Source organism: Streptomyces sp. NPDC085931, from assembly GCF_044540565.1.
Lineage (GTDB): Bacteria > Actinomycetota > Actinomycetes > Streptomycetales > Streptomycetaceae > Streptomyces.
This window is the reverse complement of the sequence record NZ_JBITSK010000001.1, coordinates 780,992-833,101: the sequence shown is the minus strand read 5'-3', so window position 1 is coordinate 833,101 and position 52,110 is coordinate 780,992. Positions and strand designations below refer to the sequence as shown.

Sequence of the window (52,110 nt, the reverse complement as noted above, 5' to 3'; positions counted from 1 at the left end):
GGGAAACGCCCGGTTACATTCCGAACCCGGAAGCTAAGCCTTACAGCGCCGATGGTACTGCAGGGGGGACCCTGTGGGAGAGTAGGACGCCGCCGAACAATCATTGAAAGGGTTGGACCCGGAACTTCGGTTCTGGGTCCAACCCTTTTTTGTTGTGCGTCACTTGAAGTTCACATTGCGCAACCAGCATGCGCAGTATGGGTACTGCTGCAATGCTCAGGGCCGCCGGTGTCGGACTCGGTGACGAGGTCGTCGTCCCGGCCTTCGGGAACGTCGAGGTCGCCGAGGCCGTGGCCATGGCCGGGGCGCTGCCGGTGTTCGCCGACATAGATCCCGTCACCTACTGCCTGGATGCCTCCGCCGTGGAAGCGGCGGTGACTGCGCGGACCGCGGCCGTCGTCGTCGTGCACCGCTTCGGCCGGCTGGCCGACCTCGCGCGGCTGCACGGTGTCGGACAGCGGCACGGGTTGCTCGTCCTGGAGCAGGGGGAGTCCGAGGCGCCCTACGACGAGATAGCCCAGCGTCGGGAGCGCGCGGCGTATCTCGACGCGAAGTTGCGGGGGGTGCGGACGCCGGACGACGGTGACGGGCACACATATCAGCAGTACGTCGTGCGGGTGCCGGGCAACGGGCGCCCCGACCGGGACGCTTTCGCCCGGGCCGTGCGGGCCAGGGGAGTCGAGGCGCGGGTGCCGGTGAAGACGCCGGTGCACAGGCTGCCCGAGTTCCGGCGGTGTGTGTCCCTGCCGGAGACGGAGCGAGCTGCCGACGAGACGCTCGCGCTGCCGGTGCACGCCGCGCTCACCAAGCGGGACATGCAGCGGATCGTGTCCGCTTGCAACGCCCTCGGAGGACTGCTGCAGCCGGCTTTCTGAGGTGGTTGGGAGCACGCGTGTGTTCGGGGTATGATCTATTCCGTTGCCGCGGGGAAATCCCGGAAAGCAACAGGCCCCTATAGCTCAGTCGGCAGAGCGTCTCCATGGTAAGGAGAAGGTCAACGGTTCGATTCCGTTTGGGGGCTCCAGCAGAAAAGGCCCCACCCTGACGGGTGGGGCCTTTTCGTTGTCCTAGTCCTTCTGGAGGCCCGGGACGCGCATCGCCAGGATCGCCATGTCGTCGGACGGGGCGTCCGACGCGAAGCGTTCCACCGCGCGCATGATGCGGGCCGCGACCGCGCCGGCCGTGAGACCCGTGCAGGTCGTCAGGACGTCGGCGAGGCCGTCGTCGCCGAGCATGCGGGTGCCCTCGCGGCGTTCGGTGACGCCGTCCGTGACGCACAGCAGTACGTCGCCCGGGTCGAGCGTGACCGTCTCCTCGTAGAGCTCCAGGTCGTCGATGACGCCGAGGAGCGGCTGGGGCTCGGCGGCCGGTTCGACCGTGCCGTCCTGGCGCAGGCGCAGCGGCAGCGGGTGGCCGGCGCAGACGACCTTCAGCTCGGCGCTGCCGTCCTCCTGGGGTCGCATCTCGCCGTAGAGGAGGGTGAGGAAGCGGCTGCGGGCGCCTTCGTCGAGGATGGCGGAGTTCAGGCGCTCCAGGACCGTGGGGCCGCTGAGGCCCTCGCGGGCGAGGAGGCGCAGGGCGTGCCGGGCCAGGCCGGTCACCGCCGCCGCGTTCGGGCCCGTGCCGCAGACGTCGCCGATGGCGAAGCCGTAGGCGTCGTCGCGGATGGGGAAGACGTCGTAGAAGTCGCCGCCGACCTCGTTGCCCTCGCCGGCGGCGCGGTAGATGACTTCGACCTCGACTCCCTCGATCGAGGGGAGTTCCGGAGGGAGCAGGCTGCGCTGGAGGGACTGGCTGATGGCCGTGCGCTCGGAGTAGAGGCGGGCGTTGTCCAGGGCCAGGGCGGCTCGGCGGGAGAGGTCCTCGGCGAGTTCCAGGATCTCCTGGCGGAAGTGCTCGTCGGTGGGCTTGCCGAGGGTGAGCATGCCGATGACGCGGTTGCGGGCGACCAGCGGGAGGACGACCGTCTCGCCGCCCACGGCGGAGGCCGTGGCGAGGGTCGGTCCGATGCCGGTGGTCACCTGGCGGGTGGGGCCGCCGCTGAGCCCGAGGCTGCGCATGGAACTGCGCAGGGCGGCCTGGTGGGCGATCTCGGCGGGGGCCGTCCAGACGCGGGCGCCCGGGGTGGGGACCGGCTCGGGCGGGGGGACCTTCGACAGCAGGGACTTGATGCCGTCGATGAGTTCCTCGTCCTCGTGCAGGACGTAGGAGAGGTACGGCTCGGAGGCCTGGTCGGCGATCGTGTAGACGGCGCACCAGGTGGCGAGCGTTGGGACGGTCATCTGGGCCATCAGGGCCAGGGTCTGGTCGCGGTCCAGGGTGCCGGCCAGCAGGTCGGAGGCCTCCACCAGGAAGCTGAGCGAGCCGCGGCGCAGGCGCTCCAGTTCGCCCAGGCGCGCCGATTCGACGGCCAGGGCGATGCGGTCGGCGGCGAACTGCAGGCGCAGGGCCTCTTCGTTGGAGTACCTGCCGGGGGCCTCGGCGGCGACTCCGAGGGAGCCGGTGAGGCGGCCCTCGACCTTCAGCGGAACCGTGACGACCGAGCGCATCCCCGTGCCGTCGAGCAGGGGCACCGCGCCGGAGACCGCCGTGAGGTCGTCGTGCACGGCGGGCATGCGGGCGGAGCCGTAGCGGCCGGTGCCGGCCTCGACCGGGACGCGGGCGAAGCGCTGGCGGGCCGAGGGGAGGCCGGTGGAGGCGCGGACCTCCAGTTCCGTCTCGTCGTCCGTGGCGAGCAGCAGGAAGGCCGAGTCGCCGTCGAGCATGTCGCGGGCGCGTTCGACCGTGCGCTGCAGGAGGCCGTCGAGGTCGTCCGGGGCGGGGGAGCCGATGAACACCTCGAACGGGTCGGTGCTCTGGCCCTCGGAGCCGGTGGAGGTGTCGGAGGCGGGGACGCGCAGAGGGGTCTGCAGAACGGCCCGTTCGTGGTCCCGTACCAGGAGGCACACGGTTGACGGTTCGCCGCCGGTGTCGCGGACGCGCAGGTGGGAGGCGTAGACGGGGGTGACGCGGCCGTCGGCGTCGCGGATGCCGTAGCTGCCCTCCCAGCGGGAGAGCTGGAGTGCTTCCGCGATGCCGGTGCTGGTGCCGGGGGTGTGCGGCCAGGCGGCGAGGTCGGTCAGGGGCTTGCCGGTGACCTGCTCGGCCGGGTAGCCGAAGAGTTCCTCCGCGTCCTCGTTCCAGGCGCTGATGTGGCCGGTGCGGTCGACCTGGATGACGGCCACGCGGACGCGGCTGTCGGCGAGGGGGAGGAGGTCGGCCGGGAGGGCGGGGCCGGCCGCGCGGGTGCCGACCGTGCGGGCCGGGAGGTCGAGCTGGAACCAGACGGTCTTGTGGGTGGGGGTGTACTCGACGCCCCAGCGGCCGGCGAGGGCCGCGCAGAGCTGGAGGCCGCGGCCGCCCTCGCGGTCGGGGTTGCCCATGGTGATCGCCGCGCCCTGGAGGGGGACCTCACGCTCGGGATACCGGTCGGCGACCTCGACGCGCACGCCCTCGTCGCTGCGCAGGCACAGCACGTCGGCCGAGGTGCCGGCGTGGACCACGGCGTTGGTCACCAGTTCGCTGGTGAGGACCACCGCGTCGTCGACGATGTCGGCGAAGCCCCAGCCCTGAAGGGTGTCGCGGACGAAGGAGCGGGCGCTCGCGACCGAGCGCCCGACGGGCTCGAAACTGGCGGCCGCGCGCGCGGTGATCACAGAACTCCTCGACCGGTTCTCGACGTGCTGGGCTGCGGGGCCGACCGGCTCGTGCCGCTGATGCGGCAGGCCGCCCGTCGGCCGGGGGTCCGGGGGCTGTCCCCCCGGGATCAGTCCGGTGGTCATGTGTGCGGCCGCCCCTCCGATGCCCGCTCGTCTTCGTGCCACCGCCCAGGCCGGACGGACCGGCGCGGCTGGACAGCCGGATGCAAGGTTACTTACCTTCGCGGTCCGTGCGGATGCCGGTCTGCAGTGTTTCCGTCCGGAGGGTGTGCGGACGATGTGCGAAGCTGCCGAACTGTTATGGCCTGGTTCGGCCGGGGTGAAACACTGGGCACGCTTCTTGTGAAGGTCCGGGCAGGCTGAGTGCACAAGGCGTACGGCGGGCAGCAGCCCCTGGGACGGGCCCGGTGTGCGGGGCAGAGAATACGCAGTAGTGACTGGTACGCCGAGCGGTACCGCGAGCACAGAGTGACGGTCGACCCCTGCGGGAGGGACACAGTGGAGTCTGGCGCAGCGACGCGTGGCACGAAGACGCGCGCGAAGGGCGGACAGTCCCCTAGCAGCCACGGCAAGGCGCGGGGCGGCACGACCGTGGACACGGCGGCCCTGAACCGGCTGATGGCGGCCCTGGTGTCCATGCGGGACGGGAACTTCCGCAAGCGGCTGACGGTGTCCGGCGACGGCGTGATGGCCGAGATCGCGGCGGTCTTCAACGAGGTGGCCGACCGCAATCTGCATCTGACGGGTGAGCTGGCGCGGGTGCGGCGCATGGTGGGCCGCGAGGGCAAGCTGACCGAGCGGCTGGAGACGGGCGCCTGCGAGGGCTCCTGGGCGGCCGCGATCGACCACTCGAACGCCCTGGTGGACGACCTGGTGCGACCGGTGTCCGAGGTCGGCCGGGTGCTGTCGGCGGTGGCGGAGGGTGATCTGTCGCCGCGCATGGAGCTGCGCACGCAGACGGCGGACGGCACCAGCCAGCCGCTGCGGGGCGAGTTCCTGAAGGTCGGGCGGACCGTCAACAACCTGGTCGACCAGCTGTCGACGTTCACCGACGAGGTCACGCGCGTGGCCAGCGAGGTGGGCACCGAGGGCAAGCTGGGCGGCCAGGCACGCGTGCGTGGCATGTCGGGTTCGTGGCGGGACCTCACCGACTCGGTCAACACGATGGCGAACCGGCTGACCGCTCAGGTGAGGGACATCGCGCTGGTGACGACGGCGGTCGCCAAGGGTGATCTGTCCCGGAAGGTCACCGTCCAGGTGGCCGGCGAGATGCTGGAGCTGAAGAACACCGTCAACACGATGGTGGACCAGCTGTCGGCGTTCTCCTCCGAGGTGACCCGGGTGGCCCGCGAGGTGGGCACGGAGGGCGCGCTGGGCGGTCAGGCGCAGGTGCCCGGCGTCGACGGGGTGTGGAAGGAACTCACCGATTCGGTGAACACCATGGCCGGGAACCTCACGGCCCAGGTGCGCGGGATCGCGGAGGTGACGACGGCGGTCGCCAACGGTGACCTGTCCCGCAAGGTGACCGTGCCGGCCCGCGGCGAGGTCGCGCAGCTCGCCGACACGATCAACCAGATGACCGAGACGCTGCGGATCTTCGCGGACGAGGTCACGCGCGTGGCCAACGAGGTCGGTGCCGAGGGGCGGCTGGGCGGTCAGGCGAACGTGCCGGGCGCGGCGGGGACGTGGAAGGACCTCACCGACTCGGTGAACACGGTCTTCCGGAACCTGACCACGCAGGTGCGGGACATCGCCGCCGTGACCACGGCCGTGGCCAACGGCGATCTGTCGCAGAAGGTCACCGTCGACGTCGCCGGCGAGATGCTGGAGCTGAAGAACACCGTCAACACGATGGTGGACCAGCTCTCCTCCTTCGGTGCCGAAGTGACGCGTGTGGCGCGGGAGATCGGGGTCGAGGGCGAGCTGGGCGGTCAGGCGCAGGTGCCGGGCGCGGCGGGGACCTGGAAGGACCTCACCGACTCCGTCAACACGGCGTTCCGCAACCTCACCGGTCAGGTGCGCAACATCGCGCAGGTGACGACGGCGGTGGCCAACGGCGATCTGTCGCAGAAGGTCACGGTCGACGTCTCCGGCGAGATGCTCAAGCTGAAGAACACCGTGAACACGATGGTGGACCAGCTGTCGAGCTTCGCCGACCAGGTGACGCGGATGGCCCGGGACGTGGGCACGGAGGGCCGGCTCGGCGGTCAGGCCCGGGTCGACGGCGTGTCGGGCACCTGGAAGGAGCTCACCGACTCCGTCAACTCGATGGCCGGCAACCTCACCTCCCAGGTGCGCAACATCGCGCAGGTGACGACGGCCGTGGCGCGGGGCGACCTGTCGCAGAAGATCGACGTGGACGCGCGCGGGGAGATCCTGGAGCTGAAGAACACCATCAACACGATGGTCGACCAGCTCTCGGCCTTCGCCGAGCAGGTGACGCGGGTGGCCCGCGAGGTGGGTACGGACGGGCGGCTGGGCGGTCAGGCGCAGGTGCCGGGCGTCGCCGGTGTGTGGCGCGACCTGACCGACTCGGTGAACGGCATGGCCGGGAACCTCACCGCGCAGGTGCGCAACATCGCGCAGGTGGCGACCGCGGTGGCCCGGGGTGACCTGTCGCAGAAGATCACCGTGGACGCGCGCGGCGAGATCCTGGAGCTGAAGAACACCCTGAATACGATGGTGGACCAGCTGTCGTCGTTCGCCCAGGAGGTCACGCGTGTGGCCCGCGAGGTGGGCACCGAGGGCATCCTGGGCGGTCAGGCCGAGGTGCAGGGCGTCTCCGGCACCTGGAAGGACCTCACCCAGTCGGTGAACGGCATGGCCAACAACCTGACCATCCAGGTGCGCAACATCGCCGAGGTCACGACCGCGGTCGCCCGGGGCGATCTGTCGAAGAAGATCACCGTCGACGCCAAGGGCGAGATCCTGGAGCTGGTGACGACGGTCAACACCATGGTCGACCAGCTGTCGTCGTTCGCGGAGCAGGTGACCCGGGTGGCCCGCGAGGTGGGCACCGAGGGCATCCTGGGCGGCCAGGCGCACGTGCCCGGCGTCACGGGCATCTGGAAGGACCTGAGCGACAACGTCAACCTGATGGCGAAGAACCTCACCACTCAGGTGCGCAACATCTCCCAGGTCTCGGCGGCGGTCGCCAACGGTGACCTGACGCGGCAGGTCACCATCGAGGCGCGCGGCGAGGTCGCCCAGCTCGCGGACACCATCAACACGATGGTGAAGACGCTGAGTTCGTTCGCCGAGCAGGTCACCAAGGTGGCCCGCGAGGTGGGTACGGACGGCATCCTCGGCGGGCAGGCGCACGTGCCGGGTGTGGCCGGTACGTGGAAGGACCTCACCGAGTCGGTGAACCAGATGGCGTCCAACCTGACCGGCCAGGTGCGCAACATCGCCATGGTGACCACCGCCATCGCCAAGGGCGACCTGACGAAGAAGATCGACATCGACGCGCGCGGCGAGATCCTGGAGCTGAAGACGACCATCAACACGATGGTCGACCAGCTGTCGTCGTTCGCCGAGGAGGTCACCCGGGTCGCCCGCGAGGTGGGCACGGAAGGACAGCTCGGCGGTCAGGCACGCGTGCGTGACGTGGACGGCACCTGGCGGGACCTGACGGAGTCCGTGAACGAGATGGCCGGGAACCTGACCCGGCAGGTGCGGGCCATCGCGCGCGTGGCGACCGCGGTGACCCGGGGCGATCTGAACCTGAAGATCGACGTGGATGCCTCCGGGGAGATCCAGGAGCTCCAGGACTACATCAACAAGATGATCGCCAACCTGCGCGACACCACCATCGCCAACAAGGAGCAGGACTGGCTCAAGGGCAACCTCGCCCGCATCTCCGCCCTGATGCAGGGCCGGCGCGACCTGGAGGACGTGGCCTCGCTGATCATGAGCGAGCTGACGCCGGTGGTCTCGGCGCAGCACGGGGCGTTCTTCCTGGCCATGCCGCTGGTCGACGGCGAGGACATGAACGCCGCGGACGAGGACCAGTACGAGCTGCGCATGCTCGGCAGTTACGGCTACTCGATGGGCTCCATGCCGACGTCGTTCCGGCCCGGTGAGGCGCTGATCGGGACGGCCGCCACGGAGAAGCGCACGATCCTCGTGGAGAACGCGCCCAGCGGCTACCTGAAGATCTCCTCCGGGCTCGGCGAGGCGCCCCCGGCACAGGTGATCGTGTTGCCGGTGCTGTTCGAGGGCAAGGTGCTCGGCGTGATCGAGCTGGCGTCGTTCACGCCGTTCACGCAGATCCAGAAGGACTTCCTGAACCAGATCGCGGAGATGATCGCCACCAGCGTCAACACCATCTCCGTCAACACCAAGACGGAGCTGCTGCTGGCGCAGTCGCAGGAGCTGACCGAGCAACTGCGCGAGCGTTCCGCCGAGTTGGAGCAGCGGCAGAAGGCCCTGCAGGCGTCCAACGCCGAACTGGAGGAGAAGGCAGAGCTGCTGGCGCAGCAGAACCGCGACATCGAGGTGAAGAACACCGAGATCGAGGAGGCGCGGCAGGTCCTGGAGGAGCGCGCCGAGCAGCTCGCGGTGTCGATGCGCTACAAGAGCGAGTTCCTCGCGAACATGTCGCACGAGCTGCGCACGCCGCTCAACTCCCTGCTGATCCTGGCCAAGTTGCTCGCCGACAACGCCGAGGGGAACCTCTCCCCGAAGCAGGTCGAGTTCGCCGAGACGATCCACGGGGCCGGTTCGGACCTGCTCCAGCTCATCAACGACATCCTCGACCTGTCGAAGGTCGAGGCGGGCAAGATGGACGTCTCCCCGACGCGGATCGCGCTCGTGCAGCTCGTGGACTACGTGGAGGCCACCTTCCGGCCGCTGACGGCGGAGAAGGGCCTGGACCTGTCCGTGCGGGTCTCCCCGGAGCTGCCCGCCACGCTGCACACCGACGAGCAGCGGCTGCTGCAGGTGCTGCGCAACCTGCTGTCCAACGCGGTGAAGTTCACCGACTCGGGTTCGGTGGAGCTGGTCATCAGGCCGGCGCGGGACGACGTGCCGCAGAAGATCCGGGAGCAGTTGCTGGAGACGGGGTCGCTGACCGACCCGGACGCCGGTCTGATCGCGTTCTCCGTGACCGACACCGGGATCGGCATCGCCTCCAGCAAGATGCGGGTGATCTTCGAGGCGTTCAAGCAGGCCGACGGCACGACCAGCCGCAAGTACGGCGGCACGGGCCTGGGGCTGTCGATCTCGCGGGAGATCGCGCAGCTGCTGGGCGGCGAGATCCACGCCCAGAGCGAGCCGGGCCGCGGCTCGACCTTCACGCTGTACCTGCCGCTGCACCCCAGCGAGCTGCCGCCGCAGGGCTATCAGCAGCAGCTGCCCGCCCTGGAGGCCGGTGACCTGGTGGCGTCCAGGGCCGAGCTCGCCGAGCGGTCCGACGCGCAGGTCGAGACGCCGGCCGAGGTGACGTCGTACCGCGAGACGCAGAACGGGCCGGCGGCGCTGTTCCGGCGGCGGCGCAGGACGCCCCAGCCGGAGGCGCGCCCGGCGCAGCCCGAGCAGTGGACGCCCGCCGAGGTCGAGACGGCGCCGCGGCCGCAGCGGGGCATCCGCTTCGGCGGCGAGAAGGTCCTGATCGTCGACGACGACATCCGCAACGTCTTCGCGCTGACGAGCGTCCTGGAGCAGCACGGCCTGTCCGTGCTGTACGCCGAGAACGGCCGCGAGGGCATCGAGGTCCTGGAGCAGCACGACGACGTGGCGGTCGTCCTGATGGACATCATGATGCCCGAGATGGACGGGTACGCGACGACCACGGCGATCCGCAGGATGCCGCAGTTCGCCGGGCTGCCGATCATCGCGCTGACCGCCAAGGCGATGAAGGGAGACCGCGAGAAGGCGATCGAGTCGGGCGCCTCCGACTACGTCACCAAGCCGGTGGACCCCGATCATCTGCTGACGGTGATGGATCAGTGGATGCGCGGGGAATGAGGGGATCGGTGGACCGTCGGACGGCCGTGCCGGGAAGGTTGCGTGTTCACACGCAGTTGCCGACGCGGTGTGCCCGCAGTCGTGTAGAAGTACGACTTCCGGGGAACCTTCTGGTCTCCTGCTGCGTTTCTGCTACGGGCACAGTGACATCACGGTGACAGGGTGTGGTGACGGGCGGGGTGCGGCTACGATGACCGGCACAAGGACGGGCGGCGCAAGGGAGTCGTCCGCTGAGGCGGCACCCACCGGTGCCTCCTCAGGTCCTGCGGACAGGGGAGGCCCCAAGCCGGGGCGAGGAGGGCGGGCCATGGTGCAGAAGGCCAAGATCCTCCTGGTCGATGACCGGCCGGAGAATCTGCTGGCGCTGGAGGCGATCCTCTCTGCGCTCGATCAGACGCTGGTGCGGGCATCGTCCGGGGAGGAAGCGCTCAAAGCGCTGCTCACGGACGACTTCGCGGTGATCCTGCTGGACGTCCAGATGCCGGGCATGGACGGTTTCGAGACGGCCGCGCACATCAAGCGGCGCGAGCGGACGCGGGACATCCCGATCATCTTCCTCACGGCGATCAACCACGGCCCGCACCACACCTTCCGCGGGTACGCGGCGGGCGCGGTCGACTACATCTCCAAGCCGTTCGACCCGTGGGTGCTGCGCGCGAAGGTCTCCGTCTTCGTCGAGCTGTACATGAAGAACTGCCAGCTGCGGGAGCAGGCGTCGCTGCTGCGGCTCCAGTTGGAGGGCGGCGGCAAGGACGCGGACGGCGAGGCCAAGGAGTCGGCCGGGCTGCTCGCGGAGCTGTCGGCGCGGCTGGCCGCCGTCGAGGAGCAGGCCGAAGCGCTGACCAAGCAGCTGAACGACGAGTCGACGGACGCCGCGGCGGTGGCCACGGCGGCTCATCTGGAGCGCAAGCTCACGGGGTTGCGGCGGGCGCTGGACGCGCTGGAGCCCGGCACCGGAAGCACTTCCTCGGTGTCCTCGCAGAACTGACGCTCGCGGACGCGGCGTTGCCCGCCCGTGACCGCGTGTCAGGTCCGCGTCTTTCCCGGAGCGACGACCGCGCGTCAGTTCCGTGCCTCTCCCGGAGCGACACGAACGGGTGAAGCGGCAGGCACACGTGTCCCCCGTCGTCTCCCCCGGTAACCTCACACCCATGGCCTCACGTCCCTCCGCTGCCAGGAAGCCGCCCGCGAAGAGGGCGGCCGCTTCCGCGAAGGCCCCGGCGAAGAAGGCCGCTGCCAAAAAGGTTCCCGCGAAGAAGGCGCCCGCCAGGAAGGCCGCGGCCAAGAAGGTCGCGCCCCGACCGGCACCCAGCCCCACCGGGGGCGTCTACCGGCTCGTGCGCGCCGTCTGGCTCGGCGTGGCACACGCCGTCGGTGCCGTCTTCCGCGGCATAGGGCAGGGCGCCAGGAACCTCGACCCGGCCCACCGCAAGGACGGCGTCGCCCTGCTGCTGCTCGCCATCGCGCTGATCGTCGCCGCCGGCACCTGGGCCGACCTGAAGGGTCCCGTGGGCGATCTGGTCGAGATCCTGGTGACCGGTGCCTTCGGCCGGCTCGACCTGCTCGTGCCGATACTGCTCGCCGTCATCGCCGTCCGCTTCATCCGCCATCCGGAGAAGCCCGAGGCCAACGGGCGCATCGTCATCGGCCTGTCCGCGCTCGTCATCGGCGTGCTCGGCCAGGTCCACATCGCCTGCGGCTCACCCGCGCGCGCCGACGGCATGCAGGCCATAAGGGACGCCGGCGGCCTGATCGGCTGGGCGATGGCGACCCCGCTCTCGTACACCATGGGCGACGTGCTCGCCGTGCCGCTGCTGGTGCTGCTGACGATCTTCGGGCTGCTGGTCGTGACGGCCACGCCGGTCAACGCCATCCCGCAGCGCCTGCGGCTGCTGGGCGTGCGGCTGGGCATCCTCAGCGACCCGGCCGAGGCCGAGTACGGCTACGTCGAGGACGACGACGAACGCTACGAGGAGCAGTGGCGCGAGGCGCTGCCCGCGCGCCCGCGCGGCAGGCGCGCGCCGGCGCCCGCGGCGTACGACCCCGACAGCGCCGAGCAGGAGGCCCTCACGCGGCGCCGGGCCCGTCCCCGGCGCTCGGCAGTGCCGCAGCCCGACATGGACCGGCCCAGGGACGCCGTGGACGTCGCCGCCGCGGCCGCGGCGGCGCTCGACGGGGCCGTGCTGCACGGCATGCCGCCCTCCCCGGTCGTCGCCGACCTCACCCAGGGCGTGCGGGTGGGCGACCAGGAGCCGACCACGCCGACGCCGGTACCGGCCGCCCGGCCCCAGCAGGACAAGCCCCGGCCGGACCAGCCGCAGCAGGACGAGCCGGCGCCGCAGAAGCCCAGGGCGGGCGTCCGCGACCTCACCAAGGCCCCGCCGGCCGAGCCCCGCGACCTGCCAGCGCGCGCCGAGCAGCTCCAGCTCTCCGGCGACATCACGTACGCGCTGCCCTCGCTGGACCTGCTGGAGCGCGGCGGCCCGGGCAAGGCCCGCAGCGCCGCCAACGACGCCATAGTCGCCGCGCTGACCACCGTCTTCACCGAGTTCAAGGTCGACGCCCGGGTCACCGGCTTCACGCGCGGGCCGACGGTCACGCGCTACGAGGTCGAGCTCGGCCCCGCCGTGAAGGTCGAGCGGATCACCGCGCTGGCAAAGAACATCGCCTACGCCGTCGCCAGCCCGGACGTGCGGATCATCAGCCCGATCCCCGGCAAGTCCGCGGTCGGCATCGAGATCCCCAACACCGACCGGGAGATGGTCAACCTCGGGGACGTGCTGCGCCTCGCGGAGTCCGCGGAGGACGACGACCCGATGCTGGTCGCGTTCGGCAAGGACGTCGAGGGCGGCTACGTCATGCACTCGCTGGCGAAGATGCCGCACATGCTGGTCGCCGGCGCCACCGGCTCCGGCAAGTCCTCCTGCATCAACTGCCTGATCACCTCGGTCATGATGCGGGCCACCCCCGAGGACGTCCGGATGATCCTCGTCGACCCCAAGCGGGTCGAGCTGACCGCCTACGAGGGCATCCCGCACCTGATCACGCCGATCATCACCAACCCCAAGCGGGCCGCCGAGGCCCTGCAGTGGGTCGTGCGCGAGATGGACCTGCGCTACGACGACCTGGCCGCCTACGGCTACCGGCACATCGACGACTTCAACAAGGCCGTGCGCGAGGGCAAGGTCAAACCGCCCGAGGGCAGCGAGCGCGAGCTCCAGCCCTACCCCTACCTGCTGGTGATCGTGGACGAGCTGGCCGACCTGATGATGGTGGCGCCGCGGGACGTCGAGGACGCCATCGTGCGCATCACGCAGCTCGCGCGCGCGGCCGGCATCCACCTGGTGCTCGCCACGCAGCGGCCCTCGGTGGACGTCGTCACCGGCCTGATCAAGGCGAACGTGCCCTCCCGGCTCGCCTTCGCCACCTCCTCGCTGGCCGACTCCCGGGTCATCCTCGACCAGCCCGGCGCCGAGAAGCTCATCGGCAAGGGCGACGGGCTGTTCCTGCCGATGGGGGCCAACAAGCCCACCCGTATGCAGGGCGCCTTCGTCACCGAGGCCGAGGTCGCGGCCGTCGTCCAGCACTGCAAGGACCAGATGGCCCCGGTCTTCCGGGACGACGTCGTCGTGGGCACCAAGCAGAAGAAGGAGATCGACGAGGACATCGGCGACGACCTCGACCTGCTGTGCCAGGCGGCCGAACTGGTCGTCTCCACGCAGTTCGGCTCGACGTCCATGCTCCAGCGCAAGCTGCGCGTCGGCTTCGCCAAGGCCGGCCGGCTGATGGACCTCATGGAGTCCCGGAACATCGTCGGGCCGAGCGAGGGTTCGAAGGCTCGTGACGTTCTTGTGAAGCCTGACGAGCTGGATGGCGTGCTCGCCCTGATCCGGGGGGAGTCTGAAGGGTAGGGAAGCGGGACACGGTGGTCGACTCGCGGGGCGTGTACGGCATTCGGGTGTCCGGATCGTGACGTACCCGTAAGGGATCATCGAGCAACCGTTTCCCTTCGGCGTACGTCAAGTTGAGCGAAGCGACAAGCAGTGAGCCCACCATCGGAATGTCGGGCCATTCCGATGGCGTACAAAGTGACACCGCCCGGTTGCCCCACCCTTTTGCACCCCCCCTAGACTGAACCTCCAGCACAGGCGGCTATACGCTCGAAAGGCGCCCCCGTGTCCATCGGCAACTCCCCTGAAGACGAGCGTCCGTTCGAAGACGACCGCGTCGTAGAAGACCGCGAGGAAGCCCGCCCCTCCATCGGCCGTGCCCTGCAGCAGGCTCGTATCGCCGCCGGGCTGACCGTCGACGACGTCAGCAGCGCCACCCGGGTCCGTATGAACATCGTGCACGCCATCGAGGCGGACGACTTCACCCCCTGTGGTGGTGACGTCTACGCCCGCGGGCACATCAGGACCCTCGCCAAGGCCGTCCACCTCGACCCCGAGCCGCTGCTCGCCCAGTACGGCGAGGAACACGGCCGGCGCCCGGCACCGACCCCGGCCGCTCCGCTGTTCGAGGCGGAACGCATCCGTCCGGAGCGGCGGGGACCCAACTGGACCGCGGCGATGGTCGCCGCGATCGTCGCCGTCATCGGCTTCGTCGGGTTCACCCTGTTCCAGGGCGGCGACGACGGCGGCAGCGAGGCGAACGTGGCCGAGGGCTCCACCCCCGACGACTCCGCCTCCCCGACCCCCAAGACCGACAAGCCCGCCGATCCCGAGCCCGAACCCTCCGACAGCGCCATCGCGGCCGCGCCGCAGGACAAGGTGACGGTCCGGGTGGCCGCCGCCGACGGCCGCAGTTGGATCGCCGCCCGGGACCACAACAACCGGATGCTGTTCGACGGAGTCCTCAAGCAGGGCGACTCCAAGACCTTCCAGGACAGCTCCAAGATCCACCTCGTCCTCGGCGACGCGGGTGCGATCGACCTGTTCGTCAACGGCAAGAAGATCGAGGACGACTTCCAGCCCGGCGCCGTCGAACGCCTCACGTACACCAAGGGTGACCCCGAGGCCGGATGACAGGCCCGCACGGGTGCAGCGGAGACGGGGTTGGCCGTGATCGGCCAACCCCGTCGACGTGGGGTGTCAGCGGGACGAAGTACTCTTGAGCCCATGCCTGAACGCCGTACCGTCGCACTCGTCACCCTTGGCTGCGCCCGTAACGAGGTGGACTCGGAGGAGCTCGCAGGCCGTTTGGAGGCGGACGGCTGGCAGCTCGTGGAGGACGCCGAGGAAGCCGACGTCGCCGTCGTGAACACCTGCGGCTTCGTCGAGGCCGCCAAGAAGGACTCCGTCGACGCCCTCCTGGAGGCCAACGACCTCAAGGGGCACGGCAGAACCCAGGCCGTCGTGGCGGTGGGCTGCATGGCCGAGCGGTACGGCAAGGAGCTGGCCGAAGCCCTCCCCGAGGCCGACGGGGTGCTCGGCTTCGACGACTACGCGAACATCTCCGACCGCCTGCAGACCATCCTCAACGGCGGCATCCACGCCTCGCACACCCCGCGCGACCGCCGCAAGCTGCTGCCGATCAGCCCGGCCCAGCGGCAGGAGTCCGCCACCGAGGTCGCGCTGCCCGGGCACGCCCCCGCGGACCTCCCGGAAGGCCTGGCTCCGGCGTCGGGCCCGCGCGCGCCCCTGCGCCGCCGGCTGGACGGCTCCCCGGTCGCCTCCGTGAAGCTGGCCTCCGGCTGCGACCGGCGCTGCACCTTCTGCGCCATCCCGTCCTTCCGCGGCTCCTTCATCTCGCGCCGCCCCTCCGACGTGCTGAACGAGACGCGTTGGCTCGCCGAGCAGGGCGTGAAGGAGGTGATGCTGGTCTCCGAGAACAACACCTCCTACGGCAAGGACCTGGGCGACATCCGCCTGCTGGAGTCGCTGCTGCCGGAGCTGGCCGACGTCGACGGCATCGAGCGGGTGCGCGTCAGCTACCTCCAGCCGGCCGAGATGCGGCCCGGCCTCATCGACGTGCTGACGTCGACCCCGAAGGTCGCGCCCTACTTCGACCTGTCCTTCCAGCACTCCGCGCCCGGCGTGCTGCGCGCGATGCGCCGCTTCGGCGACACCGACCGCTTCCTGGAACTGCTCGACACCATCCGCTCCAAGGCGCCCCAGGCCGGTGTGCGCTCCAACTTCATCGTCGGCTTCCCCGGCGAGAGCGAGGCCGACCTCGCCGAGCTGGAGCGCTTCCTGAACGGCGCGCGCCTGGACGCCATCGGCGTCTTCGGCTACTCCGACGAGGAGGGCACCGAGGCGGCGGGCTACGACAACAAGCTCGACGAGGACGTCGTCGCCGAGCGGCTGGCCCGCGTCTCGCGCCTCGCCGAGGAACTGGTCTCGCAGCGCGCCGAGGAGCGCGTCGGCGAGACCGTGCACGTCCTGGTCGAGTCCGTCGACGAGGACGGCGTGTACGGCCGCGCGGCGCACCAGGCGCCCGAGACGGACGGCCAGGTGCTGCTCACGAGCGGCGCCGGACTGAGGGTCGGCCGTATGGTCGAGGCGAAGGTGGTCGGTACGGAGGGTGTCGACCTCGTGGCCGAGCCGCTGCCCGGCTCGTTCGCGTCGCCTTCGTCGAGTGAGGAGGCGGGCAGATGACCGGTGTCCCGGCATCCGCGGCAGGAGGCTCCTCCGGCGCGAGGAGGGCTGCCGCCGGTGCGGCGGCCGCTGCCGCGGAGAAGGCCCCCGGAGCGGTGGCGGGGCAGGTGGCCGTGCCGCCGGCCGACAGCGCGACGTCCGCCGCCCCCGGCGGTGAAGCCCTCGCCCGCGCGGACGAGGCGCCCGCGGGCGGCGACGCCCAGGGCGACGGCAAACCCCCGCGGGGCGCGAAGCTCGCGGCCGCGGCCGTGAACCAGGCCAGCGTGTGGAACATCGCCAACCTGCTGACCATGCTCCGGCTGATCCTCGTACCGGCGTTCGTCGCGCTCATGCTCGCGGACGGCGGTTACGACCCGGCGTGGCGGTCCCTGGCCTGGGCCGCCTTCGCCATCGCCATGATCACCGACCTCTTCGACGGTCATCTGGCGCGCACCTACAACCTGGTCACGGACTTCGGGAAGATCGCCGACCCCATCGCCGACAAGGCGATCATGGGAGCGGCGCTGATCTGTCTGTCCGCCCTCGGCGATCTGCCGTGGTGGGTGACGGGCGTGATCCTCGGCCGGGAACTGGGGGTCACTCTGCTGCGTTTCCTCGTCATTCGGTACGGCGTCATCCCCGCCAGCCGCGGGGGGAAGCTCAAGACGCTCATCCAGGGCATCGCCGTGGGCATGTACGTGCTGGCGCTGACGGGGTGGCTGGCCACCCTGCGGTGGTGGGTGATGGCCGCGGCGGTCGTGCTGACCGTGGTGACGGGGCTGGACTATGTGAAACAGGCCATTGTGCTGCGCAGGCGGGGAATCGCCGAGCGCAAGGCCGCGTTGGAGGAGAAGGAAGCGTGAGTTCCACGGCCACCGACGTGGTGCGACTACTCACGGTGAGGGGCGAGACGCTCGCCGTCGCGGAGTCGCTGACCGGTGGCCTCGTGGCCGCGGACATCACGGCGGTGCCCGGGGCGTCCAAGGTCTTCCGAGGCTCGGTGACCGCCTACGCCACCGAACTGAAGCAGGAACTGCTCGGCGTCGACGCCACCCTGCTGTCGGCGCGCGGAGCGGTGGATCCGCAGGTCGCGGCCCAGATGGCGGCCGGCGTCCGCACGGCGCTCGGCACCGACTGGGGCATCGCGACCACCGGTGTCGCGGGTCCCGAGCCGCAGGACGGGCAGCCCGTCGGGACGGTCTTCGTCGCCGTGGACGGCCCGTTCGCGCCGGAATCCGGTTGCGCCGGCGGCGGAAAAGTGGAGGGTCTGCGGTTGAACGGCGACCGCGCGGAAATTCGTAGAGAGAGTGTACGGAGCGTACTCGCACTGCTCCTGAGGGAGCTTGCGGGCGAACAGACTGGGAATGAGCGGGCACAGGATACGGAACGGAACGGGGGGTTTTGATGTTTGCAGCCCTGAGTGAACACGACATCGCTCCCCGCACGGCCGCGGCGCAAGGCGGTACGGTGGGGCGTAATGGATGCGGCTACGCGGTCCGAGGAGGGAGCCACCGATGATTCTGCTCCGTCGCCTGCTGGGTGACGTGCTGCGTCGGCAGCGCCAGCGCCAGGGCCGTACTCTGCGCGAAGTCTCCTCGTCCGCCCGAGTCTCACTCGGCTATCTCTCCGAGGTAGAGCGGGGGCAGAAGGAGGCTTCCTCCGAGCTGCTCTCCGCCATCTGCGACGCGCTGGACGTACGGATGTCCGAGCTCATGCGGGAAGTGAGCGACGAGCTCGCCCTCGCCGAGCTGGCCCAGTCCGCTGCGGCCACCCCCAGCGAGCCTGTGCCCACGCCGGTTCGACCGATGCTGGGCTCCGTCTCGGTGACCGGTGTGCCACCGGAACGGGTGACGATCAAGGCGCCCGCCGAAGCGGTGGACGTCGTCGCCGCGTGACGCCCGGCGCGTCCGTGGCATGACCGAGCGGCGCCGCGGCGCCGCCGGAACGTGGTGAGGCCCCGGCCGGGGTTCTCCGGGAGATCCGGAGAGGTGTCGGTCGGGGTTTTCGCTTGCCCGCGTACCACAGCGCCGCGCGGCGCTGCGGACTCTCTGTCCGGTTCGTGTGCGTTTGCCCGTGGGGCGTGTGGCGGTCATCGTTGAAGGATGACCGGGGGGCAGTCCACGGAGGTGCGGATGTACGTCGTGAAGAGCCCGTTGTCGGACGCGAGCCTGAAGACCGTGTCCGAGGCGCTGCAGGGCGCCCTGGTCGACCTGGTGGACCTCGCCCTGGTGGCGAAGCAGATCCACTGGAACGTGGTGGGGCCGCGCTTCCGGTCCGTGCATCTCCAGCTCGACGAGGTCGTCGACACGGCGCGGACGCACACCGACACCGTGGCCGAGCGCGCCGCGGCCCTGGGCGTCCCGCCGGACGGACGGGCCGCGACGGTCGCCGTGGGCAGCGGGATCGGCGTGACGCCCGAGGGGTGGGTCGACGACACGACCGCCGTGAGGGCGCTCGTCGAGGCACTGGGCGCGGTGATCGCGCGGATGCGGGAGCGGGTCGAGGCGACCGGGGAGCCGGATCCGGTGAGCCAGGACATCTTCATCCAGATCACGGCGGACCTGGAGAAGCATCACTGGATGTTCCAGGCCGAGAACGGGTGACGGCCGCGGGCGCCGCGAGGGGAGCCGCGACGGGCGCTGCAAGGGGTGCCGCGACGGGCGCTGCACGGGGCGCCGGACCGGGGGGTCTTGCCGCTCGGTGCGGTGGGGTGTGCGGTGCGTCGGGGTGTGGTCGAGCCTGCCGTGCGCCGGGGCTGGGACAGGCGTGCGGTGTGCCGGGGCGCGGTGGGGCGCGCGGGGTGTCCTGGAGGGGCGGGGCCGGTGCTCGTTCGGGGCGCGTGGTGCGCGGTGCGCCTGTGTGCCGGTGGTGCGCCCTGTGGGCGGGCCCGGGCACCCGAATAGCGTCGGGCTGGAGGTGGCGGCCATGGCGGGGATAGGGCGCCGGGGGGTCCGGGGCTGGGGGGCTCGGGGGGCGGTACTGGGCCTCGGGGTGCTGTGGTGGTGGGCTGTGGTGCGGCTGGTGGTGTCGCCGGGTGCGGGGGCGCTCGAGGCGACGGTGGCGGCCGGGGGGTGGGGGCTGAGCGTGCTGCCGGTGCACTGTGTGCCGAAGGGGCAGGCCGGTGGGGTGGTGGTCGGTGCGGGGCGGTTGCGCAGGCTTCTCGGGGTGGGGGCGAGGGGCGGGGTGCGGGGGGTGGTTCGGCGGGGGTGAGCTGCGGGCGATCTCCTCAGGGCGCTCCCCGGCCCCGGCGCAGGGGGGGAGTGCCGGGCTGGGGCGTCAAGCGGTCGTGTCGCGGCTGATGCGCCGGGTCGGGGCCGGGGTGGGACCGGGCTGGCAGACCGGGCACCAGTACGTGGGACGTTCTCGGGAGCCGTCGCCCTGGTCGGCGACCCGGATCGGGGTGCGGCAGCGCAGGCAGGGGCGACGGGCCCGGCCGTACACGAAGAGGTCCTGGCCGCGGAGGCCCGTCGTGACGCGGGTCGGGCGCTCGCGGTTGGCGTCGAGCAGCTTCTTGGCGAGCACCGGCAGCATCGCGGCGCGGTCGGCGGGCAGCTCGCCCGCGGGGAGCCACGGGGTGACGCCGAGCAGGAAGCAGAGCTCGCTCTTGTAGACATTGCCGATGCCGGCGAGGTTGCGCTGGTCGAGCAGGGCCTCGCCGAGTTCGCGGGCCGGGTCCCGCAGGACGTTGGCGAGAGCCAGGTCGGGGTCCCAGTCGGGTCCCAGGAGGTCGGGGCCCAGGTGGCCGACCGCGCGGTGCTCGTCGGCGGTGCGCATCAGCTCCAGGACGGGGAGGCGGTAGCCGACGGCCGTGCGCTCGGTGGTGCCGAGGATCGCGCGGATCTGGTGGCCGGGGCCGCCGCTCCAGCGCCGGCCGTTCGCGTACACCTTCCAGGCGCCGTCCATCCGCAGGTGGGAGTGGAGCGTCAGACCGCCTTCGATGCGGGTGAGGAGGTGCTTGCCGCGCGGGGTGACGTCCAGGACCGTGCGGCCCGTGAGGTCGGCCGTGGCGAAGCGGGGCACCCTGAGGTCGCTGCGGGTCAGCACGTGGCCCGCGAGGGCGTCGTGCAGCCGCCTCGCCGCCTGCCAGACCGTGTCTCCTTCGGGCATGGGTCAAGGGTGGCACGTCGACCGTGCGTACGAGCCGTGGGCCGGCCGTGGGTTGTCATGGGCTTGTCGTGGGCCTGTAGTGGGCCGGGCGTCGGGCGCTCCGGCGGGGACTTGGCGGCGTCGCGATCGTCGGGTGGGCGGGCGGAGACTCCATGGCGTCGCAGCTGAGGGGCGGGCGTGACAAGACTTCCTGCCGCCGCGGCCGACGGGCGGGCATGACGTGACTCCGCGGCGTCGCGGCCGACGGGCAGGTACGAGGAGGCTTCGCGGCATCGCGGACGTCAAGGCGCGCAGCCGGAGGCCCCGAGGCGTCGCGGACGTCAGGCGCGCAGCCGGAGACCCCGTGGTGTCGCGATGAAGCCCGCTCCTTCCAGGAGGGTGCCGACGGGGGAGGTGAGCGCCTGGGCCCCGTTGACGCGCTCGACCGTGACCGTGCCGAGCGAGCCCGCGCGGGCGGCCGAGGCCAGGGCTTCGGCAGCGGTGCGCAGGCGAGGATCGTCGCCCGGGTCGCCGTCCGCGTCGGCGGCCCAGGCGAGCAGGGTCTTGCCGCCGCGTTCCATGTAGAGCGTCAGCTCACCGTCGACCAGCACCACCAGGGAGCCCGCCTTGCGCCCCGGCTTGTGCCCGGCACCGGTCGGGGGCTCCGGCCACGGCAGGGCCGCGCCGTACGCGTTCGCCGGGTCGGCGGCGGCGAGCACGACGGCCCGGGACGCGTCCGCGCGGGTGCGACGGCCGGAGAAACCGGAGTCGTAGGCCGTCCGTCCGCCGTTCTGCCAGGGCGGGGCGGCCTGCGTCGCGTAGTCGCGAGGTGAGATCCATTCGCCCGGGGCCGGCTTGGGCGGCTCGTAGGGTCCCGCGCCGGGGAAGCCGTCGTGCCCCGGGTCGTCGGTGTGGTCCATGGAGGGGGTGGAGTCGTCCGGCCCGGCGAAGTCGTGGGCCGGGAAGGGGTCGGGGCCGGCGCCCGCGAACGGCCCGGTGCCCGGGGTCGCGAAGGGGGCGGGACCGGGGGCCGCGAACGGGTCGGGGCTCGGGGCCGGTCCTGGCAGGGTCTCGCCGCGGTCGCGGGCGTTGGACACCGCCCGCAGCCGGTCCACGGCGCCGTCCATCGCGAACTGCGCGGCCCCGAGCCCTTCCACGACATAGCCGCGGCGGGCCTGGCCGCTCTCCTCGAAGACCGACAGGACTCGGTACGTCGCCGAGAAGCCGCCCTCGACTCCCTCCGCCGCTACCGCGCCCCTGGTGACCACGCCGTGCCGGTCCAGGAGGGTGCGGGCCAGGGCGTGGGCCCGCACGGTCGGGTCGGCCTCCTGGCGCGGGAGCAGGGACCAGCGGCCCGCGACGGTCGGCGGGCCGGAGCGGGACGCCGTCCGGGCCGCGGCCGTCAACGAGCCGTAGCGGCCGCGCGGGGCCGCACGCTTGGCGCGGTGGGCCGTCGAGCCGGCGGTACGGCCCGAGCCGAGCAGGGAGCGCAGAGGGCTGAGCGTGTCGTTGGTCAGCCGGCCCGACCATGCCAGGTCCCACAGGGCGTCGGCCAGCTGGGGATCGGTGGCCTCGGGATGGGTGGTGGCACGGACCTGGTCGGCGATCTGGCGGAAGAACAGGCCGTAGCCGCCGGAGAGCGTGTCCAGGACGGCCTGGTGCAGGGCGGTCAGCTCCAGGGGGTGCGGGGGAGGCAGGAGCAGCGGGGCGGCGTCCGCCAGGTAGAGGGAGACCCAGCCGTCCTTGCCGGGCAGGGAGCCGGCCCCGGCCCAGACGACCTCGCCCGCGGCGGTGAGCTCGTCCAGCATCGCCGGGGTGTAGTTCGCGACGCGGGACGGCAGGACCAGCTTCTCCAGGGCGGAGGCCGGTACGGACGCGCCCTGCAACTGCTCGACGGCGCGTACCAGGCCGTCGACGCCACGCAGGGAGTGGCCCTTGCCGATGTGCTGCCACTGGGGCAGGAACTGTGCCAGCGCGGCCGGGGGCACCGGCTCCAGCTCGTGCCGCAGAGCGGCCAGGGAGCGGCGGCGCAGCCGGCGCAGCACGGCCGCGTCGCACCACTCCTGGCCGATGCCGGCCGGGTGGAACTCGCCCTGGACGACCCTCTGTGCCGCGGCCAGCCGCTGCAGGGCGCCCTCGGTGACGGCGACTCCCAGGCCGAAGCGGGCGGCGGCCGTGGCCGAGGTGAACGGGCCGTGCGTACGGGCGTAGCGGGCGAGGAGGTCGCCCAGCGGGTCCTTGACGGGCTCCGTGAAGGCCTCCGGGACGCCGACCGGCAGGGCGGTGCCGAGCGCGTCGCGCAGGCGGCCCGCGTCCTCGACGGCCGCCCAGTGGTCGGCGCCGGCGATCCGGACCCGGATGGCGCGGCGGGCACCGGCCAGCTCCTCGGCCCACGGCGGCTCGGCGCCCCGCTCGGCGAGCTCCGCCTCCGTCAGCGGGCCGAGCAGGCGCAGCAGGTCGGCGACACCCTCGGCGTCCTTGACGCGGCGGTCCTCGGTGAGCCACTGCAGCTCCCGCTCCAGCTCGGTCAGCACCTCGGCGTCCAGCAGCTCACGCAGCTCCGCCTGGCCGAGCAGCTCGGCCAGCAGTCGGGAGTCCAGCGACAGGGCGGCGGCCCGGCGCTCGGCGAGGGGGGAGTCGCCCTCGTACAGGAACTGGGCGACGTAGCCGAACAGCAGGGAGCGCGCGAAGGGGGACGGCTCGGGTGTGGTGACCTCGACGAGGCGGACCTTGCGGGACTCCAGGTCGCCCATCAGCTCGACCAGCCCGGGGACGTCGAACACGTCCTGGAGGCACTCGCGGATCGCTTCCAGGACGATCGGGAACGAGCCGAACTCGCTCGCCACCTGCAGCAGCTGCGAGGCGCGCTGCCGCTGCTGCCACAGCGGTGTGCGCCGGCCCGGGTTGCGCCGGGGCAGCAGCAGGGCCCGGGCGGCGCACTCGCGGAACCGGGAGGCGAACAGGGCCGAGCCGCCCACCTGGTCGGTGACGACCTGGTCGACCTCGCCCTTGTCGAAGACGACGTCGGCGGCGCCCACGGGGGCCTGCTCGGCGTCGTACTCCCGGCCCGTCTTCACCGGCTCCTGGTCCAGCAGGTCCAGGCCCATCAGGTCGGCGTCGGGCAGACGCAGCACGATGCCGTCGTCGGCGTGCATGACCTGCGCGTCCATGCCGTACCGCTCGGAGAGCTTGGCCCCGAGCGCGAGCGCCCACGGGGCGTGCACCTGCGCGCCGAAGGGGGAGTGCACCACCACGCGCCAGTCGCCGAGCTCGTCGCGGAAGCGCTCCACGACGATCGTCCGGTCGTCCGGGATGTGGCCGCAGGCCTCCCGCTGCTCGTCCAGGTACGACAGCACGTTGTCCGCCGCCCAGGCGTCCAGCCCGGCCGCGACCAGACGCAGGCGGGCGTCGTCCTTGGACAGCGAGCCGACCTCGCGCAGGAACGCGCCGACCGCCCGGCCCAGTTCGAGCGGGCGGCCCAGCTGGTCGCCCTTCCAGAAGGGCAGCCGGCCCGGTACGCCCGGGGCGGGCGAGACCAGGACGCGGTCGCGGGTGATGTCCTCGATGCGCCACGAACTCGTGCCCAGCGTGAAGACGTCGCCCACGCGGGACTCGTAGACCATCTCCTCGTCGAGCTCGCCGACCCGGCCGCCGCCCTTCTTGGGGTCCGACCCGGCGAGGAAGACCCCGAACAGGCCGCGGTCGGGGATCGTGCCGCCGGAGGTGACGGCGAGCCGCTGGGCGCCGGGGCGGCCGGTGATCTCGCCGGTGACGCGGTCCCACACCACGCGCGGGCGCAGCTCGGCGAAGGCGTCGGACGGATAGCGGCCGGCCAGCATGTCCAGCACCGCCGTGAACGCCGACTCGGGGAGGGAGGCGAAGGGGGCGGCCCGGCGGACGGCGGCGAGGAGGTCGTCGAACTGCCAGGTGTCCATCGCCGTCATCGCGACGATCTGCTGCGCCAGGACGTCCAGCGGGTTGGCGGGGACCTTGAGGGACTCGATGGCGCCCGTGCGCATCCGCTCGGTGACCACCGCCGCCTGGACCAGGTCCCCGCGGTACTTCGGGAAGACCACGCCGGTGGAGACCGCGCCCACCTGGTGCCCCGCGCGGCCCACGCGCTGGAGTCCGGAGGCCACCGACGGGGGCGACTCGACCTGGACGACGAGGTCGACCGCGCCCATGTCGATGCCCAGTTCCAGACTGGACGTGGCCACGACCGCGGGCAGGCGGCCCGCCTTGAGGTCCTCCTCGACCAGGGCGCGCTGTTCCTTGGACACCGAGCCGTGGTGGGCCCGGGCGATGACCTGCGGCGCCCCCTGGGCGGCTCCCGAACCGCCCATGAGCTCGGCGGGGGAGTGGTGCTCGTCCAGGGGCTCGCCCGTGGCCCGCTCGTAGGCGATCTCGTTCAGCCGGTTGCACAGGCGCTCGGCGAGGCGGCGGGAGTTCGCGAAGACGATCGTGGAGCGGTGGGACTGGACCAGGTCGGTGATCCGCTCCTCCACGTGCGGCCAGATCGACGGCCGCTCGGCGCCCTCCGAGCCGTCCGACACCGGGGAGCCGCCCAGCTCGCCCAGGTCCTCCACCGGGACGACCACGGACAGGTCGAACTCCTTGCCCGACTCCGGCTGGACGATCTCCACCCTGCGGCGCGGGGAGAGGAAGCGGGCCACCTCGTCGACCGGACGGACCGTCGCGGACAGGCCGATGCGGCGGGCGGGCCTCGGCAGGAGGTCGTCCAGCCGCTCCAGGGAGAGCGCGAGGTGGGCGCCGCGCTTGGTCCCGGCGACCGCGTGGACCTCGTCGAGGATCACCGTCTCCACGCCGGTCAGCGCGTCGCGCGTGGCCGACGTCAGCATCAGGAACAGCGACTCCGGCGTCGTGATGAGAATGTCCGGCGGACGGGTGGACAGGGCGCGGCGCTCCGCCGGCGGGGTGTCTCCCGAGCGGATGCCCACCTTGACCTCGGGCTCGGGCAGGCCCATCCGCACGGACTCCTGGCGGATGCCCGTCAGAGGGCTGCGGAGGTTGCGCTCGACGTCCACGGCCAGGGCCTTGAGCGGAGAGACGTACAGGACGCGGCAGCGCTTCTTGGGGTCGGCGGGCGGAGGGGCCGAGGCCAGCTGGTCCAGCGCGGCCAGGAAGGCGGCCAGGGTCTTGCCGGAGCCGGTCGGGGCCACGACCAGCACGTCCGAACCCTCGTGGATGGCCCGCCACGCACCGGCCTGGGCCGTGGTGGGCGCGGGGAAGGCCCCCGTGAACCAGGCGCGGGTCGCGGGGGAGAAGCCGTCGAGGGGGCCGGACGCTTTGCTGACCATGCGTCCATCGTGCACCCCGGCACTGACAACGGGGCGCCGCGACGAGTCCGCCCGCCGTTTCGCGGCCGATCGGAGACCGGCCGTGCGGGGAGGACCGGCCCGGCGGCGAAGGACCGGCCCGGCGGCGAAGGACCGGCCGTCGCGCCCGCCCGGCGTTTCGCGGCCGGCCGGTGGTCGGACAATGGAGGGATGAGTGAGCGCGCGCGGCACTGGCAGTACGAGGAACTGCCCGGGGTGGACCTGCTGCGGGCCCGGTACGTGCGCAAGACCTTCGTGCGGCACACGCACGAGAACTTTGTGATCGCCGCCATCGCGGACGGCGTGGAGGTGTTCCACCACGGCGGCGGCGATCAGTACGCGGGGGCGGGGGCTCTCGCACTGGTGAACCCGGACACTCCGCACACCGGGCGGGCCGGGGTCCCCGAAGGGTGGCGCTACGGGGCCGTGTATCCGTCGGTCGACGTGGTGGCGGAGATCGCGGCCGAGACGACGGCCCTGCGGGGCACGCCGGGGTTCATCAGCCCGGTGGTGGACGATCCCTACGCCGTCGGGCTGGTGCACCAGGTGCTGCGGGCCGCCGACGAGGGCAACGCGCTGGCCGCCGACACGTTGCTGCGGGTCGCCGTGACGAGGCTGCTGCGGCTGAACGGCGGACCCATGCCGAGACGCGCGGTACGCACGGCCGGGGCCGCGATCGCGGCACGCGCGCGTGGCGTGCTGGAGGAGCGGATGGCGCGCCCGCCGAGCCTGGAGCAGTTGGCGACCGACCTCGGGACCAGCCCGTTCGCGCTGCTGCGGGCCTTCCGGGACACCTACGGGATGCCACCGCACGCGTGGCTCACGGACGCGCGGGTCCGCAGGGCGCGGCAACTGCTCGACGCGGGGACGGCGCCCTCGGAGGTGGCCGTCGCCGTGGGATTCACCGATCAGCCGCACCTGAACCGGCACTTCGGCCGCATCGTCGGAGTACCTCCGGGGGCGTACCAGCGGGAGCGCAGGGGCGTGGAAGACCCGTCGTGGCGCAAGAACGTACAAGACCCGCCGTAGCAGCCCGCCGTAGTTTTCTGTGCGTGGCAGAAACGACAGCTCTCAAGGATGCAGGCACCGACGGGAAACCGGACCGGGCCGTCGTACGGGACGCCCTGGGCGTCGGGGTGGCCGTCGGGCTCTCCGGGTTCGCCTTCGGCGTGACGTCGGCCGGGAGCGGACTCACGTTGTGGCAGACCTGCGCGCTCAGTCTCCTCGTCTTCACCGGTGCCTCCCAGTTCGCCCTGGTGGGCGCCCTCGCCGGTGGGGGCAGCCCGTTCACGGCCGCCGCGGGGGCTTTTTTCCTCGGCGTGCGCAACGCCTTCTACGGCCTGCGGCTGTCGCAGATCCTGGCCCTCCCGCGCGCGGTGCGGCCGTTCGCCGCCCAGTGGGTGATCGACGAGACGGCGGCCGTCGCGCTGGCCCAGCCCACGCGCCGCACCGCTCGGATCGGCTTCTGGGTCACCGGGCTGAGCCTGTACGTGCTGTGGAACCTCACCACTCTGCTCGGTGCCCTGGGCGCCGAGGCCATCGGCGACACGGACGCGTGGGGCCTGGACGCGGCGGGACCCGCCGTGTTCCTGGCCCTGCTCGCCCCGATGCTCGAGTCCGGTACCGAGCGGGCCGCCGCCGGACTCGCCGTGCTGCTGGGCATCGGGCTGCTGCCCGTCCTGCCCGCAGGAGTGCCGGTGCTGCTGGCCGCGCTGGCGGCACCGGTCGTGCTGTGGGCGGACGGCCGGCGCCGGGGACGGGAGGCCCGGCGATGAACGTCTGGATCGCCATCGGCGTGACCGTCCTCGGCTGCTACGCCGTCAAGCTGGCCGGGCTGCTGGTGCCCGACGGTGCCCTGGAACGGCCCGTCGTCAAGCGCCTGGCCGCCCTGCTGCCCGTGGCGCTGCTCGCGGCCCTCACCGCCCAGCAGACCTTCGCCGACGGGCAGACGCTGGTGCTGAACGCGCGGGCCGCCGGGCTGGGCGCGGCCGCTGTGGCGCTGCTGCTGCGGGCGCCCTTCCTGCTCGTCGTCGCGGCGGCCGTGGTGGTGACCGCGGGGGTGCGGGCCCTCGGAGCGTGATCAGCCGATGGGCCGGCCGTAGGCGCCGAGGGTGCGCAGGGCCTCGATCGTCACCGTCGCGCGGGCTGCGGGCGCCGGTGCCGGGGCCCACTGGCGCCACCGGACCGGCCAGCCGCCGTCCTCGCCCTGCCGGGCCGCGAGGTGATCCAGGGCGCGGGACATCTCGTCGTCCGTGAACCACGCGCGCGCGAGGGAGCCCGGTGTCGGCGCGTAGTCGTACGGGAAGTGGTGCCCGCCCGGGGCGTAGCCGGGGGAGAGCGGGCCGGCGTCCAGGCGCTCGGGGTCCAGCACCGCGAGGCCCTGTGCGCGCACCAGGCGGCCGAGACGGTCGGCGGCGGCCTCCGCGCGCGGGCGGTCCGGGACGGCGTCCAGGAAGGCCACGGCGGCCTCGATCTCGTACGGGTGCGACGTCTCCAGCGACTCGACCGCCTGCCAGCAGAAGTCCGTGGCCCGGAAGAGCCACGCGTGCCACACCTCGTTGCGGTGCAGCAGCCCCACCACCGGCCCGGTGGCCAGCAGGTCGCCGGGCGGATCGGCCACGGCCGGCACCGACGGGCCCGTGGGACAGCCGCGCTGACCCGGGTGGACCGCCGGCAGCGCGCCGTCCGCCGTGGAGACGGACGTGAGGTAGCGGCACATGCGCTCCACCCGCTGGCCCGCACACCGCCCGACGGCGTCCAGGACGCGCAGGGCGTGAGCGGTGTGCAACGGCCGGCTGGCCGGCCCGCGCAGGTCAGGGTCGAGGCCGTGGCCGTACCCGCCGTCCTCGTTGCGGTAGGCGTCCAGGGCCGTTTCCACCGGGTCGGCGGGACCGCCGCGGAAGTGGTGGGCGAAGAGGCGTTGCTCCAGCACGCGCGCGGTGTGCCAGACGAAGCGTTCGGCGCGCGCCACGGGGGTGTGCGGCGAGGGCGTCGGGGGGAGTGCGGATGCTTCCGTTGCGGCCATGGGACCGACCGTAGGGCGCGAAGGGGTGCGCGCAGGCGGTCCCGGCTCAGGCCCACCCCCAGGGGCGGGATACTGGAGTCATGCGGTTGACGGTCTTCTGGCAGCGGATGGCGGAGTACTTCGGTCCGGGGTACGCCGACACCTTCGCGCGCGACCACGTGATGTCGGAGCTCGGCGGGCGCACGGTGAACGAGGCGCTGGACTCCGGCTGGGACGCCAAGGACGTCTGGCAGGTGGTCTGCTCGGTGATGGACGTGCCCCGGGAGAAGCGCTGACCGCTGCCGACGGGCCCCGCGGAGCGCCGGCCGGTCACGAAGATCGCAGGCGGGCAGACGGCTGTCGGTGGCGTGAGTGAGACTTGGTCCGTGGCACCCACTGACGAGACCGGGCAGGCAGCCCGGCAGGCACCCCCGTCCGGCACGACGCCGCCCGCCCGGCCCCCCGCCGGCGGGACCGCCGGACCGAGCGGGCGCATGCCGCGCTGGCTGCCGCGGGCCATGGTGCTCGCGCTCGCGCTCGTCGCCGTCTTCCAGCTCGGCAGCTGGGCGTTCCACCAGCTCACCGGCCTGCTGATCAACATTCTCATCGCGTTCTTCCTGGCTCTCGCCATCGAACCCGCGGTCAGCTGGATGGCCTCGCGCGGTATGCGCCGGGGGTTCGCCGCGTTCGTCGTCTTCATCGGTGTCGTGATCGTGGCCGCGGGCTTCGTCACCCTCCTCGGGTCCATGCTCGCGGGCCAGATCATCAAGATGGTCGAGGGATTCCCGGACTACCTGGACTCCGTCATCAACTGGGTCAACGCCCACTTCAAGACCGACCTCAAGCGCGTCGACATCCAGGAGGGCCTGCTGCGCTCCGACTGGCTGCGCAACTACGTGCAGAACAGCGCCACGGGCGTCCTCGACGTCTCCGCGCAGGTCATCGGCGGACTGTTCCAGCTGCTGACGGTCGGGCTGTTCTCGTTCTACTTCGCCGCCGACGGCCCCCGGCTGCGCCGCACCATCTGCTCCGTCCTGCCGCCCGCCCGGCAGGCCGAAGTGCTGCGCGCGTGGGAGATCGCCGTGAACAAGACCGGCGGCTACCTGTACTCGCGCGGCCTGATGGCGCTGATCTCCGGCATAGCCCACTTCGTGCTGCTGCAGGTACTCGAGGTGCCCTACGCGCCCGTGCTCGCCGTGTGGGTGGGCCTGGTGTCGCAGTTCATCCCCACCATCGGCACGTATCTCGCGGGTGCGCTGCCCATGCTGATCGCGTTCACGGTGGACCCCTGGTACGCGCTGTGGGTGCTGATCTTCGTCGTCATCTACCAGCAGTTCGAGAACTACGTGCTGCAGCCCAAGCTGACCTCGAAGACCGTCGACATCCACCCCGCGGTCGCCTTCGGCTCGGTCATCGCGGGCACCGCGCTCCTCGGCGCCGTCGGCGCCCTGATCGCCATCCCCGCCATCGCCACCCTGCAGGCCTTCCTGGGGGCGTACGTGAAGCGCTACGACGTCACGGACGATCCCCGGGTCCACGGACACCGGTGGGGTGGGGGGACCGGCCTGGTCACGCGCGCGCGGGGGGTGTGGGCGGCACGGCGACCGGGCGAGCGGCGGGACGCGGACGAGAACTCCGGGGAGGACGGCTCCTGAGCGACCGGCCGCGGCCGGGCCCCGTCGACCGCCGTGCCGGCCTGCCGTGCCGGCCCCACCGGCCATCGTGCCCAGCCTGCCGTGCCGTGCCGTGTCCTTGCCAGCCGCAGTGCGCCACCTGCCGCCGTCGCCCCCGGCCGCCGTGCGTCCGGCGTGCCGTGCCCGCCATGCCTGCTGTGCTCTGCCGGGCGCTGGCGGGCCGCGGCCCGGAGCAGGCCGCGGCCCGGAGCAGGCTTTCCCGCGAAGGACGTGGGCGATCATGTCCGGGCCGTCTTCGCGGCCGGAGCGGTCCGCAGCCTCGCGGTCATTCCGGCCCGACCCGCGGCGGACGGCACGGGAGCCGGAACCTGTGCTTCAGGTGCCGCGTGGTGCGCTTGACACGAAAATCGAACATCCATTCTTATGGGGGCACCGGCCAGGCTCAACGACGGGCGTTTCGACGTAGTTTGGGTGGAGAAGTGCCCGAGTTATCCACAGGCCGGACGTGCGTCGAGGCGCATTGTCAGTGGCAGGCGTTAGCGTCTTTGACGTGAAGCGATCGACTCAAGCAAATCGGGTGGAACCCATGGCAGGAACCGACCGCGAGAAGGCCCTGGATGCCGCGCTCGCACAGATTGAACGGCAATTCGGCAAGGGCGCGGTCATGCGCATGGGCGACCGTACCCAGGAGCCCATCGAGGTCATCTCGACCGGATCCACCGCCCTGGACGTAGCCCTCGGCGTGGGTGGCCTGCCGCGCGGCCGCGTCGTGGAGATCTACGGACCGGAGTCCTCCGGTAAGACCACCCTGACCCTCCACGCGGTGGCGAACGCGCAGAAGGCCGGCGGCCAGGTCGCCTTCGTCGACGCGGAGCACGCCCTCGACCCCGAGTACGCGAAGAAGCTCGGTGTCGACATCGACAACCTCATCCTCTCCCAGCCGGACAACGGCGAGCAGGCCCTGGAGATCGTGGACATGCTGGTCCGCTCCGGTGCCCTCGACCTCATCGTCATCGACTCGGTCGCCGCGCTCGTCCCGCGCGCGGAGATCGAGGGCGAGATGGGCGACAGCCACGTGGGTCTGCAGGCCCGTCTGATGAGCCAGGCCCTCCGGAAGATCACCAGCGCGCTCAACCAGTCCAAGACCACGGCGATCTTCATCAACCAGCTCCGCGAGAAGATCGGCGTGATGTTCGGCTCGCCGGAGACCACGACCGGTGGCCGGGCCCTGAAGTTCTACGCCTCGGTGCGCATCGACATCCGCCGCATCGAGACCTTGAAGGACGGCACGGAGGCGGTCGGCAACCGCACCCGCTGCAAGGTCGTCAAGAACAAGGTCGCGCCGCCCTTCAAGCAGGCCGAGTTCGACATCCTCTACGGCCAGGGCATCAGCCGCGAGGGCGGTCTGATCGACATGGGCGTGGAGCACGGCTTCGTCCGCAAGGCCGGCGCCTGGTACACGTACGAGGGCGACCAGCTCGGCCAGGGCAAGGAGAACGCGCGCAACTTCCTGAAGGACAACCCCGACCTGGCCAACGAGATCGAGAAGAAGATCAAGGAGAAGCTGGGCGTCGGCGTACGTCCCCAGGAGCCGGCCGCCGAGCCGAGCTCGGACGCCGCGGTCTCCGCACCGGCCGACGCGGCCCCGGCCGTCCCCGCCCCGGCAGCGGCCAAGGCCACCAAGTCCAAGGCCGCCGCAGCCAAGAGCTGACCCGTGACACGACGAACCGACTGGGCGGAGTACGAGTACACCGCCTCCGGTGCCCCACGGGGGAGGGGCACCGGAGGAGAAACGGGCTCGGCCGGGGACGGGGAGGACACGCACGAGGACATCGCGCGAGGCGACCGGCTGCACGGGGGCAGCGGTCCGCATGGAGGCAGCGGCCCGCACGGGGACGACGGCCTGTACGGGGATGGCGGCCTGCACGGGGACGAGGATCTGTACGGGTACGGCGAAGGCCACGGCCGTGGCGGGTCCCGGGAGGGCGACAGTTCGCACGGGGTCGACGGTCCGCGCGGGGGCAGCCGTTCACGCGGGGACGAAAGACCGTACGGGGGAGGCACTCCCAGGGGCGACTCGCGTGGCGGCGGGACGCGCCGGGGGCGTGGGCGGCGTCGGCGCGGCTTCGGTGAGGCTGCCGACGCCGAGGACGGAGGTGCCCTTTCCTCGTCGAGGGCTGAGCAAGAGGCACCTCCGGGGGACCCGGTCGAGCAGGCTCGGGCGATCTGCCTGCGCCTGCTGACCGGGACCCCACGGACGCGCAAGCAGCTCGCCGACGCCCTGCGCAAGCGGCAGATCCCGGACGAGGCCGCGGAGGAGGTGCTGTCGAGGTTCGAGGAGGTCGGACTCATCAACGACAGTGCCTTCGCCGACGCCTGGGTGGAGTCCCGGCACCACGGGCGAGGCCTGGCCCGGCGGGCGCTCGCCCAGGAGCTGCGCACGAAGGGCGTCGACTCCACGCTGATCGACGCGGCCGTCTCCCAGCTCGACTCCGAGCAGGAGGAGACGACCGCGCGGGAACTCGTCGACCGGAAGCTGCGGTCGACGCGTGGGCTCGACCGCGACAAGCGGCTGCGCCGCCTTGCGGGCATGCTCGCCCGCAAGGGCTACCCGGAGGGCATGGCACTGCGCGTGGTCCGGCAGGCGCTGGAGGAGGAGGGCGAGGAGACGGACTTCCCGGTGGGCGAGGATTTCTGAGCCGGAAGCCGGCTCGAGCCGTCCATTGCGCCGATCCGACTCGCTCCGAGCCGTCAGCCGCCCCGAGCCGTCGGTTGCTCCGAGCCGCCAGTTGCTCCGAGTCGTCGGTTGCTCCGATTCCTCAATCGCCCTGAGCAGAGCCTCAGTTGCTCGGAGCCGTCGGTCGCTCGGAGCCGTCGGTCGCTCCCAGCCGGCGGCCGGCTGACGCGCCCGACGGCATCCGGCTCACTCCACCGGAAGCCCTGCCTCCCGCCATGCCTGGAACCCGCCGACCAGATCCGTGGCCCGGTGCAGTCCCAACTGGCGCAGCGACTGCACGGCCAGGCTGGACGCGTATCCCTCGTTGCAGAACACCACCACGCGCAGGGCATGGCTCGTGGCCTCGGGAAGTCGGTGGCTTCCCTGCGGGTCGAGGCGCCACTCCAGTTCGTTGCGCTCGACGACGACGGCACCGGGGACGAGGCCGTCCCGGTCACGCAGGGCGGCGTAGCGGATGTCGACCAGCAGCGCGTCACCGGCCCGGGCGGCCTCGTACGCCTCCCGCGCTTCGATCCGCTCGTAGCCGGCGCGTACGCGCTCCAGCAGTTCGTCGATTCCCACGGGAGGCGGGAGTTCGCCGCCCTCCGGCACAGAAGCGCTCACTGCCAGTCCTCCGGTCGCTCCACCTGCTCCAGGCGCAGGATCGGCCCGCTGCGACTGTAGCGGCGGATCTGCGGCAGGGGAGGGTAGTAGGCGTGGACGGAGATGGCGTGCCGGTCGCGTGACTCGTTGAGCACCTCGTGGACGTGGTGGCGCCCGAAGGCGCGGCCCTGACCGGCCGGCAACCGCCGCTCCCGGTCCACGCCCTCGGTGAGTTCGAGGGTCTTCCAGCCGTCGGTGGGCAGCCGCGCGGCGAGTGAGTTCTCCTTGAGCTCGCCAGACGCGGTCAGGAAGGCACCGACGGAGTCGGCATGGTCGTGCCAGCCGGTGCCCGTGCCGGGCGGCCAGCCGATCAGCCATGCCTCACTGCCGCCGGGGCCGTCCAGCCGCACCCAGGTGCGGCCTTCCGGGTCGAGCGGCAGCGAGGCGATCAGCTCGCTGTCGGCGGCCGTGCGCCGGACGAAGTCGTAGAGCTCGGCCTGTGTGGGAGCCGAACGGGACGAGGAGGCAGAGGGGGGCGCGGAAGGGGATACAGACACGGGTGCCGTCCTGATGGTCCTGATGAGGGTTCGCGAAAAGGGCGCGGCAGCCGACGCGGAGGGCGCGGCGCGCGGGGGAAGAAGTGGCGAAGTCAGCAGGACGGGCGACACACGCAGCCCGCATAGCGGAGCAGGTCCATATGGACCCTCCGCCACAGGCGCACACAGGTGTCGGTCACGCACCGGAGTACACCATGGCCGCCCGGACCGGTCAACTCACTGTCACCATGCGGACGCACGGTGACAGTGAGGGGTGTCACGCTCCGTGGCGGTCTCAGGGGCGCGGCGTCCGGGTGCACCGGCAACAGGGTGCGCCGGCATCAGGGTGCGCCGGCATCAGGGCACGCCGGCATCAGGGTGCGCCGGACGAAGCCCCCGCTCCCGCTTGCGCCTGCGCGTGCTCCTGAGCCTTGGCGGGTCCGCCGAGCGTGGCCTCCGCTGCCGCGTACAGGTCCTCGGGGCGCACTCCGCCGAGCGCGGTGACGAGGTGCCCGTCGGGGCGTACCAGGAGCACGGTGTGGGCGGCGGCGCCCGGATAGCTCTCGGCCACCAGCAGCTCGGCCGGGTGCGGCAGGGCCGCCACGGCCGCCGCCAGCCGGGGCATGATGCCCGCCCGGGCCCAGTGCTTGCGCTCCCAGACGCCCGTGCCGGGCGCGATCAGGACCACGAGCAGGGCACCCCGGCCGAGCCGGTCGCGCAACCGTACGAAGGTGCCGTCCTCGGCGGTGACCCGGACGTCGGCGACGAGAGCTCCGGGCGGGGTGTCGACGGGCACATCGCCTTCGAGAGGCCCGGGCGCGAGTGGTGACGCGGCGTACGCCCCCGGCGCGCCGAGCTGCCCCTGCCCCAGGTGACCGTCCGTGAGGAGCGCGTCGTGGTTCCGGGACGAGCCGGGGACGTAGGAGCGCAGGCCGCCACCGCCGCGCAGCAACGGCAGCGCCTGGTCGGCGGCGCGGAGCCGGGCGGCGACGATCGCCCGGCGTTCGGCCTGGTAGCTGTCGAGGAGCGCCTCGTGCGGCCCGTGGTGCCAGGCCAGGGCGAGCTTCCAGGCGAGGTTGTCGGCGTCCCGCAGCCCTTCGTCCAGCCCGTGTGTGCCCAGGGCGCCGAGCAGGTGGGCCGCGTCCCCGGCGAGGAAGACGCGGTCGGCGCGCCAGCGGCGGGCCAGCCGGTGGTGGACCGTGTGGACGCCGGTGTCGAGCAGCTCGTAGGGCGGGGTCGAGCCGCCCGACCAGCCGGCCAGGGTCTCGCGGATGCGGGTCAGCAGCAGTTCGGGTGTGACCAGGTCCTTGCCGGGCGGCAGGAGCCAGTCCAGGCGCCAGACGCCGTCCGGCAGCGGCCGTGCGGTGATCTCGCCGGCCGAGGGGCCCGACATGCGCCAGGGCGGCATGCGGTGCAGCAACGCTTCGTTGGGCCAGGGCAGTTCCGTGCGCAGGGCCGCGACGGCGTGACGTTCCACCGCCGTACGGCCCGGGAAGCGGATGTCCTGGAGTTTGCGCACGGTGGAGCGGGGGCCGTCGCAGCCGACCAGGTAACTGCCGCGCCAGTAGGTGCCCTTCGGGCCGCGGGTGTGGGCCGTGACGCCGGAGGGCTCCTGTTCGATGCCGTCGAGGCGGCTGTCCACGGCGATCCGGACGAGCCGTTCCTCCGCGAGGGCGGCGCGCAGGATGCCGGTCAGGACGTGCTGGGCGATGTGCAGCGGGATCGGCTCGGAGCCGTCGAGAAAGACCTCGCGCATCACCTGCTTGCGCCGTACCGACCGCCATCCGGCCCACTGGGCGCCGACCTGGTCCAGGGGGACACCGGTCAGGCGCTCGATCATGGCGGCGGTGTCCTCGTGCAGGACGACGGTGCGTGCCGCGCGGGGTTCGTCCTTGCCCGGGCCCTCGTCGAGGACGACGCACGGCACCTCCTGACGCGCCAGCGCCAGGGCGAGCGTGAGCCCGACGGGCCCCGCTCCGACGATGATCACCGGGTCCACGGCGCGGCGCCCCCTGCCCGTGGTGTTGTCCTGAGAGACGTAGGTGAACACGAAGGTGGAGCAGGGTGCACGATCACAGAACGTATGCAACCCATTGCCGGTGCTTGCGTCAAGTGACCAGGGGCAGTGGCGATCATGCCACTGCCCCTGATTGTGTCACGTGAGGTGAGAGAGCGTCAGGCGGCCGCACCGCCCCCGCCGGCCCGGCCTCCGGTCGCCAGATCGTCCACGCCCACAACCGCGCCTGTCGACTTCTTGGCCCGCCGCAGCCGCCGCTCCAGCCAGCTCGCGAAGGACGTCAGGGCGAAGTTGAGCGCAATGAAGATGACGGCCACGACCGTGAAGCTGGCGATCGTGTTGGCGCCGTAGTAGCCGCTCATCGTGTTCGCCGAGGCGAGCAGCTCCGAGTAGGTCAGCACAGCACCACCGAGGGCGGTGTCCTTCACGATGACGACGAGCTGGCTGACGATGGCCGGCAGCATCGCGGTGACCGCCTGCGGCAGCAGGATGAGCCGCATCTCCTGGTTCTTGCGCAGGCCGATCGCCATGGCCGCCTCGGACTGGCCCTTGGGCAGGGACAGGATGCCCGCCCGGACGATCTCGGCGAGGACCGAGGCGTTGTACAGCACCAGACCCGTGACGACCGCGTACAGCGGACGGTCGTCGGACGAGACGTTGGTGTACTCGGCGAACAGGGCGAGCCCGAAGATCATCAGGATCAGCACCGGGATGGCCCGGAAGAACTCGACCACGGCTCCGGCCGGAATCCGGATCCAGGCGTGGTCCGACAACCGGGCGATACCGAAGATCGCACCGAGCGGCAGCGCGATGATCACGGAGAGCGCCGCGGCCTTCAGCGTGTTCTGCAGGCCTGGCCAGATGTAGGTCGTCCAGGGCTCGGAGCTGGTGAAGAACGGCTCCCACAGCACCCACTCCAGCTGGCCCTTCTCATCGAGGGTTCTGTACAGCCACCACAGCACGGCTGCGAGGGCCACCAGGAACAGGACTGTGAACAGGACGTTGCGCCGCTTGGCGCGAGGCCCCTGGGCGTCGTAGAGCAGGGCACTCATCGCTTCACCGCCACCTTCTTGCCCACCCAGCCGAGGATCAGGCCGGTCGGCAGCGTCAGCACCACGAAACCGAAGGCGAAGATCGCCGAGATGAGGAGCAGCTGCGCCTCGTTCTCGATCATCTCCTTCATCAGCAGTGCCGCTTCCGCAACACCGATCGCCGCGGCCACCGTGGTGTTCTTCGTCAGAGCGATCAGGACGTTCGTCAGCGGACCGACGGCCGAGCGGAACGCCTGCGGCAGGACGACCAGCCGCAGCACCTGCGAGAAGCTCAGGCCGATCGCGCGAGCCGCCTCCGCCTGTCCGACCGGTACCGTGTTGATGCCGGAACGCAGCGCCTCACACACGAACGCGGAGGTGTAGACGATCAGGCCCAGCACGGCGAGCCGGAAGTTGGCCGTCTCCGACCTTTCGGCGCCGAGGGTGATGTTCAGGGTCTGGTACAGGCCCAGCGACGTGAACAGGATGATCACGGTCAGCGGGATGTTCCGCACGATGTTCACGTAGGCGGTCCCGAAACCGCGCATCAGTGGCACCGGGCCGACGCGCATCGCCGCCAGCAGTGTGCCCCAGATCAGGGAGCCGACGGCCGAGAGCAGGGCGAGCTGCACCGTCGTCCAGAAGGCTCCCAGGATGTCGTAGTCACTCAGAAAGTCGAACACGATCTCCCGCGCTTCCGCGTATAGGGATGCCCCGGTGCGCCGCCCCGGAGGGCGGCGCACCTGCAAGGCGTTGCCTCAGCTGCTGCGTCAGCTCTTGATGTCGCCGATCTTCGGCGCGGGCTCGTTCTTGTAGTTGGCCGGACCGAGGTTCTTGTCCACGGCCTTCTGCCAGGAGCCGTCCGCGACCATGTCCTCGAGGGCCTTGTTGATGTCGGCCTTGAGGTCGCTGCCCTTCTTGACGCCGATGCCGTAGTTCTCGTTGGTCATTTTGAAGCCGCCGAGCTTGAACTTGCCCTTGAACTGGGACTGGGCGGCGTAACCGGCGAGGATCGAATCGTCGGTGGTCAGCGCGTCGATCGCCTTGTTCTGCAGGCCGGTGAGGCAGGCCGAGTACGTCGGGTACTGCTGCAGGTCGGCCTTCGGGGCCAGCTTGTCCTTGACGTTCTGCGCCGAGGTCGAGCCGGTCACCGAACAGAGCTTCTTGGCGTTGAGGTCCGACGGCGCCTTGATCGAGTTGTCGTCCGCGCGGACCAGCACGTCCTGGTGCGCCAGCAGGTACGGGCCGGCGAAGTCGACCTTTTCCTGACGCTCCGGGGTGATCGAGTAGGTCGCGGCGATGAAGTCGACGTCACCACGCTGCAGCATGGTCTCGCGGTCGGCGCTCTTCGCCTCCTTCCACTCGATCTGGTCCGCGTTGTAACCGAGCTTCTTCGCGACGTAGGTGGCGACGTCGACGTCGAAACCGGCGTAGCCCTGCGGCGTCTTCTGACCGAGGCCGGGCTGGTCGAACTTGATGCCGACCGTGATCGTCTTGCCGCCGCCGTCCGAACCGCTGTCGCCGCCGTTGTCACCGCCGCACGCGGTGGCGGTGAGGGCGAGGGCGAAGACGGTGGCCGAGGCGGCGGTGACCTTGCGGAGCTTCATGGTGAACATCCTTTGGCTGGTGAAGAGATGCGAACCCTCAAGGGGTGGGCGACGCGGTACGCGTCCGGCGCGACGCGCGCTGTCAGTGGTGCAGGATCTTCGACAGGAAGTCCTTGGCACGGTCGCTGCGCGGATTGCTGAAGAACTGGTCGGGCGCAGCCTCCTCGACGATTCGGCCGTCCGCCATGAACACCACGCGGTTTGCCGCCGATCGTGCGAAACCCATCTCGTGGGTGACGACGATCATGGTCATACCGTCGCGGGCGAGCTGCTGCATGACCTCCAGCACCTCGTTGATCATCTCGGGGTCGAGCGCGGAGGTCGGCTCGTCGAAGAGCATCACCTTCGGCTCCATGGCCAGCGCCCGCGCGATCGCCACACGCTGCTGCTGGCCGCCGGAGAGCTGGGCCGGGTACTTGTCGGCCTGCGCGCCCACGCCGACCCGGTCGAGCAGGGCGCGGGCCCGCTCCTCGGCCGCCTGCTTGTCCTTCTTGCGGACCTTGATCTGGCCGAGCATCACGTTCTCGAGCACGGTCTTGTGCGCGAAGAGGTTGAAGGACTGGAAGACCATTCCGACGTCGGCGCGCAGCTTCGCCAGGGCCTTGCCCTCGGCGGGCAGCGGCTTGCCGTCGATCGTGATCGAGCCGGAGTCGATCGTCTCCAGGCGGTTGATGGTGCGGCACAGCGTGGACTTGCCGGACCCGGAGGGTCCGATGACCACGACGACTTCACCGCGGGCGATCGTCAGGTCGATGTCCTGGAGTACGTGCAACGCGCCGAAGTGCTTGTTGACGCTCTTCAGGACGACCAGTTCTCCGGTCGCGGCCACATCTTCCTTGGCCACCGATACTTCGGTCATCGCTCTCAGGCTCCGTCCTCCTCGGTTTCGGAGGACAGTAGTAACCCTCTACGACCTGCGTCATTACATCTGAGGGGAATCTGAGCATCACGATCCGATAGCAATCGGACACATGTCGTAGCACTGGCGAGCAGCGCTCATACCAGCCGGGTAACGGAAGCCCTCAGCAACCGGAACCCTCTTGACGCCGTCCTCATCCATCAGCGTGACTGCACAGGGTGCACGCGCGCGCGTGCACGCGTTTTTGTACACATCCTGATCGTACGGCCAGTGAACCGAAGGGGGCCCGGGTGAGACTGCTGCTCGTCGAGGACGACAACCATGTCGCCGCCGCCCTGTCGGCGGTCCTGGCACGGCACGGCTTCGACGTCACGCACGCGCGCAGCGGCGAGGAGGCCCTCCAGGCCCTGGTCCCCGAGGGCGACGGCTTCGGTGTCGTGCTGCTCGACCTGGGCCTGCCCGACCAGGACGGGTACGAGGTCTGCGGCAAGATCCGCAAGCGCACCAGCACCCCCGTGATCATGGTGACGGCCCGCTCCGACGTACGCTCCCGCATCCACGGCCTCAACCTCGGCGCCGACGACTACGTCGTGAAGCCCTACGACACCGGCGAGCTGCTCGCCCGGATCCACGCGGTCAGCCGGCGCACCTCCCACGAGGACACCTCCAGCGGCATCGAGACCGAGCTGCGGCTCGGCCCCGTGCACATCGAGCTGCCCACCCGCCGGGTCAGCGTGGACGGGTCGGTGATCCAGCTGACCCGCAAGGAGTTCGACCTGCTGGCCCTGCTGGCGCAGCGGCCCGGGGTGGTCTTCCGCCGGGAGCAGATCATCAGCGAGGTCTGGCGGACCAGCTGGGAGGGGACCGGGCGCACCCTGGAGGTGCACGTGGCGTCCCTGCGCGCCAAGCTGCGCATGCCCGCCCTCATCGAGACCGTACGCGGGGTCGGCTACCGGCTCGTCGCGCCCGCCGGTTAGCGGGGCCGGGTGCGCACGCGTCTGCTCCCGCTGCTGATCGTCCTGATGGCGGCCGTCCTGCTCGCGCTCGGTGTGCCGCTCGCGGTCAGCCTGGCGGGCGCCCAGCAGCAGAAGGTCGTCGTCGACCGCATCGACGACACCGCGCGGTTCGCCGCCCTCGCGCAGTTCGTCACGGACTCGCCCGACGGCACCACCAGCGCGTTCGAGAACGAGCGCCTGGCCACGCTCAGCAGCGAGCTGCGCAGCTACCACGAGGTCTACGGCATCCGCGCCGGTGTCTTCTACCGCAGCCGCAGACCCATGGCCCAGGCACCGGCCAGGTGGGCCCTGCCGGCGGCGGGCGAGGTGCGCGCCGCCTTCGACGAGGCACTGCTGAGCCGGCGCAGCCACGACCCGAAGCAGGTGTGGCCCTGGCAGCGCCGCAACCTCGTGGTGGCCTCGCCGGTCATCCGGGACGGCGACGTCGTCGCGGTGGTCGTCACGGACTCGCCGACCGGGCAGATGCGCTCCCGGACGCTGCACGGCTGGCTGGTCATCGGCGCGGGCGAGTCCGCCGCCATGCTGCTGGCCGTCGGTGCCGCCCTGCGGCTGACCGGGTGGGTCCTCAAACCCGTGCGGATCCTGGACGCCACCACCCACGACATCGCCACGGGACGGCTGAAGTCACGGGTCGCCGCGGCCGGCGGTCCGCCTGAACTGCGGCGCCTCGCCCGGTCGTTCAACGAGATGGCGGACAACGTCGAGGACGTCCTGGAGCAGCAGCGCGCCTTCGTCGCGGACGCCTCCCACCAGCTGCGCAACCCCCTCGCGGCCCTGCTCCTGCGCATCGAGCTGCTCTCCTTCGAGCTGCCCGAGGGCAACAAGGAGATCGCCTCCGTGCAGGCGGAGGGCAAGCGCCTCGCGCAGGTCCTGGACGACCTGCTGGACCTGGCGCTGGCCGAGCACACCGAGGCGGACCTGCGCATCACGGACATCGGCGAGCTGGCGGCCGAACGTGTGGCTGCCTGGGCCCCGACCGCCGCGGCCAAGGGTGTGCGGCTGGTCGGCGACTGCCCCCCGACCACCGCCTGGGCCGACCCGGTCGCCCTGTCCAGCGCCCTGGACGCGGTGATCGACAACGCGGTGAAGTTCACCCCCGAGGGCGAGACGGTCGAGGTGACCGTGGCCCCCGACGGCGACACCTCCACCGTCGTCGTCACCGACCACGGCCCCGGCCTCACCGACGAGGAGCTGGCCCGCATCGGCGACCGCTTCTGGCGCAGCGGCCGGCACCAGAACATCAAGGGCTCGGGCCTCGGGCTGTCCATCTCGCGGGCCCTGCTCGCGGCGGGCGGCGGCTCGATCGCCTACGGCCACCACGAGCCGCACGGCCTGCGGGTCACCGTGCGCGTGCCGAGGTCGGGGCCTACGGCTTGACCGACTGGTAGTAGCGCTGGGCGCCGACGTGCAGTTGCAGCGGGTCGGTGTAGATGGCCGTGCGGACGTCGACCAGCTGGGCGGAGTGCACGGTCCCGCCGATGCCGTCGCGGCTGTCGATCACCGTACGGGTCAGCCACTCGGTCAGCCGCGGATCCACGTCGCTGCGCGTCACCAGGAGGTTGGACACCGCCAGGGTCGGCACCGGGTCGCCCCGCTGGATGGTGGGGTAGGCCGACTCGGGCATCTTGGTCGCGCGGTAGTACCGCGTGGCACCGCCCTGGTCGTGCAGCTTGGCCACCAGGCCGGCGTCGATCGGCACGAACCGGAAGGCGGACGCCGACTTCTTGGCCAGCCGGCTCAGTCCGTCCGTGGGCAGCCCGCCCGACCAGAAGAACGCGTCGAGCCCGTGGCCCAGCCGCTTGGGACCGGTGTCGATACCGTCCGACGACGGCTCGATGTCCTTCTCCGGGTCGATACCGGCCGCCTTCAGCACCCCGTTCGCGATCAGCCGCACGCCCGAGTCGGGCAGCCCTATGGCCACGCGCTTGCCCCGCAGGTCGGCGACGGAGCGGATGTCCGAGTCCGGCGGCACGACGAGCTGGACGTAGTCGTCGTACAGGCGGGCGACCCCGCGCAGCCGGTCGGCGCCTGTGCCGTTGTCGAGCTTGTACGTGGCGACCGCGTCGGCCGCGGCGATCGCGAAGTCGGCCTCGCCGGTCGCCACGTCGGCGACGTTCTCCTGCGAACCGGCACTGGTCAGCAGCCGCACCCGCAGGGCGGGCATGTCCTCGGCGATCTCGTGGCGCAGGAGTTTGCCGTACTCGTAGTACACCCCGGCACGCGTGCCGGTGCCGAAGTCGATGTCCCCGCCGGGCGGTTCCTCGGCCCAGGGGCGCAGCCACCACAGCAGCAGCCCGAGGACCACGAGGGCGGCGGTACCGCCCTGCAGCGCCCGGCGCCGGCCGATGGGTGGGAACGTCCTGGACATGCGGGCGATCCTGCCAGCCGGGGCGCCTCCCTGACCAGGGCAGGGGTCACAGCGGGGGTGGGGAGTGTCAGTGGCGGCCACTACAGTCGCGCCCATGAGCTCCTCGCCCGCCGACCTGGTCCGTGAGTTCCACCGCGCCTCCGGCCTGGACGCCCGCAGTACGCCGACGGAAGTCTCCCCGGAGCTGGCCGCCCACCGCGGCGAACTCCTCGCGGAGGAGGCCGCGGAAGTCGCCGAGGTGGCGGTGACGGGCCCGCTGGACCGGCTCGCGCACGAACTGGCGGACGTGGTCTACGTGGCGTACGGCACGGCGCTGATCCACGGCATCGACCTCGACGCGGTCCTCGCGGAGATCCACCGCTCCAACATGACCAAGCTCGGCCCGGACGGCTCGGTCTCCCGCCGCGCCGACGGCAAGGTCCTCAAGGGGGAGCACTACGAGGCACCGGACGTGCGCGGGGTCCTGCGGAAGCAGGGGTGGGAGCCGGACGGGGGCCACTGACGCCACCCCGGTCCCGGCCCCGTTCCGGTCCCGGTCCGGCCGCCGCGCTCAGTCGGCGACCGGTGTCTCCGCCTCGGCGGCCCGGGGTGTGGGCTGCGGGCCCGGCTCCGGCCGGCCGCTCCCGCGCCGCCGCCCCCACCAGGTCGCCACGGGCTCGGTGTACCGCGCGGTGAGCGGCCCCAGGACCACCAGGATCAGCACGTACGCCGTGGCCAGCGGGCCGAGGGACGGCTCGATGCCCGCGGCGACCGCCAGGCCCGCGATGACGATGGAGAACTCGCCGCGGGCGACCAGCGCGCCGCCCGCCCGCCAGCGTCCCTTGACGGAGATCCCGGCCCGCCGGGCCGCCCAGTAGCCGGTCGCGATCTTCGTCAGCGCGGTGACGACGGCCAGGCCCAGCGCCGGCAGCAGGACCGGCGGGATGCTCGACGGGTCGGTGTGCAGCCCGAAGAAGACGAAGAAGACCGCCGCGAACAGGTCGCGCAGCGGGCTCAGCAGCGTGTGCGCGCCCTCCGCCACCTCACCGGACAGGGCGATGCCCACCAGGAAGGCGCCCACCGCCGCCGACACCTGCAGCTGCTGGGCGACGCCCGCCACCAGGATCGTCAGGCCCAGCACGACCAGCAGCAGCTTCTCCGGGTCGTCGCTGGAGACGAACCGCGAGATGACCCGGCCGTAGCGCACCGCCAGGAACAGCACGAGGCCCGCCGCGCCCAGGGCGATGGCCAGGGTCACGCTGCCGGCCAGCAGCCCGGCGCCCGCCACCAGCGCCGTGACGATCGGCAGGTACACGGCCATCGCCAGGTCCTCCAGCACCAGCACGCTGAGGATCACCGGTGTCTCCCGGTTGCCGACCCGGCCCAGGTCGCCGAGCACCTTCGCGATCACACCGGACGACGAGATCCAGGTGACACCGGCCAGGACGACCGCGGCCACCGGCCCCCAGCCGAGCAGCAGCGCCACCGCCGCCCCGGGCAGGGCGTTGAGCGCGCAGTCGACCAGGCCGGACGGATAGTGCGTCTTGAGGTTGGAGACCAGATCGGTCGCCGTGTACTCCAGGCCCAGCATCAGCAGCAGCAGGATGACGCCGATCTCCGCGCCCGTGGCGATGAACTCCTCGCTGGCGCCCAGCGGCAGCAGGCCGCCCTCGCCGAAGGCCAGCCCCGCGAGGAGGTACAGGGGTATCGGCGAGAGCTGGAAACGGGCGGCGAACCGGCCGAGCAGGCCGAGGCCGAGGATGATGGAACCGAACTCGATGAGCAGAACCGCGGAGTGCACCGGCTCACTCCCGCCCGAGTATCGTCGCGGCCGCGTCGACGCCCTCGCGCGTGCCGACGACGATCAGGGTGTCACCGCCCGCCAGCCGGAAGTCCGGCGCCGGCGAGGGGATGGCCTCGGCCCGGCGCAGCACCGCCACCACCGAGGCGCCCGTGTCGGTCCGCATCCGGGTCTCGCCCAGCACCCGTCCGTTCCAGCGCGAGGTGGCGGCCACCTCGATCCGCTCGGCGACCAAGCCCAGGTCGGTGGTGTACAGCAGGCTGGGGCTGTGGTGGGACGGCTTCAGCGCGTCGATCAGCGAACCCGCCTCGGAGCTGGTCAGCCGCAGGGACTGCGCGCAGGAGTCGGGGTCGTCGGAGCGGTACACGTTCACCGTGCGCGTCCCGTCGCGGTGCGCGACCACCGACAGATGGCGGTGTTCGCGGGTCTCCAGGTCGTACTGGACCCCGATGCCCGGCAGCGGCGTCGCCCTCAGGCGCGGAGCTGACACGTCTCTTCCCCTTGTTCGTCCGGTCGGTCCTGCCCGTGTCCGTGCCCTGAGCGGTGCCGTGAACGGTGTCGATCGACGGACGGGCCACGTCCGCATGCTGCCATCCGGCCGTACGGTGGCGATATGGGTGTCGTGACGGATATACGCAACGGCCGGTCGCCGGAGACTCTGCGGGGGGAGGTGTCGGACGCGAGCGCCGGAAGGAGCGGAGCCGGGAACGTGTCGCTGTTCTGGCGGATCTTCTCGCTCAACGCGGCCGGCCTGGTCGTGGCCACCGCGCTGCTGCTCGGCCCGGTCACCGTCTCCACGCCCGTCCTGGCCGGCGAGGCGCTCGTGCTGCTCGGCGGCCTGGCGCTGCTGCTGACGGGGAACGCGCTCGTGCTGCGCTTCGGCCTGGCGCCCCTGCAGCGGCTGGACCGGGCCATGGCCACCGCGGACCTGCTGCGCCCCGGCTCCCGCCCGGTGGTCGGCGGCCCCGCGGAGACGGCCGGGCTGATCACGACGTACAACACGATGCTCGACCGGCTGGAGGCCGAGCGGGCCGCGGGCGCCGCCCGTGCGCTGTCCGCGCAGGAGGGCGAACGGCACCGCATCGCACGGGAGCTGCACGACGAGGTCGGGCAGACCCTGACCGCCGTCCTGCTCCAGCTCAAGCGCGTCGCCGACCGGGCTCCCGCGGACCTGCGCGACGAGGTCGGCCAGGCGCAGGAGGCGACCCGGGCCGGCCTGGACGAGATCCGCCGGATCGCCCGGCGGCTGCGCCCCGGCGTGCTGGAGGAGCTGGGGCTGACCAGTGCCCTGCGCTCGCTGGCCGCCGAGTTCACCACCCACGGACTCACCGTGCGCCACCAGGTCACCGGCGATCTGCCCGCCCTGACCCCCGAAGCGGAACTGGTCGTCTACCGGGTGGCCCAGGAGGGCCTGACCAACACCGCCCGGCACGCCGCCGCCGACCGCGCCGAACTGCGCCTCGAGCCGGTACCGGACGGTGTCGAGCTCCTGGTGCGCGACAACGGCACCGGTGTCGGGGCCGCCGCCGAGGGCGCCGGCATCACGGGCATGCGCGAACGCGCCCTGCTGGTCGGCGCCGCCCTCACCGTCGCACCGGCCCCGGGCGGCGGCACGGACGTACGGCTGCGCCTGCCGGTGGCGGAGGGAGCACGCCGATGACCACCCCCGCGGCCCGTCCGATCCGCGTCCTGCTCGCCGACGACCACACCCTGGTGCGCCGGGGCGTGCGCCTCATCCTGGACGGCGAGCCGGACCTGACGGTCGTCGCCGAGGCCGGAGACGGCGCCGAGGCCGTCGCGCAGGCCCGGCAGACCCCCGTCGACCTGGCCGTCCTCGACGTGGCCATGCCCCGCATGACCGGCCTCCAGGCGGCGAGGGAACTGTCCCGCCGGCTGCCCGACCTGCACATCCTCATCCTGACCATGTACGACAACGAGGAGTACTTCTTCGAGGCGCTCAGGGCCGGGGCCAGCGGCTACGTCCTCAAGTCGGTCGCCGACCGCGACCTGGTCGAGGCGTGCCGGGCGGCCGTGCGGGACGAGCCGTTCATCTACCCGGGCGCCGAACGGGCCCTGGTCCGCTCCTACCTGGAGCGCCTGCACCGCGGCGACGGCCTGCCGGAGAGGGCCATCACCGAACGCGAGGAGGAGATCCTCAAGCTGGTCGCCGAGGGCCACACCTCCAAGGAGATCGGCGAACTCCTCTTCATCAGCGCCAAGACCGTCGAACGCCACCGCGCCAACCTCCTGCAGAAACTCGGCATGCGCGACCGCCTGGAGCTGACCCGGTACGCCATCAGGGCCGGGCTCATCGAGCCGTGAGCCCCGGGCCCGGTTGTCCACAGGCGACCGGGTCATGTCCGCCGACCGCCTACCCTTGTCCCCATGAGCAGCATCGACCGGAGCCAGTCAGTGGGCGGCACGCGCACATACGAGGTACGCACCTACGGGTGCCAGATGAACGTCCACGACTCCGAGCGATTGGCCGGCCTGCTGGAGGACGCGGGCTACGTCCGCGCCCCCGAGGGCTCCGACGGCGAGGCGGACGTCGTCGTCTTCAACACGTGCGCCGTGCGGGAGAACGCCGACAACAAGCTGTACGGCAACCTCGGTCACCTCGCGCCGAAGAAGGCCGCCCGCCCCGGCATGCAGATCGCGGTCGGCGGCTGCCTGGCGCAGAAGGACCGCGACACGATCGTGAAGAAGGCGCCCTGGGTGGACGTCGTCTTCGGCACGCACAACATCGGCAAGCTCCCGGTCCTGCTGGAGCGCGCCCGCGTGCAGGAGGAGGCGCAGGTCGAGATCGCCGAGTCCCTGGAGGCGTTCCCCTCGACCCTGCCCACCCGCCGCGAGAGCGCCTACGCGGCCTGGGTCTCCATCTCCGTCGGCTGCAACAACACCTGCACGTTCTGCATCGTCCCGGCCCTGCGCGGCAAGGAGAAGGACCGCCGCCCCGGCGACATCCTCGCCGAGATCGAGGCCCTGGTCGCCGAGGGCGTCTCCGAGATCACCCTGCTCGGGCAGAACGTCAACGCGTACGGCTCGGACATCGGCGACCGCGAGGCCTTCAGCAAGCTGCTGCGCGCCTGCGGGAAGATCGAGGGCCTGGAGCGCGTCCGCTTCACCTCACCGCACCCGCGCGACTTCACCGACGACGTCATCGCCGCCATGGCCGAGACGCCGAACGTGATGCCGCAGCTGCACATGCCGCTGCAGTCCGGCTCCGACCCGATCCTGAAGGCGATGCGCCGCTCCTACCGCCAGGAGCGCTTCCTCGGGATCATCGAGAAGGTCCGCGCCGCGATCCCGCACGCCGCGATCAGCACGGACATCATCGTCGGCTTCCCCGGCGAGACCGAGGAGGACTTCGAGCAGACGCTGCACGTGGTCCGCGAGGCCCGCTTCGCCCAGGCGTTCACCTTCCAGTACTCCAAGCGGCCCGGCACCCCGGCCGCCGAGATGGACGGCCAGATCCCCAAGAAGGTCGTCCAGGAGCGCTACGAGCGGCTGGTCGCCCTCCAGGAGGAGATCTCCTGGGAGGAGAACAAGAAGCAGGTCGGCCGCACGCTGGAGCTGATGGTCGCCGAGGGCGAGGGCCGCAAGGACGACACCACCCACCGCCTGTCCGGCCGCGCCCCCGACAACCGCCTCGTCCACTTCACCAAGCCGGACCAGGAAGTCCGCCCGGGCGACGTCGTCACGGTCGAGATCACCTACGCCGCCCCGCACCACCTGCTCGCCGAGGGCCCCGTCCTCGCCGTGCGCCGCACGCGCGCGGGCGACGCCTGGGGGAAGCGCACGGCCGAGAAGGCGTCGAAGGCGTCCCAGCCGACGGGCGTCCTGCTCGGCCTGCCCAAGATCGGCGTCCCGGAGCCGCTGCCGATGGCGGCGAGCGGCTGCGGCTGCGACTGAGCCGGACCGTGGCCGCCGGCGGGGTGGGACGGTGTCCCGCCCGCCCCGTGCGGCATCGCGCCCGCTGACGGTTACCCTGCCGATCATGCTTGTCGCCGCCGCTGTCTGTCCCTGCCCGCCCCTGCTCGTTCCCGAGGTCGCCGCGGGTGCCGCTCCGGAGCTGGAGGCCGCGCGTGCCGCCTGCACGGACGCGCTGGGCGTGCTCGCCGCCGCCCGTCCGGACCGGCTGGTGGTCGTCGGCCCGGGGGACGCCCCCGGGCCCGAGAGGTACCCGGAGGGCAGCCGGGGGTCGTTCCGCGGCTTCGGGGTCGATCTCGACGTACGGCTGGGACGAGCCGGGGCCGGAGGCGAGGGCGCGGAGCGGCGGTTGCCGTACTCGCTGGCGGTGGCCGCCTGGCTGCTGGAGCGCACGGGGTGGTCCGATGCCCCGGTGGAGGGACTCGGCGTGGGGGAGCGGCTCGCGCCCGACGACTGCGCCCGGGCCGGGCGGGACCTCGCCGCCGGTGCCGGGCGGGTCGCGCTGCTGGTGATGGGTGACGCCAGCGCGTGCCGGACGCTCAAGGCGCCGGGGTATCTCGACGAGCGGGCTGCCCCCTTCGACGCCGAGGTGGGGCGCGCGCTCGGCGCGGCGGACCTGCCCGCCCTCATGACGCTGGACACCGGTATCGCCCGGGAGCTGAAGGTGTCCGGCCGGGCGCCCTGGCAGGTCCTGGCCGGCGCGGCCGAGGGCGCCGGCCTCGGAGGATCACTGCTGTTCGAGGACGCGCCGTACGGCGTGGGATACGCCGTCGCCACCTGGTCGTAGGCCGCGTCGCGGAGCGGACGGCGGTCACGGAGAACGCCGGACGGCCGGGAGCACGTGCTCCCGGCCGTCCGGCGATGTGCCCTTCGCCGTGCCGACGCAGGGGTCAGGAAACCGGCGGTGGCGAGTCGTCCGGCGACGCGGTGCCGGACGCGTCCCGCGGCGGCTCCGTAGCGCCCGCGTCCGGCGGGGGGGTCACACCACTCGGCGGCGGTGCCGCCCCGCTCGGCGGTTGGGCCGTCCCGCCCGGCTGCCGAGTCGCCTCACCGGCCGGTTGCGTCGCCCCGGCCGCCGGTGTGGCAGTACCGGCGGGTGGTGTGGCAGTACCTGCGGGCGATGTGGCAGTGCCCGCCGGTGGAGTGGCCGCGCCCGGCGGCGGGGTGGTGCCGCCCGGGTCCGGTCCGTCGTCGCTCCGGTGCGCGAGTCGGCCCATGGCGCCCTTGGCCTTGCCCGTACCCGACTGGATCCTGTCGCTGTACTTGCCCTTGGTCCTCTTGTCGACGACCTGTGCGGCCTTGTCGAGACCGTGCTGGATCTTGTCCTCGTGCCGCTGCGCGAGGTGCGAGACCTTGCCCTTCGCCGGGCCCAGCTTGGCCTTCACGTTGTCCAGGAGACCCATGGTTCACCTTCCCTCGCGCGGGGCGGTCACGTACGGGCGCCCTCACCGGCCTCGTTGTCGGCCGCCTTGTCGGTGCACTGCTGCTTGGGGATGTCCACGCCCTCGCCGTCGGTGCCCTCGGCGCCCTCGACCGCCGGCCCGGTGCCCTCCGCTGCTCCTTCGGCCGTCTTCGCCTCGGCGGTCGCCGCCTCCTCCGTCTCGGCCCCGGTCTTCGCCGCGTCGCTCCCGGCCTCGGCGGCAGGCGCCTCCCCCGTGGCCTTGGACCGCCGGAGAAGTCGTGCAAAAACGCCCATATCCACTCCATACGTTACTCGTGCGGGCGAAATCCCGCGTCGCCCGGTGCGTCCGTTTGCGCGGCCCGGGCCACCGCCTCCGTGATCCGGCGGCAGGAACCTCGCAACGGGCAACGACCCCGGGGCCGTGGCGTCACGTAACTCGTTCGAGAGCGGGGTTCGGGGTTTGCGAGACTGGGTCGGTGAGCAGCGCACCCCCCGCCCCCCGCGTCATCGCCGTCGTCGGTCCCACTGCGGCCGGAAAGTCCGATCTGGGTGTCTTCCTGGCCCAGCGACTGGGCGGTGAGGTCGTCAACGCCGACTCCATGCAGCTCTACCGAGGGATGGACATCGGCACCGCCAAGCTGACGCCCGAGGAGCGCGGCGGCATCCCGCACCACCTCCTGGACATCTGGGACGTCACGGTGACCGCGTCCGTCGCCGAGTACCAGCGTCTGGCCCGGGCGCGGATCGACGCGCTGCTCGCCGCGGGCCGCTGGCCGATCCTGGTCGGCGGCTCGGGCCTGTACGTCCGGGGAGCCGTCGACAACCTGGAGTTCCCCGGCACCGACCCCGAGGTCCGGGCCCGCCTGGAGGAGGAACTCACCCTGCGCGGCTCGGGCGCGCTGCACGCCCGTCTGGCCGCCGCCGACCCCGAGGCGGCCCGCGCCATCCTGCCGAGCAACGGACGCCGGGTCGTACGGGCCCTGGAGGTCATCGAGATCACCGGCAAGCCCTTCACCGCCAACCTCCCCGGCCACGACTCGGTCTACGACACGCTCCAGATCGGCGTCGACGTGGCCCGCCCCGAACTGGACGAGCGCATCGCGCGCCGGGTCGACCGGATGTGGGACGCCGGACTCGTGGACGAGGTGCGGGAGCTGGAGGCGCACGGACTGCGCGAAGGGCGTACGGCCTCGCGCGCGCTCGGCTACCAGCAGGTCCTCGCGGCGCTCGCCGGCGAGTGCACGATGGAGCAGGCGCGGACCGAGACCGTCCGTGCCACCAAGCGCTTCGCGCGCCGTCAGGATTCATGGTTCAGGCGCGATCCACGGGTGCACTGGTTGAGTGGGGCTGCGGCCGATCTCGCGGAACTTCCGCAGCTCGCGCTGTCCTTGGTCGAACGACCGGTTACAGCCTGATCACGTCATGGCATCGGGACGCCCAGGCCGTCATCCGGTCCTTCGGCGGCGTGCCATCATCGAGCTTCGATCGACCGAGTTGAGTCCTAGTTGGGAGGGCGCGTGGCGATGGAGGCCGGCCCTCGCGACACCGCACGAAGCACCGATCACATCACCGCCGAGCGGGATGTGCCGGAGCACGAGGACGGACCGGAGCAGGACGCGGACCGCCTCAGCTCCGACGGTCCCGACGAGACGCCGAGTGTGACCGACGACGGCCCCGAGCCCGACGAGATGTTCGCGGACGAGGTCGAGGTGGAGCTGCGCCCGCAGCGCCGGCTGCGCATCTGGCAGCTCGCGCCCATCGTCGCACTCGCGGCGCTCGGCTCCCTCATGTTCGCCTTCCCGCTCGCCTTCGACTTCGGCGACAGCGGGGCCGTCATCGCCATGCTCGGCCTGCTGATCTGCTCCTGCGCGGCCGGCTGGGGGATGATGGCGGCCCGCCGCGTCGGCTACACCTGGCCCGGCCTCCCGGCCAAGGGCTCCGGCCG

At 71.9% G+C, this 52,110-nt stretch carries 43 protein-coding genes, 1 tRNA gene and 1 rRNA gene (1 of these 45 running past the window's edge); 28 read left to right on the top strand and 17 right to left on the bottom strand.

The window, feature by feature from the left end:
* The 3 genes from rrf to ACIGAN_RS03455 all read left to right on the top strand — a co-directional run.
* Positions 1–98 (top strand): 5S ribosomal RNA (gene rrf, locus ACIGAN_RS03465); the annotation flags it as partial.
* A gap of 114 nt (positions 99–212) precedes the next feature.
* Complete coding sequence (locus ACIGAN_RS03460) at positions 213–875, top strand: DegT/DnrJ/EryC1/StrS family aminotransferase (protein ID WP_365741149.1); 663 nt, start codon at positions 213–215, stop codon at positions 873–875.
* A 73-nt stretch (positions 876–948) separates the two neighbouring features.
* Positions 949–1,024 (top strand) — tRNA-Thr (locus ACIGAN_RS03455).
* A 43-nt stretch (positions 1,025–1,067) separates the two neighbouring features.
* Here ACIGAN_RS03455 and ACIGAN_RS03450 read toward each other — a convergent pair.
* Complete coding sequence (locus ACIGAN_RS03450; protein WP_399854606.1) at positions 1,068–3,821, bottom strand: SpoIIE family protein phosphatase; 2,754 nt, start codon at positions 3,819–3,821, stop codon at positions 1,068–1,070.
* 375 nt (positions 3,822–4,196) lie between these two features.
* Here ACIGAN_RS03450 and ACIGAN_RS03445 point away from each other — a divergent pair, with 375 nt between their 5' ends.
* From ACIGAN_RS03445 to ACIGAN_RS03405, 9 genes are all read left to right on the top strand, one after another.
* Positions 4,197–9,665: a HAMP domain-containing protein gene (locus ACIGAN_RS03445; protein ID WP_399854605.1), complete on the top strand. Its 5,469-nt coding sequence runs from the start codon at positions 4,197–4,199 to the stop codon at positions 9,663–9,665.
* Between the two features lie 307 nt (positions 9,666–9,972).
* Positions 9,973–10,653, top strand: a complete 681-nt coding sequence (locus tag ACIGAN_RS03440; protein ID WP_311689162.1) for a response regulator — start codon at positions 9,973–9,975, stop codon at positions 10,651–10,653.
* A 163-nt stretch (positions 10,654–10,816) separates the two neighbouring features.
* On the top strand, positions 10,817–13,576 hold the full coding sequence (locus ACIGAN_RS03435) for a DNA translocase FtsK (RefSeq protein WP_399854604.1): 2,760 nt from the start codon (positions 10,817–10,819) through the stop codon (positions 13,574–13,576).
* 264 nt (positions 13,577–13,840) lie between these two features.
* On the top strand, positions 13,841–14,689 hold the full coding sequence (locus tag ACIGAN_RS03430) for a helix-turn-helix domain-containing protein (protein WP_399854603.1): 849 nt from the start codon (positions 13,841–13,843) through the stop codon (positions 14,687–14,689).
* Positions 14,690–14,782: 93 nt separating this feature from the next.
* Positions 14,783–16,261 carry a 30S ribosomal protein S12 methylthiotransferase RimO gene (gene rimO / locus ACIGAN_RS03425; RefSeq protein ID WP_365741035.1) on the top strand — a complete coding sequence of 493 codons (1,479 nt, stop codon included), beginning with the start codon at positions 14,783–14,785 and terminating at the stop codon, positions 16,259–16,261.
* The gene (gene pgsA, locus ACIGAN_RS03420) at positions 16,258–17,103 is read left to right on the top strand and encodes a CDP-diacylglycerol--glycerol-3-phosphate 3-phosphatidyltransferase (RefSeq protein WP_365741037.1); all 846 of its coding nucleotides are present in this window, start codon (positions 16,258–16,260) and stop codon (positions 17,101–17,103) included. Before rimO ends, pgsA begins: the two co-directional genes overlap by 4 nt.
* On the top strand, positions 17,100–17,645 hold the full coding sequence (locus ACIGAN_RS03415) for a CinA family protein (protein ID WP_399854602.1): 546 nt from the start codon (positions 17,100–17,102) through the stop codon (positions 17,643–17,645). The genes pgsA and ACIGAN_RS03415 overlap by 4 nt, the downstream gene beginning before the upstream one ends.
* A gap of 109 nt (positions 17,646–17,754) precedes the next feature.
* Positions 17,755–18,135, top strand: coding sequence for a helix-turn-helix domain-containing protein (locus ACIGAN_RS03410; protein ID WP_003993396.1), 381 nt, complete (start codon positions 17,755–17,757; stop codon positions 18,133–18,135).
* A gap of 237 nt (positions 18,136–18,372) precedes the next feature.
* Positions 18,373–18,843: a Dps family protein gene (locus ACIGAN_RS03405; protein ID WP_399854634.1), complete on the top strand. Its 471-nt coding sequence runs from the start codon at positions 18,373–18,375 to the stop codon at positions 18,841–18,843.
* A gap of 673 nt (positions 18,844–19,516) precedes the next feature.
* Here ACIGAN_RS03405 and ACIGAN_RS03400 read toward each other — a convergent pair.
* Both ACIGAN_RS03400 and ACIGAN_RS03395 read right to left on the bottom strand, forming a co-directional pair.
* Positions 19,517–20,347, bottom strand: a complete 831-nt coding sequence (locus ACIGAN_RS03400; protein ID WP_365093602.1) for an Fpg/Nei family DNA glycosylase — start codon at positions 20,345–20,347, stop codon at positions 19,517–19,519.
* A 320-nt stretch (positions 20,348–20,667) separates the two neighbouring features.
* The gene (locus tag ACIGAN_RS03395; protein ID WP_399854601.1) at positions 20,668–25,644 is read right to left on the bottom strand and encodes an ATP-dependent helicase; all 4,977 of its coding nucleotides are present in this window, start codon (positions 25,642–25,644) and stop codon (positions 20,668–20,670) included.
* Between the two features lie 189 nt (positions 25,645–25,833).
* On the opposite strand from ACIGAN_RS03395, the gene ACIGAN_RS03390 reads away from it, so the two are divergent.
* From ACIGAN_RS03390 to ACIGAN_RS03380, 3 genes are read left to right on the top strand one after another with little or no spacing between them, the layout of a single operon-like run.
* A complete protein-coding gene (locus tag ACIGAN_RS03390; RefSeq protein ID WP_399854600.1) occupies positions 25,834–26,691 on the top strand; it encodes an AraC family transcriptional regulator in 858 nt (285 codons plus the stop codon).
* 23 nt (positions 26,692–26,714) lie between these two features.
* Positions 26,715–27,437: an AzlC family ABC transporter permease gene (locus ACIGAN_RS03385; RefSeq protein WP_365741049.1), complete on the top strand. Its 723-nt coding sequence runs from the start codon at positions 26,715–26,717 to the stop codon at positions 27,435–27,437.
* The gene (locus tag ACIGAN_RS03380; protein WP_399854599.1) at positions 27,434–27,742 is read left to right on the top strand and encodes an AzlD domain-containing protein; all 309 of its coding nucleotides are present in this window, start codon (positions 27,434–27,436) and stop codon (positions 27,740–27,742) included. Before ACIGAN_RS03385 ends, ACIGAN_RS03380 begins: the two co-directional genes overlap by 4 nt.
* Here the strand turns inward: ACIGAN_RS03380 and ACIGAN_RS03375 are convergent, their stop codons facing one another.
* Positions 27,743–28,687, bottom strand: coding sequence for a hypothetical protein (locus ACIGAN_RS03375; protein ID WP_399854598.1), 945 nt, complete (start codon positions 28,685–28,687; stop codon positions 27,743–27,745).
* Between the two features lie 80 nt (positions 28,688–28,767).
* On the opposite strand from ACIGAN_RS03375, the gene ACIGAN_RS03370 reads away from it, so the two are divergent.
* The 4 genes from ACIGAN_RS03370 (at position 28,768) to recX (ending at position 32,998) form a co-directional block, all read left to right on the top strand.
* Positions 28,768–28,962, top strand: a complete 195-nt coding sequence (locus ACIGAN_RS03370; RefSeq protein ID WP_094053824.1) for a DUF3046 domain-containing protein — start codon at positions 28,768–28,770, stop codon at positions 28,960–28,962.
* 90 nt (positions 28,963–29,052) lie between these two features.
* The gene (locus ACIGAN_RS03365; protein ID WP_399854597.1) at positions 29,053–30,321 is read left to right on the top strand and encodes an AI-2E family transporter; all 1,269 of its coding nucleotides are present in this window, start codon (positions 29,053–29,055) and stop codon (positions 30,319–30,321) included.
* 565 nt (positions 30,322–30,886) lie between these two features.
* Positions 30,887–32,011 carry a recombinase RecA gene (gene recA, locus ACIGAN_RS03360; protein WP_365093616.1) on the top strand — a complete coding sequence of 375 codons (1,125 nt, stop codon included), beginning with the start codon at positions 30,887–30,889 and terminating at the stop codon, positions 32,009–32,011.
* Positions 32,012–32,014: 3 nt separating this feature from the next.
* On the top strand, positions 32,015–32,998 hold the full coding sequence (gene recX / locus ACIGAN_RS03355) for a recombination regulator RecX (RefSeq protein WP_399854596.1): 984 nt from the start codon (positions 32,015–32,017) through the stop codon (positions 32,996–32,998).
* A 225-nt stretch (positions 32,999–33,223) separates the two neighbouring features.
* Here recX and ACIGAN_RS03350 read toward each other — a convergent pair whose 3' ends face one another.
* The 8 genes from ACIGAN_RS03350 to ACIGAN_RS03315 all read right to left on the bottom strand — a co-directional run bounded on the left by ACIGAN_RS03350 (position 33,224) and on the right by ACIGAN_RS03315 (position 39,669).
* Positions 33,224–33,640, bottom strand: a complete 417-nt coding sequence (locus ACIGAN_RS03350; protein WP_399854595.1) for a rhodanese-like domain-containing protein — start codon at positions 33,638–33,640, stop codon at positions 33,224–33,226.
* Complete coding sequence (locus ACIGAN_RS03345) at positions 33,637–34,176, bottom strand: cysteine dioxygenase (protein WP_365741061.1); 540 nt, start codon at positions 34,174–34,176, stop codon at positions 33,637–33,639. The genes ACIGAN_RS03350 and ACIGAN_RS03345 overlap by 4 nt, the downstream gene beginning before the upstream one ends.
* Positions 34,177–34,268: 92 nt before the next feature.
* A complete protein-coding gene (locus ACIGAN_RS03340; RefSeq protein ID WP_310851512.1) occupies positions 34,269–34,340 on the bottom strand; it encodes a putative leader peptide in 72 nt (23 codons plus the stop codon).
* Positions 34,341–34,528: 188 nt separating this feature from the next.
* On the bottom strand, positions 34,529–36,154 hold the full coding sequence (locus tag ACIGAN_RS03335; protein WP_399854633.1) for an FAD-dependent monooxygenase: 1,626 nt from the start codon (positions 36,152–36,154) through the stop codon (positions 34,529–34,531).
* A gap of 176 nt (positions 36,155–36,330) precedes the next feature.
* A complete protein-coding gene (locus ACIGAN_RS03330; RefSeq protein ID WP_365741065.1) occupies positions 36,331–37,224 on the bottom strand; it encodes an amino acid ABC transporter permease in 894 nt (297 codons plus the stop codon).
* Positions 37,221–37,886 carry an amino acid ABC transporter permease gene (locus ACIGAN_RS03325; protein ID WP_365741067.1) on the bottom strand — a complete coding sequence of 222 codons (666 nt, stop codon included), beginning with the start codon at positions 37,884–37,886 and terminating at the stop codon, positions 37,221–37,223. Before ACIGAN_RS03325 ends, ACIGAN_RS03330 begins: the two co-directional genes overlap by 4 nt.
* Before the next feature lie 87 nt (positions 37,887–37,973).
* Complete coding sequence (locus ACIGAN_RS03320) at positions 37,974–38,810, bottom strand: glutamate ABC transporter substrate-binding protein (protein ID WP_365741069.1); 837 nt, start codon at positions 38,808–38,810, stop codon at positions 37,974–37,976.
* A gap of 82 nt (positions 38,811–38,892) precedes the next feature.
* Entirely contained in the window at positions 38,893–39,669 is a 777-nt protein-coding gene (locus ACIGAN_RS03315; protein ID WP_309098142.1) for an amino acid ABC transporter ATP-binding protein, read from the bottom strand.
* A 290-nt stretch (positions 39,670–39,959) separates the two neighbouring features.
* Between ACIGAN_RS03315 and ACIGAN_RS03310 the strand changes: the two genes are divergently transcribed.
* Both ACIGAN_RS03310 and ACIGAN_RS03305 read left to right on the top strand, forming a co-directional pair.
* Entirely contained in the window at positions 39,960–40,646 is a 687-nt protein-coding gene (locus ACIGAN_RS03310; protein ID WP_309098141.1) for a response regulator transcription factor, read from the top strand.
* Positions 40,647–40,655: 9 nt separating this feature from the next.
* Positions 40,656–42,062, top strand: a complete 1,407-nt coding sequence (locus ACIGAN_RS03305) for a sensor histidine kinase (protein ID WP_399854594.1) — start codon at positions 40,656–40,658, stop codon at positions 42,060–42,062.
* Here the strand turns inward: ACIGAN_RS03305 and ACIGAN_RS03300 are convergent.
* Positions 42,052–43,053 carry a TAXI family TRAP transporter solute-binding subunit gene (locus ACIGAN_RS03300; RefSeq protein ID WP_365741073.1) on the bottom strand — a complete coding sequence of 334 codons (1,002 nt, stop codon included), beginning with the start codon at positions 43,051–43,053 and terminating at the stop codon, positions 42,052–42,054. The genes ACIGAN_RS03305 and ACIGAN_RS03300 overlap by 11 nt on opposite strands.
* A 94-nt stretch (positions 43,054–43,147) precedes the next feature.
* Here ACIGAN_RS03300 and ACIGAN_RS03295 point away from each other — a divergent pair, with 94 nt between their 5' ends.
* Complete coding sequence (locus ACIGAN_RS03295; protein ID WP_399854593.1) at positions 43,148–43,555, top strand: MazG nucleotide pyrophosphohydrolase domain-containing protein; 408 nt, start codon at positions 43,148–43,150, stop codon at positions 43,553–43,555.
* 48 nt (positions 43,556–43,603) lie between these two features.
* Here ACIGAN_RS03295 and ACIGAN_RS03290 read toward each other — a convergent pair whose 3' ends face one another.
* On the bottom strand, positions 43,604–44,833 hold the full coding sequence (locus ACIGAN_RS03290; RefSeq protein WP_365093643.1) for a cation:proton antiporter: 1,230 nt from the start codon (positions 44,831–44,833) through the stop codon (positions 43,604–43,606).
* A gap of 4 nt (positions 44,834–44,837) precedes the next feature.
* Entirely contained in the window at positions 44,838–45,323 is a 486-nt protein-coding gene (locus ACIGAN_RS03285) for a cation:proton antiporter regulatory subunit (RefSeq protein WP_365093646.1), read from the bottom strand.
* Between the two features lie 219 nt (positions 45,324–45,542).
* Between ACIGAN_RS03285 and ACIGAN_RS03280 the strand changes: the two genes are divergently transcribed.
* From ACIGAN_RS03280 to ACIGAN_RS03265, 4 genes are all read left to right on the top strand, one after another.
* The gene (locus ACIGAN_RS03280; RefSeq protein WP_365093648.1) at positions 45,543–46,493 is read left to right on the top strand and encodes a sensor histidine kinase; all 951 of its coding nucleotides are present in this window, start codon (positions 45,543–45,545) and stop codon (positions 46,491–46,493) included.
* A complete protein-coding gene (locus ACIGAN_RS03275) occupies positions 46,490–47,155 on the top strand; it encodes a response regulator transcription factor (protein ID WP_365093650.1) in 666 nt (221 codons plus the stop codon). The genes ACIGAN_RS03280 and ACIGAN_RS03275 overlap by 4 nt, the downstream gene beginning before the upstream one ends.
* A 63-nt stretch (positions 47,156–47,218) precedes the next feature.
* Positions 47,219–48,745 carry a tRNA (N6-isopentenyl adenosine(37)-C2)-methylthiotransferase MiaB gene (miaB, locus tag ACIGAN_RS03270; RefSeq protein ID WP_399854592.1) on the top strand — a complete coding sequence of 509 codons (1,527 nt, stop codon included), beginning with the start codon at positions 47,219–47,221 and terminating at the stop codon, positions 48,743–48,745.
* Between the two features lie 85 nt (positions 48,746–48,830).
* Positions 48,831–49,550, top strand: a complete 720-nt coding sequence (locus ACIGAN_RS03265) for a class III extradiol dioxygenase subunit B-like domain-containing protein (protein WP_399854591.1) — start codon at positions 48,831–48,833, stop codon at positions 49,548–49,550.
* Between the two features lie 103 nt (positions 49,551–49,653).
* Here the strand turns inward: ACIGAN_RS03265 and ACIGAN_RS03260 are convergent, their stop codons facing one another.
* Positions 49,654–50,166 (bottom strand): antitoxin, encoded by a 513-nt coding sequence (locus ACIGAN_RS03260; protein WP_399854590.1) that lies wholly within the window; start codon positions 50,164–50,166, stop codon positions 49,654–49,656.
* A 26-nt stretch (positions 50,167–50,192) separates the two neighbouring features.
* The gene (locus ACIGAN_RS03255; RefSeq protein ID WP_365741085.1) at positions 50,193–50,459 is read right to left on the bottom strand and encodes a hypothetical protein; all 267 of its coding nucleotides are present in this window, start codon (positions 50,457–50,459) and stop codon (positions 50,193–50,195) included.
* Positions 50,460–50,641: 182 nt separating this feature from the next.
* On the opposite strand from ACIGAN_RS03255, the gene miaA reads away from it, so the two are divergent.
* On the top strand, positions 50,642–51,580 hold the full coding sequence (gene miaA, locus ACIGAN_RS03250; protein WP_399854589.1) for a tRNA (adenosine(37)-N6)-dimethylallyltransferase MiaA: 939 nt from the start codon (positions 50,642–50,644) through the stop codon (positions 51,578–51,580).
* A gap of 108 nt (positions 51,581–51,688) precedes the next feature.
* A protein-coding gene (locus tag ACIGAN_RS03245) for a hypothetical protein (protein ID WP_399854632.1) crosses the window boundary here: on the top strand, positions 51,689–52,110 show its 5' portion. The gene runs 91 nt beyond the window's last position; the window shows 422 of its 513 coding nt (coding positions 1–422); its start codon is at positions 51,689–51,691; its stop codon lies beyond the right edge, outside the window.

Bases quoted from the DNA above. Each gene is read 5' to 3' on its own strand.
- ACIGAN_RS03400 (WP_365093602.1), bottom strand. From the start codon at position 20,347: ATGCCCGAAGGAGACACGGTCTGGCAGGCGGCGAGGCGGCTGCACGAC.
- ACIGAN_RS03395 (WP_399854601.1), bottom strand. From the start codon at position 25,644: ATGGTCAGCAAAGCGTCCGGCCCCCTCGACGGCTTCTCCCCCGCGACC.
- ACIGAN_RS03315 (WP_309098142.1), bottom strand. From the start codon at position 39,669: ATGACCGAAGTATCGGTGGCCAAGGAAGATGTGGCCGCGACCGGAGAA.
- recA (WP_365093616.1), top strand. From the start codon at position 30,887: ATGGCAGGAACCGACCGCGAGAAGGCCCTGGATGCCGCGCTCGCACAG.
- ACIGAN_RS03435 (WP_399854604.1), top strand. From the start codon at position 10,817: ATGGCCTCACGTCCCTCCGCTGCCAGGAAGCCGCCCGCGAAGAGGGCG.
- ACIGAN_RS03260 (WP_399854590.1), bottom strand. From the start codon at position 50,166: ATGGGTCTCCTGGACAACGTGAAGGCCAAGCTGGGCCCGGCGAAGGGC.
- ACIGAN_RS03380 (WP_399854599.1), top strand. From the start codon at position 27,434: ATGAACGTCTGGATCGCCATCGGCGTGACCGTCCTCGGCTGCTACGCC.
- ACIGAN_RS03405 (WP_399854634.1), top strand. From the start codon at position 18,373: ATGTACGTCGTGAAGAGCCCGTTGTCGGACGCGAGCCTGAAGACCGTG.
- rimO (WP_365741035.1), top strand. From the start codon at position 14,783: ATGCCTGAACGCCGTACCGTCGCACTCGTCACCCTTGGCTGCGCCCGT.
- ACIGAN_RS03255 (WP_365741085.1), bottom strand. From the start codon at position 50,459: ATGGGCGTTTTTGCACGACTTCTCCGGCGGTCCAAGGCCACGGGGGAG.
- ACIGAN_RS03330 (WP_365741065.1), bottom strand. From the start codon at position 37,224: ATGAGTGCCCTGCTCTACGACGCCCAGGGGCCTCGCGCCAAGCGGCGC.
- ACIGAN_RS03450 (WP_399854606.1), bottom strand. From the start codon at position 3,821: ATGACCACCGGACTGATCCCGGGGGGACAGCCCCCGGACCCCCGGCCG.
- ACIGAN_RS03440 (WP_311689162.1), top strand. From the start codon at position 9,973: ATGGTGCAGAAGGCCAAGATCCTCCTGGTCGATGACCGGCCGGAGAAT.
- ACIGAN_RS03320 (WP_365741069.1), bottom strand. From the start codon at position 38,810: ATGAAGCTCCGCAAGGTCACCGCCGCCTCGGCCACCGTCTTCGCCCTC.
- ACIGAN_RS03410 (WP_003993396.1), top strand. From the start codon at position 17,755: ATGATTCTGCTCCGTCGCCTGCTGGGTGACGTGCTGCGTCGGCAGCGC.
- ACIGAN_RS03295 (WP_399854593.1), top strand. From the start codon at position 43,148: ATGAGCTCCTCGCCCGCCGACCTGGTCCGTGAGTTCCACCGCGCCTCC.
- ACIGAN_RS03300 (WP_365741073.1), bottom strand. From the start codon at position 43,053: ATGTCCAGGACGTTCCCACCCATCGGCCGGCGCCGGGCGCTGCAGGGC.
- ACIGAN_RS03265 (WP_399854591.1), top strand. From the start codon at position 48,831: ATGCTTGTCGCCGCCGCTGTCTGTCCCTGCCCGCCCCTGCTCGTTCCC.
- ACIGAN_RS03390 (WP_399854600.1), top strand. From the start codon at position 25,834: ATGAGTGAGCGCGCGCGGCACTGGCAGTACGAGGAACTGCCCGGGGTG.
- ACIGAN_RS03370 (WP_094053824.1), top strand. From the start codon at position 28,768: ATGCGGTTGACGGTCTTCTGGCAGCGGATGGCGGAGTACTTCGGTCCG.
- ACIGAN_RS03375 (WP_399854598.1), bottom strand. From the start codon at position 28,687: ATGGCCGCAACGGAAGCATCCGCACTCCCCCCGACGCCCTCGCCGCAC.
- miaB (WP_399854592.1), top strand. From the start codon at position 47,219: ATGAGCAGCATCGACCGGAGCCAGTCAGTGGGCGGCACGCGCACATAC.
- pgsA (WP_365741037.1), top strand. From the start codon at position 16,258: ATGACCGGTGTCCCGGCATCCGCGGCAGGAGGCTCCTCCGGCGCGAGG.
- ACIGAN_RS03275 (WP_365093650.1), top strand. From the start codon at position 46,490: ATGACCACCCCCGCGGCCCGTCCGATCCGCGTCCTGCTCGCCGACGAC.
- ACIGAN_RS03460 (WP_365741149.1), top strand. From the start codon at position 213: ATGCTCAGGGCCGCCGGTGTCGGACTCGGTGACGAGGTCGTCGTCCCG.